Annotated in this window: 44 protein-coding genes and 1 rRNA gene; 34 read left to right on the top strand and 11 right to left on the bottom strand. The window is 52.3% G+C overall.

Features of this window, described 5'->3' with window-relative positions:
- The first annotated feature begins 456 nt into the window (after positions 1 to 456).
- The 16 genes from HRQ63_RS06110 (at position 457) to pduL (ending at position 20,149) form a co-directional block, all read left to right on the top strand.
- Complete coding sequence (locus tag HRQ63_RS06110; protein WP_037282241.1) at positions 457 to 2,139, top strand: ribonuclease J; 1,683 nt, start codon at positions 457 to 459, stop codon at positions 2,137 to 2,139.
- 385 nt (positions 2,140 to 2,524) lie between these two features.
- Positions 2,525 to 5,188, top strand: a complete 2,664-nt coding sequence (locus HRQ63_RS06105; protein ID WP_308809933.1) for an FtsK/SpoIIIE family DNA translocase — start codon at positions 2,525 to 2,527, stop codon at positions 5,186 to 5,188.
- A 262-nt stretch (positions 5,189 to 5,450) separates the two neighbouring features.
- On the top strand, positions 5,451 to 6,737 hold the full coding sequence (gene yfmF, locus HRQ63_RS06100) for an EF-P 5-aminopentanol modification-associated protein YfmF (protein WP_172240770.1): 1,287 nt from the start codon (positions 5,451 to 5,453) through the stop codon (positions 6,735 to 6,737).
- Positions 6,738 to 6,739: 2 nt separating this feature from the next.
- A complete protein-coding gene (yfmH, locus tag HRQ63_RS06095) occupies positions 6,740 to 8,020 on the top strand; it encodes an EF-P 5-aminopentanol modification-associated protein YfmH (protein ID WP_172240767.1) in 1,281 nt (426 codons plus the stop codon).
- Positions 8,020 to 8,793, top strand: coding sequence for an elongation factor P 5-aminopentanone reductase (gene ymfI / locus HRQ63_RS06090; protein WP_172240764.1), 774 nt, complete (start codon positions 8,020 to 8,022; stop codon positions 8,791 to 8,793). The genes yfmH and ymfI overlap by 1 nt, the downstream gene beginning before the upstream one ends.
- A 166-nt stretch (positions 8,794 to 8,959) precedes the next feature.
- The gene (locus tag HRQ63_RS06085) at positions 8,960 to 9,727 is read left to right on the top strand and encodes a YmfK family protein (RefSeq protein WP_037282224.1); all 768 of its coding nucleotides are present in this window, start codon (positions 8,960 to 8,962) and stop codon (positions 9,725 to 9,727) included.
- Between the two features lie 93 nt (positions 9,728 to 9,820).
- The gene (locus tag HRQ63_RS06080; protein WP_172240762.1) at positions 9,821 to 10,930 is read left to right on the top strand and encodes a helix-turn-helix domain-containing protein; all 1,110 of its coding nucleotides are present in this window, start codon (positions 9,821 to 9,823) and stop codon (positions 10,928 to 10,930) included.
- Between the two features lie 193 nt (positions 10,931 to 11,123).
- Complete coding sequence (locus tag HRQ63_RS06075) at positions 11,124 to 11,615, top strand: YajQ family cyclic di-GMP-binding protein (protein WP_037282220.1); 492 nt, start codon at positions 11,124 to 11,126, stop codon at positions 11,613 to 11,615.
- A gap of 193 nt (positions 11,616 to 11,808) precedes the next feature.
- Entirely contained in the window at positions 11,809 to 12,384 is a 576-nt protein-coding gene (pgsA, locus tag HRQ63_RS06070) for a CDP-diacylglycerol--glycerol-3-phosphate 3-phosphatidyltransferase (protein WP_172240759.1), read from the top strand.
- A gap of 190 nt (positions 12,385 to 12,574) precedes the next feature.
- Complete coding sequence (locus HRQ63_RS06065) at positions 12,575 to 13,840, top strand: competence/damage-inducible protein A (RefSeq protein ID WP_172240756.1); 1,266 nt, start codon at positions 12,575 to 12,577, stop codon at positions 13,838 to 13,840.
- Positions 13,841 to 14,125: 285 nt separating this feature from the next.
- Positions 14,126 to 15,187 (top strand): recombinase RecA, encoded by a 1,062-nt coding sequence (gene recA / locus HRQ63_RS06060; RefSeq protein WP_037291665.1) that lies wholly within the window; start codon positions 14,126 to 14,128, stop codon positions 15,185 to 15,187.
- Positions 15,188 to 15,295: 108 nt separating this feature from the next.
- Positions 15,296 to 16,087, top strand: a complete 792-nt coding sequence (locus tag HRQ63_RS06055) for a regulatory protein RecX (protein WP_172240753.1) — start codon at positions 15,296 to 15,298, stop codon at positions 16,085 to 16,087.
- Between the two features lie 315 nt (positions 16,088 to 16,402).
- Positions 16,403 to 17,947, top strand: a complete 1,545-nt coding sequence (gene rny / locus HRQ63_RS06050) for a ribonuclease Y (protein WP_172240750.1) — start codon at positions 16,403 to 16,405, stop codon at positions 17,945 to 17,947.
- A 125-nt stretch (positions 17,948 to 18,072) separates the two neighbouring features.
- Positions 18,073 to 18,870: a TIGR00282 family metallophosphoesterase gene (locus HRQ63_RS06045; RefSeq protein WP_172240747.1), complete on the top strand. Its 798-nt coding sequence runs from the start codon at positions 18,073 to 18,075 to the stop codon at positions 18,868 to 18,870.
- A gap of 197 nt (positions 18,871 to 19,067) precedes the next feature.
- Positions 19,068 to 19,328 (top strand): stage V sporulation protein S, encoded by a 261-nt coding sequence (locus tag HRQ63_RS06040; protein WP_018974962.1) that lies wholly within the window; start codon positions 19,068 to 19,070, stop codon positions 19,326 to 19,328.
- Between the two features lie 248 nt (positions 19,329 to 19,576).
- The gene (pduL, locus tag HRQ63_RS06035) at positions 19,577 to 20,149 is read left to right on the top strand and encodes a phosphate propanoyltransferase (RefSeq protein WP_172240743.1); all 573 of its coding nucleotides are present in this window, start codon (positions 19,577 to 19,579) and stop codon (positions 20,147 to 20,149) included.
- 84 nt (positions 20,150 to 20,233) lie between these two features.
- Here the strand turns inward: pduL and HRQ63_RS06030 are convergent, their stop codons facing one another.
- Positions 20,234 to 21,304: a transglutaminase domain-containing protein gene (locus HRQ63_RS06030; protein WP_172240740.1), complete on the bottom strand. Its 1,071-nt coding sequence runs from the start codon at positions 21,302 to 21,304 to the stop codon at positions 20,234 to 20,236.
- A gap of 263 nt (positions 21,305 to 21,567) precedes the next feature.
- Here HRQ63_RS06030 and HRQ63_RS06025 point away from each other — a divergent pair, with 263 nt between their 5' ends.
- The 10 genes from HRQ63_RS06025 (at position 21,568) to HRQ63_RS05980 (ending at position 32,674) form a co-directional block, all read left to right on the top strand.
- On the top strand, positions 21,568 to 21,981 hold the full coding sequence (locus HRQ63_RS06025) for a YlbF/YmcA family competence regulator (protein ID WP_371873241.1): 414 nt from the start codon (positions 21,568 to 21,570) through the stop codon (positions 21,979 to 21,981).
- A gap of 96 nt (positions 21,982 to 22,077) precedes the next feature.
- Entirely contained in the window at positions 22,078 to 23,154 is a 1,077-nt protein-coding gene (locus HRQ63_RS06020) for a GNAT family N-acetyltransferase (protein WP_172240734.1), read from the top strand.
- Between the two features lie 67 nt (positions 23,155 to 23,221).
- Positions 23,222 to 24,007 carry an NUDIX hydrolase gene (locus HRQ63_RS06015; protein ID WP_371873233.1) on the top strand — a complete coding sequence of 262 codons (786 nt, stop codon included), beginning with the start codon at positions 23,222 to 23,224 and terminating at the stop codon, positions 24,005 to 24,007.
- A gap of 95 nt (positions 24,008 to 24,102) precedes the next feature.
- Entirely contained in the window at positions 24,103 to 24,657 is a 555-nt protein-coding gene (locus HRQ63_RS06010; RefSeq protein WP_172240729.1) for a cysteine hydrolase family protein, read from the top strand.
- Positions 24,658 to 24,751: 94 nt separating this feature from the next.
- Positions 24,752 to 26,218, top strand: a complete 1,467-nt coding sequence (locus tag HRQ63_RS06005; RefSeq protein WP_172240727.1) for a nicotinate phosphoribosyltransferase — start codon at positions 24,752 to 24,754, stop codon at positions 26,216 to 26,218.
- 263 nt (positions 26,219 to 26,481) lie between these two features.
- Positions 26,482 to 27,480, top strand: coding sequence for a 2-oxoacid:acceptor oxidoreductase family protein (locus tag HRQ63_RS06000; protein ID WP_172240725.1), 999 nt, complete (start codon positions 26,482 to 26,484; stop codon positions 27,478 to 27,480).
- Positions 27,481 to 27,508: 28 nt separating this feature from the next.
- Complete coding sequence (locus HRQ63_RS05995; RefSeq protein ID WP_172240723.1) at positions 27,509 to 29,815, top strand: thiamine pyrophosphate-dependent enzyme; 2,307 nt, start codon at positions 27,509 to 27,511, stop codon at positions 29,813 to 29,815.
- A gap of 216 nt (positions 29,816 to 30,031) precedes the next feature.
- On the top strand, positions 30,032 to 31,036 hold the full coding sequence (locus HRQ63_RS05990) for an acrylyl-CoA reductase family protein (protein ID WP_172243310.1): 1,005 nt from the start codon (positions 30,032 to 30,034) through the stop codon (positions 31,034 to 31,036).
- 221 nt (positions 31,037 to 31,257) lie between these two features.
- Positions 31,258 to 32,232 (top strand): CobW family GTP-binding protein, encoded by a 975-nt coding sequence (locus tag HRQ63_RS05985; protein ID WP_172240721.1) that lies wholly within the window; start codon positions 31,258 to 31,260, stop codon positions 32,230 to 32,232.
- A 97-nt stretch (positions 32,233 to 32,329) separates the two neighbouring features.
- On the top strand, positions 32,330 to 32,674 hold the full coding sequence (locus HRQ63_RS05980) for a four-helix bundle copper-binding protein (protein ID WP_172240719.1): 345 nt from the start codon (positions 32,330 to 32,332) through the stop codon (positions 32,672 to 32,674).
- A 247-nt stretch (positions 32,675 to 32,921) separates the two neighbouring features.
- On the opposite strand, the gene HRQ63_RS05975 is transcribed toward HRQ63_RS05980, so the two are convergent.
- The 3 genes from HRQ63_RS05975 to HRQ63_RS05965 all read right to left on the bottom strand — a co-directional run bounded on the left by HRQ63_RS05975 (position 32,922) and on the right by HRQ63_RS05965 (position 36,194).
- Positions 32,922 to 33,830 (bottom strand): carbohydrate ABC transporter permease, encoded by a 909-nt coding sequence (locus tag HRQ63_RS05975; protein ID WP_172240717.1) that lies wholly within the window; start codon positions 33,828 to 33,830, stop codon positions 32,922 to 32,924.
- Positions 33,830 to 34,777, bottom strand: a complete 948-nt coding sequence (locus tag HRQ63_RS05970) for a carbohydrate ABC transporter permease (RefSeq protein ID WP_172240715.1) — start codon at positions 34,775 to 34,777, stop codon at positions 33,830 to 33,832. The genes HRQ63_RS05975 and HRQ63_RS05970 overlap by 1 nt, the downstream gene beginning before the upstream one ends.
- A 97-nt stretch (positions 34,778 to 34,874) precedes the next feature.
- Positions 34,875 to 36,194, bottom strand: a complete 1,320-nt coding sequence (locus HRQ63_RS05965) for an ABC transporter substrate-binding protein (RefSeq protein WP_229714257.1) — start codon at positions 36,192 to 36,194, stop codon at positions 34,875 to 34,877.
- A 620-nt stretch (positions 36,195 to 36,814) separates the two neighbouring features.
- On the opposite strand from HRQ63_RS05965, the gene argS reads away from it, so the two are divergent.
- A complete protein-coding gene (gene argS / locus HRQ63_RS05960; protein ID WP_229714286.1) occupies positions 36,815 to 38,485 on the top strand; it encodes an arginine--tRNA ligase in 1,671 nt (556 codons plus the stop codon).
- A gap of 268 nt (positions 38,486 to 38,753) precedes the next feature.
- Positions 38,754 to 39,689 carry an S-layer homology domain-containing protein gene (locus HRQ63_RS05955; protein ID WP_172240699.1) on the top strand — a complete coding sequence of 312 codons (936 nt, stop codon included), beginning with the start codon at positions 38,754 to 38,756 and terminating at the stop codon, positions 39,687 to 39,689.
- A gap of 440 nt (positions 39,690 to 40,129) precedes the next feature.
- On the opposite strand, the gene HRQ63_RS05950 is transcribed toward HRQ63_RS05955, so the two are convergent.
- From HRQ63_RS05950 to HRQ63_RS26150, 3 genes are all read right to left on the bottom strand, one after another.
- A complete protein-coding gene (locus HRQ63_RS05950) occupies positions 40,130 to 42,265 on the bottom strand; it encodes an ABC transporter ATP-binding protein (protein ID WP_172240696.1) in 2,136 nt (711 codons plus the stop codon).
- On the bottom strand, positions 42,255 to 44,027 hold the full coding sequence (locus tag HRQ63_RS05945) for an ABC transporter ATP-binding protein (protein ID WP_172240693.1): 1,773 nt from the start codon (positions 44,025 to 44,027) through the stop codon (positions 42,255 to 42,257). The genes HRQ63_RS05950 and HRQ63_RS05945 overlap by 11 nt, the downstream gene beginning before the upstream one ends.
- A 177-nt stretch (positions 44,028 to 44,204) precedes the next feature.
- Entirely contained in the window at positions 44,205 to 44,327 is a 123-nt protein-coding gene (locus tag HRQ63_RS26150) for a hypothetical protein (RefSeq protein ID WP_268239487.1), read from the bottom strand.
- A gap of 278 nt (positions 44,328 to 44,605) precedes the next feature.
- On the opposite strand from HRQ63_RS26150, the gene HRQ63_RS05940 reads away from it, so the two are divergent.
- Positions 44,606 to 44,899, top strand: a complete 294-nt coding sequence (locus HRQ63_RS05940) for a HesB/YadR/YfhF family protein (RefSeq protein WP_172240690.1) — start codon at positions 44,606 to 44,608, stop codon at positions 44,897 to 44,899.
- A gap of 67 nt (positions 44,900 to 44,966) precedes the next feature.
- Here the strand turns inward: HRQ63_RS05940 and HRQ63_RS05935 are convergent, their stop codons facing one another.
- A complete protein-coding gene (locus HRQ63_RS05935) occupies positions 44,967 to 45,473 on the bottom strand; it encodes a hypothetical protein (protein ID WP_037282165.1) in 507 nt (168 codons plus the stop codon).
- Between the two features lie 93 nt (positions 45,474 to 45,566).
- Positions 45,567 to 46,574: a YpdA family putative bacillithiol disulfide reductase gene (locus HRQ63_RS05930; RefSeq protein ID WP_172240687.1), complete on the bottom strand. Its 1,008-nt coding sequence runs from the start codon at positions 46,572 to 46,574 to the stop codon at positions 45,567 to 45,569.
- Positions 46,575 to 47,233: 659 nt separating this feature from the next.
- Here HRQ63_RS05930 and rsgA point away from each other — a divergent pair.
- Entirely contained in the window at positions 47,234 to 48,277 is a 1,044-nt protein-coding gene (rsgA, locus tag HRQ63_RS05925) for a ribosome small subunit-dependent GTPase A (RefSeq protein ID WP_371873240.1), read from the top strand.
- Between the two features lie 14 nt (positions 48,278 to 48,291).
- Here the strand turns inward: rsgA and HRQ63_RS05920 are convergent, their stop codons facing one another.
- Positions 48,292 to 49,518 carry a carbamoyl phosphate synthase small subunit gene (locus HRQ63_RS05920; protein WP_172240684.1) on the bottom strand — a complete coding sequence of 409 codons (1,227 nt, stop codon included), beginning with the start codon at positions 49,516 to 49,518 and terminating at the stop codon, positions 48,292 to 48,294.
- A gap of 821 nt (positions 49,519 to 50,339) precedes the next feature.
- On the opposite strand from HRQ63_RS05920, the gene HRQ63_RS05915 reads away from it, so the two are divergent.
- The 3 genes from HRQ63_RS05915 (at position 50,340) to odhB (ending at position 55,663) form a co-directional block, all read left to right on the top strand.
- Positions 50,340 to 51,212, top strand: coding sequence for a PPK2 family polyphosphate kinase (locus tag HRQ63_RS05915; protein WP_172240681.1), 873 nt, complete (start codon positions 50,340 to 50,342; stop codon positions 51,210 to 51,212).
- A gap of 268 nt (positions 51,213 to 51,480) precedes the next feature.
- Complete coding sequence (locus HRQ63_RS05910) at positions 51,481 to 54,363, top strand: 2-oxoglutarate dehydrogenase E1 component (protein WP_172240678.1); 2,883 nt, start codon at positions 51,481 to 51,483, stop codon at positions 54,361 to 54,363.
- Positions 54,364 to 54,367: 4 nt separating this feature from the next.
- Entirely contained in the window at positions 54,368 to 55,663 is a 1,296-nt protein-coding gene (odhB, locus tag HRQ63_RS05905) for a 2-oxoglutarate dehydrogenase complex dihydrolipoyllysine-residue succinyltransferase (protein ID WP_172240675.1), read from the top strand.
- A 109-nt stretch (positions 55,664 to 55,772) separates the two neighbouring features.
- Here odhB and HRQ63_RS05900 read toward each other — a convergent pair whose 3' ends face one another.
- On the bottom strand, positions 55,773 to 56,882 hold the full coding sequence (locus HRQ63_RS05900) for an AI-2E family transporter (RefSeq protein ID WP_172240672.1): 1,110 nt from the start codon (positions 56,880 to 56,882) through the stop codon (positions 55,773 to 55,775).
- Positions 56,883 to 57,594: 712 nt separating this feature from the next.
- Here HRQ63_RS05900 and HRQ63_RS05895 point away from each other — a divergent pair.
- Positions 57,595 to 57,671 (top strand): 16S ribosomal RNA (locus HRQ63_RS05895); the annotation flags it as partial.

The following is a 57,671-nucleotide window of genomic DNA, read 5'->3' as shown; positions in this document are numbered from 1 at the left end:
GTATCAAAAGTAACTAGAAGCGAGAAGACGGAGAGAGAAATTCAGTGTAGGAGCGATAGCGATCGCCTTTAAAATCGAGAAAAACCAATCCAAGTTTCAATCAATTTTCTCGATTTCAACACGCGACCGAAACGAATTTCTCTCGCAGTCTTCTCGCTTCCCGCCCCCCAAGAGGGAATGACAGGGCTTTCGACTTGTATTTTGGGTTTTCATTCATGTATAATGGACGCAAGTGACTGGGTGCGGGTTATAGAAAAACAACACGAACCATATTTGACGGAGGTTCGTGCATCGGCTTGATCGGATGATATCGAGCGGCTTTTGCGTACAAAAAGCCCTCTCGAATCATCAACGATGAAAGTCCTTGTTCGAGCTATGCCAAAAACCGGAAAAATAGCAAACGTCCAACTTTTATAAAACAAATAGACTATGACTTTATTAGGAGGTTTACCTATCTTGGCAAAGAAAAATAATAATGCGGAGAAGTTAAGTATCTTCGCTCTTGGCGGCGTCGGCGAAATTGGTAAAAATATGTATGTCGTGCAATATGAAGATGATATCGTTGTCATCGATGCAGGCTTGAAATTCCCGGAAGAGGATATGCTCGGCATTGACCTTGTTATTCCGGATATCAGCTACCTGACGGAAAATCGCGATAAAGTAAAAGCGATTATTATTACGCACGGACACGAAGACCATATCGGCGGTCTGCCTTACGTAATGAAACATTTGAACGTGCCTTTGTATGCCACAAAACTCACGCTTGGCCTGATCGAAAATAAACTCCGCGAAGCAAACCTGCTTGGCGAAACCAAACGAATTCTGATCAATGCGGATTCGGAACTGAAGCTGGGCAGCTCGCTGACCGCTACGTTCTTCAAAACCAACCATAGTATTCCGGACTCCGTCGGTGTATGCATCGAAACGCCGGAAGGTAACGTGGTTCATACAGGCGACTTTAAGTTCGACCATACGCCGGTTAATGATCAGTTCGCTGATCTGCAACGTATGGCGGAAATCGGCCAAAAAGGCGTACTCGCCCTGCTGTCGGACAGCACGAATGCCGAGAAGCCTGGATTCACGCCTTCGGAGCGCAGTGTAGGCGTCGTACTGGAAGATATCTTCCGTAAAGCTCGCCAACGCGTTGTCGTGGCGACATTCGCTTCCAACGTGCACCGGATTCAGCAGGTTGTAAATGCCGCAATTGCGACAGATCGCAAAATCGTCGTCATCGGCCGCAGCATGGTCAATGTCGTAGCGATCGCTTCGGAACTCGGCTATCTGGAGATTCCGGAAGGCATGATCATCGAACCGGAAGAAATCAACCGTATCGGCGCAGACCGCGTGGCGATTCTTTGCACGGGCAGCCAAGGCGAACCCATGTCGGCACTCAGTCGCATGGCGCGTTCCACGCACCGTAAAGTGGACATTTTGCCAGGCGATACCGTAATCATCGCGGCAACGCCGGTACCGGGTAACGAAAAATATGTGGGCCGCACAATCGATGCCCTGTTCCGTTTGGGTGCGGAAGTCATCTATAGCGGATCGAACAAAGGCGTTCACGTATCCGGTCACGGTTCGCAAGAAGAACTGAAACTGATGCTGAACCTAATGCGTCCGAAATTCTTTATCCCGATCCACGGTGAATACCGCATGCTGCGCAAGCACGCACAACTGGGTGAATCCGTCGGCGTCGAACCGGATAACATCTTCCTGGTCGATATCGGTGATGTCGTGGAAATCCAGAACGGTGAAGCACGCAAAGCGGGTAAAGTACCTTCCGGCAACGTGTTGATCGACGGACTGGGTGTCGGCGATGTCGGCAATATCGTACTGCGCGACCGCAAACTGTTGTCGCAAGACGGTATTCTGGTTGTTGTGGTTACACTCAGCAAGCAGGATGGACGCATCGTTTCCGGTCCGGACATCATCTCGCGCGGTTTCGTTTATGTACGTGAATCGGAAGGACTGCTGGATGAAGCGAATCGCGTCGTGACCAGCACGCTGCAGCGTCTGATGAGCGAAAACGTCAACGAATGGGCTTCGCTCAAGTCGGGCGTGAAAGATTCGTTGGGACGTTTCCTGTTCGACCAAACGCGTCGTCGTCCAATGATTCTGCCGATCATTATGGAAGTTTAATTAAAATTTCAAAGCTTGACTTAGGCGACGTTGCGAAATATTTTGCAACGTCGCCGTTTTATTTCATACGCGAAAAATCTTACATAGGATCGACTGGATAAGAGGTACAAGTTTGAATCGAAAGCAACGAGTCGTCGCAACATACATTAGATTCAATAGGTGATGGGAGTCGATTACGGAAGAAGGTTTTTCTCTGCCTTTTGGCGAACTTATGTGCTATTATGGGAAGAGTGTGTCAAAGCCAGGGGGGATCGAAGTGGCTCAGAAAAAAAGTACGGGGACAAGGACTGGCAGCAGTAAAGCCCGTTCTAGCGGCAGCCGCACATCATCAACAAAAAGCAAAAAAAAGAAAACGGGTTCGCTTGCTAGCGCCCTTAAATACGAAATTTACGGTATTGTGCTGATTACCTTATCGGTGATCGGATTGTCGGGACAAGCCTTTATCGGTCAACTGCTGTCCGCAGGTTTTGGATTAGTATTGGGAAAAGCTTATGCGGTGATTCCTGTGCTCGGTATTTATACAGGATTATATCTCATGATTCGACGAGGATTGCCTTATGGGTGGAGTGCACGCAAGTCGGGTGTGCTGTTGGTTTCCCTGGCAGGCGTGCTCATGCTTTCGATCGGTGAAGCGCAAAGTCATATCGAACTGGAAGGACAGATGAGCGCGGGCGGGATTTTGTCCGCTGCACAAGGAGATCTACACCGCTCTTTAATTGCACCGAACGCGGAAATGAACCAGATCACTCCCTTTTTAAGGCCGATTGGCGGAGGGTACTTCGGAGCACTGCTTCTGTCTCTTTTGTATCTGATGGTCGGGATGACTGGGGCAAAATTGGCTTCAGGAGTTTTGCTGATTATCGGTATTATGCTGATCACACAGATGTCCTACGTCGACTTAATGAATATGATACGTCGTAAAGCAGGTGAAGCCGCGCGTTCCGCCGGAGAGCGTCTGAAAGAAGAACGGCAAGCCGCCGAACAGCGCAAGATTGAAGCGGAAAAGAAAGCTGAAATTCGGGCCAAAGAAAAAGCGAAATCTGAAGAGACACGCCTCGCTGCCCTTCCGAAATCCGAGGAAGAGGAACCGGAAGAAGCGAACCGCAACCTTACCGGAGTTTTGAGAGGTCGAAAGAAAAAGCTTGCGGCAGAGTCGGAAGACCAGGAAGACTTGCCGCAGCGCGAAGGTTTTAAAATTACGGGCGTTTACCGGCTACCTAGCGAACTGAAAGAGGTACAAACGAATGAAGCTTTAAAAGGGGCGGTTGAACCGGGTGAAATTCCGCCTGATGCTGCTGCTCCAAGCGATGCTCTGTCCGATCGAGATCGACAAGGCCCGATCATTCGTGATTTCTTCGAACATATCCGATCCGAGAAATCTCGCACTGCCGAGTCTGATCAGGGTTCGACATTAACGGTAGACGATGACGCTGATGATTTTGTGGAAGCCGTAGCGCTGCCGATTGCGGATTCAAATCCAATGGCTGCCGATGGCGTTGCCAATCCTATGGAGACAGTTTCTTCAGCGGGCGCAAAAGCCGCGCTTCCCGAAGGTGACCCTTCGATTCCGGCGACAGCCGGCGAGCTTGCGGAAGCCCCGATCAAGCCGCCGCCCAAGCCGTATAAACTGCCGCCGCTGAAATTGCTTGCCTTGCCGAAAGAAGACGAGAACGCATCAGCTAATCAAGCGGATTATATGCAGACGGCGCATAAGCTGGAAACGACGCTCGAAAGCTTCGGCGTCCGGGCGCGCGTTCTGGAAGTAGTGCGCGGTCCGGCCGTTACCCGCTACGAGATCCAGCCCGACGTCGGCGTGAAAGTCAGCCGAGTCGTCGGTCTGACCGACGATATCGCGCTGGCGCTCGCGGCCAAAGACATTCGGATGGAAGCTCCGATTCCGGGCAAGTCGGCGATCGGAATCGAAGTGCCGAACAACGAAGTTTCGATGGTCACCATGCGCGAAGTCATGGACACCTCCGTGTTTGCCGATGCGCCTTCGAAACTTACCGTAGCGTTCGGCCGAGACATTTCCGGTCAGACCATTGTCGGCAACCTTGCCCGGATGCCCCATTTGCTGGTGGCCGGGGCAACCGGTTCGGGTAAGTCGGTCTGCATCAACGGCATTATCGCCAGCATTCTGTATAAAGCGAAACCGGACGAAGTGAAGTTCCTGATGGTCGATCCCAAAATGGTCGAGTTGAATATCTACAACGGCATTCCGCATTTGCTTGCGCCGGTCGTTACCGATCCGAAACGGGCATCGTTGGCTTTGAAAAAGATCGTGGTCGAGATGGAAAAACGGTACGAACTGTTCTCCAAGTCATCAACGCGCAACATCGAAGGCTACAACACGCTGATGAAAGACAATCCATCCGCCGTTCTTCCGTATATCGTGGTCATCGTCGACGAGTTGGCGGACTTGATGATGGTCGCAGCCGGCGATGTGGAAGACGCGATCGCCCGTCTTGCTCAAATGGCCCGGGCGGCAGGGATTCACTTGATCATCGCGACTCAGCGCCCGTCGGTCGACGTCATCACGGGGGTGATCAAGGCGAACATTCCGTCCCGGATCGCTTTCGGCGTATCGTCCCAGGTCGACTCGCGCACGATCCTCGATATGGGCGGTGCGGAGAAACTGCTCGGTCGCGGCGATATGCTGTTCATGCCGATGGGGGCGTCGAAGCCTGTCCGGGTGCAAGGCGCTTTCTTAAGCGATAACGAAGTGGAAGAGATCGTGGCCTATTGCAGCGGACAAGCGGAAGCCGAATACGATACGGATCTGGTTCCGGAAATCGACGACACTGCTGCCGAACCGGAAGAAGCATTGGACGAATTGTATGATCAGGCGGTGCAGATTGTCGTTGAAGCCAAGCAGGCTTCCGTCTCGCTGCTTCAGCGGCGCATGAGAGTCGGCTACACGCGCGCGGCGCGCCTGGTCGACTCGATGGAAGCCCGCGGCATCGTCGGCCCGTACGAGGGCAGCAAGCCGCGTGAGGTGCTGATCTCGATCGAACAGCTTCAGGCGAGTCGCGCAGCGGCAAATTCGTAAGCGTCTGACACAAACCAATCAGGGTTTAACCTTTCAAAATAAAAGATTTCGACGCCTGCAAAAGGAAAAAGGCTTTCTTATGCAGCGTCGAAGTCTTTTTTTGTCCGTTCAAAGAGCCTTTTTAATCAATGTTCGTTGCTGCATGCGCCTCATAAGTTGATTCCGCTCTTCGCGGTAGTATAAAATAGTCAAGAATGGTTAAAGAGTCAATGGGCATCAAATGTTTGAGCAGAATTCGCCAAAAGTCTAAGGAGTGATAACGATGGGTACCCCAGGATTTGAACGGGCAGCAGAAGGTCGAATTCGCATCCACGTATTGCCGACCAAGCGCTTCAAAACGTTCGCCGTTTCCTTATATGCCGGAGCCCCTCTTCAGGAAGAAACCGTAACGCCGATTGCGCTGACACCGTTCGTGCTGCGCCGGGGCAACGCCTCTTATCCGGAGACGATCTTGTTCCGCGAGCGTTTGGAAGAGCTGTACGGAGCCGGATTCGGCTTTGACGTATACAAAAGGGACGGCAGTCAGATCGTGCAGTTCCGCATGGATACGATCAACGACGCTTTCGTAAGCACGAACGAGCCGCTTTTGGAGAGCTCGCTGGCATTCCTCGGCGAGACGCTTACCCGACCTGCTTTGGAAAACGGCGTATTCAAGCCTAAATTCGTCGATGCCGAACGCGATAACGTACGCAAAAAGCTCGACGCGATCATCAACAACAAAGCCCGTTATGCAGGCGTTCGCTGCGTCGAGGAAATGTTCGCGGGCGAATCCTATCGCTTGAACGCTCTGGGCAAACGCGAAGCGTTGGAACATCTCGACGCGGCAGCCCTGCATGAATCTTATCGCAAATGGTTGTCGGAAGCTTCGCTGGATCTCTACGTGGTAGGCGATACGACATTGGACGAAGTACGGAGCATCGTGCATAAGCATTTCGACGTAGCCGGACCGGGACATTCCCCGCATACCTACGCCAGAAGCGAGAAAAACGAAGGGGTAGGCAACCCGCATATCGTCAAAGAAGTGATGGACGTCTCGCAAGGCAAATTGAACGTCGGGTTCAAGACGTCGATCGATTATGCGGACGACCGTTATGCGGCAGCATTGGTATATAACGGTGTGCTGGGCGGATATCCGCACTCCAAGTTATTCCAAAACGTGCGCGAAAAAGCGAGCCTGGCCTACTATGCGTCGTCGCAATACGAGCCGCACAAGGCGTTCGGCACGATTCAATCCGGTATCGAAATCGGCAACTACGACCGCGCGCTGGACATCATCCGCGTGCAGCTCGACACGATGAAAGCCGGTGAAATTACGGAAACGGAACTGAGTCAGACTCAAGCGATGCTGGGTAATGATCTGCGCGAAATTCGCGATTCCGCTTTCCAGATGATTCATCATGACTTCGGAGGACGTCTGTCGGGACGGGAACGTGCGGTTTCCGAGCTGATCGAGCAAGTCGAGAACATGACGACGCGGCAGGTAGCCGAAGCGGCGCAGAATTTCCGACTCGACACCATTTACTTTTTGACCGGAAAAGAGGGGGAATAACGATGGAGCGCATTGTCTACGAGCATCTGCAAGAGACTTTATATTATGAAAAACTGGATAACGGGCTCGGCGTCTACGTGCTGCCGAAGGAAGGCTTCCAGAAAACATACGCTACCTTTTCAACCAACTACGGATCGGTCGATAATCGCTTCCGGGTTGCCGGGCAGGAAGAGCATCGGGTACCGGACGGCATCGCCCACTTTTTGGAGCATAAAGTCTTTGAAGAACCTGACGGCGACGTTTTTCTGAAATTTTCGACGCAAGGAGCTTCTTCTAACGCTTTTACGAGTTTCGATCAGACGGTTTACTTGTTCTCGGCGACCGAAAAAATCGAAGAAAACCTGGAAACGCTAATCAATTTCGTGCAAAATCCGTACTTCACGGACGAAAACGTGGAAAAGGAAAAAGGGATCATCGGTCAGGAAATCCAGATGTATCAGGATAATCCGGATTGGCGCGTGTATTACGGGTTGATCGAAGCGCTGTACAGCGTGCATCCCGTCCATATCGATATTGCGGGCACGATCGAATCGATCAGCGAAATCTCCAAGGAAACGCTGTATGCCTGCTACAATACGTTTTACCATCCGAGCAATATGCTGCTGTTTGTCGTAGGCGGCGTTAATCCCGAGAAGGTGATCGAGCAGGTCAAACGCAATCAGGATGCAAAAAATTACGGCCCTCAAGCCGAAATCGAACGTTTCTTCGATCCGGAACCGGAACAAGTATCCCAAGAGCGCAAAGAGTTGAACCTTCCGGTATCGCTGCCCAAGTGCTTGTTCGGATTCAAAGACCCGGCGCCGAAGGTAAGCGGAACGGAGCTGGTCAAGCTGGATCTGACGACGGAAGTGATGCTCGATCTGCTGCTCGGAAACAGTACGCCGCTCTATCAAAAGCTGTATGAAGAGGCTTTGATCACGGATGGCTTCGGCGGCGACTTCCGTGCAACGCCGGAGTATGCGTTCTCCGTGATCGGCGGCGATACGCGCGATCCGGATCTGTTGATCGAACGCATTCGCGAAGAAGCGGCGAAGCTGGCGGAGACCGGATTTGACGAAAAAGCATTCGAACGCGCGCGCAAAAAGAAAATCGGCGGTTATCTGCGCATGCTCAATTCGCCCGAAAACATTGCGCACGAGTTTACCCGTTACAAGTTTGCGGGCGGCGATCTGTTTACGGTGCTGGAACTCTATGAAAACATGACGCTGGACGAGGTTAATGCCCGCCTTCGCGAACATATTCGTTGGGATCGCCACGCGGTATCCATCGTGCGCGGCGCATAATGGCGGACGCGGAGAAAAAAGGACGGCGAAAGCCGTCCGATGCCTGCGTGCTCGTTACCGGAGCTTCCGGCGGTATCGGTTCGGCGATCGCGGAGCGATTTGCGCTGGACGGTTGCCGGATCGCGCTGCATTATTCGACGTCGGAGGAAGCCGTTCGTTGGGTGGCTGATCGGTGTATCTCGCTCGGAGCCGATCAAGTACGGACTGTGCGGGCGGACATAAGCAAACGTGCTGAAGTGCTGCGGATGCGTAATGAATTGAAAGCAGCGGGTTTTGTACCGAACGTGCTGGTGAACAACGCGGGCGTAGCGCATTACGGAATGCTGCAGGACGTAACGGACGAAGAATGGGATCACGTAATGAACGTGAATCTCAAAGGAACCTTTTTATGCAGTCAGATTTTCATGGAAGACATGGTATCGAGCAAGTACGGGCGAATTATCAATATGTCATCCGTATGGGGCCTCAGCGGAGCGTCTTGCGAAGTCATCTATTCTGCAGCAAAAGGGGGAATCAACGCCTTTACCAAGGCGCTTGCCAAAGAACTCGCCCTGTCGGGCGTTTCGGTAAATGCGGTGGCTCCGGGAGCGGTACGAACAGCAATGTTGGACACGTTATCCACTGATGAATTGAACGCTTTGGCAGAAGAAATTCCGGTAGGTCGTTTGGCAGAACCGGGCGATATTGCGGAAACGGTACGTTTTCTTGCCCTGCCGGAATGCGGGTACATGACGGGACAGATTTTAAGCCCGAACGGCGGTTGGATCACCTGAGCGGAAATGTTCGTTAATTGCTGAATTTGTAAGCAGCAATAAAGATTAAGAATCTGTTTCTTGCGTTTAAACGGCATTTTTAATATCATTAGACGAAGGTTGAAGGTATGGCCTTAACCTGGATTCAGGCTTCAAAATTGCGCGTGACACGGAAGAGAGATGGATCATGGAAACTAAACAATGGTATATGGAATATCGCATACATAAGAATCGTCCGGGTCTTCTAGGAGACATCGCGTCGATTCTGGGGATGCTGGAAGTCAATATCATCACGATCAACGGCGTTGAAGGACGTACCCGCGGGATGCTGCTGGAAACGACGGACGACGAGAAGATTCAACTGCTTGGCGATATGTTGAAGAAGGTCGACAGCGTTACGGTGACGGCGCTCCGTCCGCCGAAGCTTGTCGACATTTTGGCGGTGCGCCATGGCCGATACATCGATCGCGACTCGGATGATCGCAAGACGTTCCGTTTCACGCGCGATGAACTTGGTCTGCTTGTTGATTTTCTGGGCGAGCTGTTCAAGCGGGAAGGCAATCAAGTGATCGGTCTGCGCGGGATGCCGCGGGTCGGAAAAACCGAATCGATCATTGCCGGCAGCGTATGCGCGATGAAGCATTGGACGTTCGTATCCTCGACGCTGCTGCGTCAAACGGTGCGCAGCCAGATGTCCGAAGACGAGATGAATCCCAACAATGTATTTATCATCGACGGCATTGTAAGCACCATTCGTTCGAACGAGAAGCACTACCAATTACTGAATGAAATTATGGCGATGCCTTGCACGAAAGTGATCGAGCACCCGGATATTTTCATGCGCGAGTCGGATTACGACTATGCCCAGTTCGACATGATTATCGAACTGCGCAGCACGCCGGATGAAGAGATCGTTTACGATACGTTCGCTACAAGCTATACCGACGATATCTAGTAACCTTACCGTTAGTGTTGGCAAAGTACAAGGGAATCTGAGCCGTACCGGGCAGCCGGACGGTTTTGAATACGACGAGGGGGGATGAACGGAATGTCCGATCTGGGACAACAGTTAAAAGATGCCCGTATGCAAAAAGGGCTGTCGCTTGAAGACGTGCAGGAAATGACCAAAATCCGTAAACGCTATTTGGAGGCGATCGAGCAGGGGGACTTTAAAGTTCTGCCCGGGAGTTTCTATGTACGAGCTTTTATCAAAACGTATGCGGAAGCCGTGGATCTCGATCCGGATCTCCTGCTGCAAAATCATCCTAAGGACGTACCGGCAGCCGAGCCTGAAAACGTGATGGAGCCTGTGCTGACTAAACGCTCTGCCCGGACTTCGGCCGGCGGAGGACCGGCACGTAGCGGCGGAGGTCGGGGCGAAGGCAGCAAGGGCCTTTCGACCGCGCTGATGTGGACGTTCCCGATTTTGATTTTGCTGATCGTGGGTATTGTCTATTTCAATAACACGAAAGATACTCCGGAAACCGCAGGGACGGGCGAAGAAACGACCGCGCAGCAGCCGGCCGACAATTCGACGACCGAGCCTGCGGGAGAAGAAGCGGCCGATCCGGGCACGACCGGTGGCGGCGCTCAAACTCCGGGCACGGATATGGCAACCGGAGAAACGGGCACGGATACGCCTGAAGGTACCGATGCCACAACCCCTCCGGCTGACGGCACGGAAACGGCGACGCCTCCTGCGGACAACACGACGCCGCCGACCGAAGGAACCGAAACGGGAACGACCGAAGGAACGGATCCTGCCGCGCCGGGAACGGACGAAGCCGGACAAACGGGAGAAGAAGGCACGGAAGATACGGGTACCGCGCCGAACACCAGCGGATCCACGGTCGTGACTCCTGCCGGACAAGAAGGCAAAACGACGGTCTTCAATGCACAACCTGCGCAGGGCGGAACGGTTAAGGTAACGATCAACGCGAGCGGCATGAGTTGGTTGGAAGTTTACCGCGGCAGCACAAGCGGAGAGAAACTGTACTATCAGAATACGCAGGAAGGCGAAGCCTTGACGTTCGACATGGATGCGCAAGGGCTGTACATCAAGTCGGGTTACTCGCCGGTAACGGATATTCGGATCGACGGTCAACCGATCACGGACGGCAAGACGACTTCGCGCTTCAAAGTTAATTTGGTTAACTAGTACCTTGTCAATTCTTAATCACAGGATTACGTTTGGCTGAAATGCACGTGCTTTAGGTGCGTTTCAGACGGACGTAACCTTACTTTTAGCGTTGATAAGGTTTAAATCAGGGAATGCACCGGAGGGTTCGTGCTAGCGCGAGCCCTCCGGCGGTTGTTCCAAAATAAGGCGACTTCGGGAAGGAAGAGGACCAATGGCTTCGGAAAGCTCAATGGACATCGTATCCAAAATGGATATGCAAGAACTCAAAAACGCAATCGATCAGGCAGAGCGCGAAATTACGAGCCGCTTTGACTTCAAAAATACCAAGACTAGTTTTGAATTGGAAAAAGATTCGTTGACGATCATTTCGGATGACGAGTACAAATTGGGAGCGGTTATCGATATTCTCCAATCCAAAATGATCAAACGCGGCGTACCTTTCAAAAACCTCGATTTCGGTAAAGTCGAATCGGCGTCTTTGAATACGGTTCGTCAAAAAATGGGATTGAAATCCGGCATCGAGTCCGACAACTCCAAAAAGATCAATACATTGATTCGCGACTCGAAGTTGAAAGTCAAAAGTCAAATCCAAGGCGATCAAATCCGCGTAACTTCGAAAAGCAGAGATGATCTGCAAGCCGTTATGAAGCTGCTGCGCGAAGCCGATCTGTCGATCGAATTGCAATTCACCAACTTCAAGTAAATACAAAGTATCGGCACCCTTCGTTTTCCTTTCGGAATGCGGAGGGTGTTTTGTTTTAGCCAGCAAGCGTTTTGACACCAAAAGTTTCGGATATTATACTTGTAACGGCATGTCTTCGTGCTTTTAGACGGTTTACGGGGGTACATATAATTAGAACATCGGGCAAGACCCGATCGGAAGGAATGGATAACCAATGAATCTTCCCAATCGTATCACGCTAAGTCGAATTTTTATGATCCCGGTCATGATGGTGTTTCTTCTGGTAGATTTACCGTTTCTGCCGGAACCGCTTGTATGGGGCGGAGTCGAACTGGGCTGGGGGCAATTGATTGCCTGCATCATCTTCATCATTGCATCGTGTACCGATGGAATTGACGGTTACATTGCACGCAGCCGTAACCTGGTCACCAATCTGGGCAAATTGATGGACCCGCTCGCAGACAAACTTCTTGTCTCCGCGGCGTTCATTTCACTGGTTCAAATGGATAAGCTTGCCGCATGGATGGCCATTGTCATCATCAGCCGCGAGTTCGCCGTAACAGGCCTTCGGCAAATTGCTTTGCTCGACGGCTCGGTCATGGCGGCCGGTGCGGGAGGGAAGATCAAAACGGTCTTGCAGATCGTTGCGATCGCCCTGCTGCTGCTGAATAATCTTCCTTTCGAAATGTGGGGAATTCCGGCAGCGGATATCTTCGCTTGGGCAGCAGTGATCGTTACGGCCTATACGGGCGTCGATTACTTCGTACGTAACCGTCGATTGCTGAAATAGCGTATGCGAAAGCATGAGCTTTCAGGATTCGACGAACCGTCGATTGTTGAAATAGCGTATGCGAATCGGGAAGTCGGCCTATGTTTGCGCATAGGCTTTATTTGTTCAAGGATAAGGGTAAATATAAAGATCATGCATGAAATATCCAAAAGATTCGCAATCCATCTTTTACACTGGAGCGTGACCTATAATGAAAGCAGAAATCATCGCAGTAGGAACAGAACTTTTGCTGGGGCAAATTGTAAACACGAATGCGCAGTATCTGTCTCAAGAGCTGGCGGCGATCGGAATCGATGTTTATTTTCAAACAGTCGTCGGCGACAATAAAGAGCGTCTGAAGGAAGCGATCCGGCAGGCTCAAGGGCGTGCGGATGTGCTTGTTTTCTCCGGCGGAATCGGGCCGACTCAAGATGACTTGACCAAAGACGCGATCGCTGAGGTGCTTGGACGCGAATTGCGCACGGACCGTCCGGCCATGGACAAGCTTACGGAATTTTTTGCCGATCGGGGCGTTCCCATGACCGAAAACAATAAACGCCAGGCGCTCGTGATCGACGGCTGCACGCCGCTGCCGAATGCTACCGGGCTTGCGGTGGGAGTCGCGATCAGTTCCGATTCGCATCATTATATCGTTCTTCCGGGTCCTCCGAGCGAATTGAAACCGATGTTCGCGGAGCAAGCCAAGCCCTGGTTGCTGCATCAGGTATTGACCGGCGAGATGCCGATCTACTCGCGTATCCTGAAATTCGCGGGAATCGGCGAATCGGCATTGGAAGACAAGCTGCTTGATCTAATCGATGCGCAGACCGACCCTACAATCGCTCCCTACGCCAAAGAAGGCGAGGTCGCTATTCGCCTATCCACAAAGGCGGAAAACATCCAGGAAGCCAACGGGAGGCTCACTGCATTGGAGGTTCAGATTCAAAGCCGGTTATCCGAGCATATGTATGCGAGCGAAGATGTTCCCATCGAAGAGACGATCGTCAAGATGATGGCGGATATGGGCCTGACCGTCAGCGCCGCGGAGAGCTGTACGGGCGGCATGGTGATGCAGAGCCTGACGACGATTCCGGGCAGCGCAGCGATGCTTCGCGGCGGAATTGTTTGCTATTCCAATGAAATAAAGGAAAAGTTGCTAAACGTGCCCCATGATTACTTGGAAGGCACGGATGCGCCGGGAGCGGTCAGCGAAGAAGTGGCAGTCGTTTTGGCGGAACAGGTACGTATGATCGCAGATACGGATTTCGGCCTGTCCGTCACCGGCGTAGCCGGCCCGGGTTATTCCGAACGTAAGCCGGTAGGACTGGTGTATATCGGGATAGCCGAAAAAGGCGGTAAGACCGAAGTGTTCGAACTCCGCATCAAAGGCAATAGGGACACGATTCGCAAGCGTTCGACCAAAACGCTGCTTTACCGCTTATGGAGACGATTGGTACAAGCGGAGAAACAAGGCTAAACAACGGGCACGGCGTTTGACCGCGCATGTGGGCTTTGGTATAATAAGGGTACGGAAGAACCGCGGCGATACCACAGATTGCCCGCGGTTTTTTTGTGGAATGGGGGGCTTTTTAGCTTCTTTTTTTAAGGATTAAGGATAATAAGCGGATATTCGTCGTTCTCGAAAAAATACGAATATATGTTCGAAAAACGCTTGGCAAACCCGTTCAAAAGCGGTATGATAGATGTATGGAAAAGCTGTAACGAACACGAAAAATACTATGAAGATAAGGGTGTGGATATATTGTCAGATCGTCGTGCTGCGCTTGATATGGCGCTTCGCCAAATAGAGAAACAATTCGGTAAGGGTTCCATTATGAAGCTTGGGGAATCCACGCATATGAACGTCGAAGTCGTTCCTACCGGCTCGATTTCGCTGGACGTGGCTTTGGGAACGGGCGGCATGCCGCGCGGCCGTATCATCGAAATTTACGGACCGGAGTCCTCGGGTAAAACAACGGTTGCCCTTCACTCGGTAGCTGAAGTTCAAAAAGCAGGCGGACAAGCGGCGTTCATCGATGCCGAGCACGCGCTCGATCCGAAATACGCACGCAAGCTGGGCGTTAACGTGGATGAACTGTTGTTATCCCAGCCTGATACAGGCGAACAAGGCTTGGAAATCGCTGAAGCGCTCGTTCGCAGCGGCGCGGTCGACATCATCGTTATCGACTCCGTAGCGGCACTCGTGCCAAAAGCGGAAATCGAAGGCGAGATGGGCGACTCGCACGTGGGTCTGCAAGCTCGTTTGATGTCGCAAGCGTTGCGTAAGCTGTCCGGCGCGATCAGCAAATCGAACACGATTGCGATCTTCATTAACCAATTGCGCGAGAAGATCGGCGTCATGTTCGGTAACCCGGAAACGACACCGGGCGGTCGCGCCCTGAAATTCTACTCCAGCGTGCGTCTGGATGTACGCCGCATCGAATCCATCAAAATGGGTAATGATGTAGTGGGTAACCGTACGCGTATCAAAGTCGTAAAAAACAAAGTCGCTCCTCCGTTTAAACAAGCGGAAGTGGATATCATGTACGGCGAAGGTATCTCGAAAGAAGGCAGCCTGATTGATATGGGTACAGACATGGATATCGTTGAAAAAAGCGGTGCCTGGTACTCGTACTCCGGCGAACGTTTGGGCCAAGGTCGCGAGAACGCCAAGCAATTCCTCAAAGAGCATAAAGACATTGCATTCGCGATCGAAACCAAGATTCGCGAAGCGAGTAATCTGACAACAGCGATTGAACCTCCGACAGAAGCTGACAAAAAGGCTGAAGAACAGGAAGAGCAAGAGCTGCTGGAACTGGAATAGTCGTCTTTTGAAGGCTTATTGTCGAATAGATTTAAGCGCCCCGGCCCCTTGTGGTTTGGGGCGCTTTGTTTTGTTTGATTATTTTGCACGAATGAAAAGAGGGATAACATGGCATTCGGGAAAAGAAGCTACGGCAATCGTCGTAATTATAAACAAAGCGAGTCCACGGAAGAGGAAGAAGACAAAAAAGCTCGTCGTGAAGAGCGCCTGAATCATTTCGGCGATTTTCCGGAAGACGAATCGCAGGAGGTTACCCTCGTTGAATTGCTGCGGCGTCCGGTGAATAGCTATCGCATTTATTTCGGTCCGCATTATGTGACCGTGCATGAATCAACCATGATTCGTTATGGAATGACGAAAGGCAGTTTTTTTGATAAAGATGCCGTGCAAGAGATCGTGCAAGACAATGAGCGACAGGTAGCTTACTCGCAGGCATTGAATTATTTAAGCTTTAAGCCACGTACATCCGGCGAGATTGAACAAAAATTGCTTGAGAAAGAACTGGATCCGGAAGCCGTTGCAGCTACCGTCAAACGCCTGGTGGACGAAAAACTGATTGACGATGCCTTCTATGCGCAGGAATGGACAAGGCAGCGTATTAACGGGAAGAAAAAAGGCAAAGTCGTAGTCAAGCAGGAGCTTCGGCGCAAAGGCATCGACCCCGAACTGATTGACGATGCGTTGGAAGCTATGGGAGACGACGCAGAGCTTCGCAGCGCCGAAGAGCTCGCTGCGAAAAAGTGGCGGACAACCAAGGGAGAATCGTGGGAACGCAAACGAAAAACGGCCGCTTTTATCATGCGTCGCGGCTTTTCCGGCGACATCGCCCGCAAAGCATTGGATAACGTATTGAGCAGCGAAGGCGAGGACGCGGAAGGGTTGGGAACCGAATTCGATTGAACATGGGAAAGTGCGGACCAAGCAAATTTGGCAATAGCTTGACAACAACTTTTGACGAAGACTACAATAAATGAGGAACGTGTTCGGAGCGAAAGCCTTTTTCCTTCCAAAATTGCGCTTTCGTCAACCGTCGCTTCTGCCTAATTGACTCTCCCCCGCTTGCAAAAGTCGGGCTCGGCAGCCGGTGTTCGTTAAGCCGTCTTGCATTATGGGAACAGCCTTGGGCTGGACCTTGAATGGACGAATGAGGGTATGAAAACCGAATGTTTTATCCCGAGGAATACCTTGGAGGAATCAACGAGGAGGTGAGCAGAAATGGAAAGTTTCTGGGTCGCGATTCTCGTTGGAGTCGTAGCCTTATTCTTAGGGTTCCTGATCGGATATTTTATTCGCAAATCTCTTGCTGAAGCTAAGATTTCCAGTGCCGAGCAAGCCGCTGAAAAAATCGTGGAAAATGCGAAAAAAGACGCGGAGGCACTGAAAAAAGAAACGGTTCTGGAAGCGAAAGACGAAGTGCACCGGATCAGAACCGAAGCTGAAAAAGACATTCGTGAACGTCGGAATGAAAATCAACGACTAGAGAGACGATTGTTGCAGAAAGAAGAGTCGCTGGATAAAAAATTGGAATCGCTGGAACGTAAAGAAGAACAGGTGGCGAACAAAGAGAAACGCATTGAAGAAACCAAACAACAGATCGAAAAAGCGCTTGCGCAGCAGTTGGCCGAGTTGGAGCGCATTTCCAACCTGACGACCGACGACGCAAGAACCATCATTTTGAGCAGCGTGGAGCAGGAAACGCGCCACGAAGCCGCACAAATGATGAAAGACATCGAGACGCAGGCCAAAGAGGAAGCGGATCGCAAAGCCAGAGAAATCATTTCGCTCTCGATTCAGCGTTGTGCCGCAGACCACGTCGCCGAGACGACGGTGTCTGTCGTGACTCTGCCTAACGAAGAAATGAAGGGCCGTATTATCGGCCGTGAAGGTCGCAACATCCGCGCGCTGGAGACGTTGACGGGGATTGACCTCATCATCGACGATACGCCGGAAGCCGTTATCCTGTCCGGCTTCGATCCGATTCGCCGCGAGATCGCGCGCACGGCGCTCGAAAAGCTCGTTGCCGACGGACGGATCCACCCGGCACGGATCGAGGAAATGGTCGAGAAATCGCGCAAAGAAGTCGACGAGCGCATTCGCGAATACGGCGAACAAGCAACGTTCGAAGTCGGCGCGCACGGCCTGCATCCGGATCTGATCAAGATTTTGGGCCGCCTGCGTTTCCGTACCAGCTACGGACAAAACGTGCTCAAGCACTCGATGGAAGTTGCTTACCTGGCCGGCCTGATGGCCGGAGAACTGGGTCAGGACGTTACGCTGGCAAGACGCGCCGGCCTGCTGCATGACATCGGCAAAGCGCTTGACCATGAAGTGGAAGGTTCGCACGTCGAAATCGGCGTCGAGCTTGCCAAAAAATACAAAGAGCATCCTGTGGTTATCAACAGTATCGCATCCCACCACGGCGATACCGAAGCCACTTCGATTATCGCGATGCTGGTCGGAGCGGCAGACGCATTGTCTGCGGCAAGACCGGGAGCACGCCGCGAGACATTGGAGACTTACATTCGCAGACTCGAAAAGCTGGAAGAGATTTCCGAGTCGTTCGAAGGCGTCGAAAAGTCCTTTGCCATCCAGGCAGGACGCGAAGTGCGCGTAATGGTGCAGCCGGATCGAATCGGCGATGCCGAAAGCTTCAAGCTCGCGCGCGATATCACGAAGAAGATCGAAAGTGAACTGGATTATCCGGGTCATATCAAGGTCACCGTCATTCGTGAAACGCGGGCAGTCGAATACGCGAAGTAACGCGGGAACGCCCGCGTTACCCAGCCATTCGCAATCCGCAGTTAAAAAACGAGAGAAACGGCTGCTTTTCCTTCACGGGACGGGGCAGCCGTTTCTTCTTGCTTGCATAGAGAGGGAGAACATTCATGAAACTGATTTTTATCGGCGATATCGTCGGAAGCCCGGGCCGCCGCGCGATCAAAGAAACTTTGCCTTACCTGAAGTCCAAGTATAATCCGCATATCGTCATTGCCAACGGCGAGAATGCGGCGGCGGGTCGAGGCATTACCCATGCGATTGCCAGACAGCTTTTCGAACAAGGCGTGCACGGCATCACGATGGGTAATCATACTTGGGACAACAAAGACATTTTTGAATTTATCGACGATGAGCCTCGCATGGTGCGTCCGGCCAATTTCCCGCCCGGAACGCCGGGACGCGGTTACACCGTGATCAAGGCGGGCGGCAAGGAGCTTGCGCTTGTCAATTTGCAAGGGCGCACGTTCTTGCCGGCGATCGATTGCCCCTTCCGGGCAGCCGACGAGATCGTGGACGAACTTCGTCGCAAACATAAATGTATTCTGGTCGATTTCCACGCTGAAGCCACTTCGGAAAAGATTGCGATGGGATGGCATTTGGACGGCCGCGCTTCCCTCGTCGTCGGTACGCATACCCATGTGCAAAGCAACGATGATCGAATTCTGCCGGGAGGCACGGCTTATCTGACTGACGCCGGCATGGTTGGCCCGCGCGACGGAATTCTGGGGATGCAGCAAGAAGGGGTGCTGTATCGTTTCAAAACCCAACTTCCTTCGAGATTTAACGTCGATGAAGAAGGGAAATGGCATTTCCATGGCGTATACGTCGATATCGATGAAGATACGGGACGTGCTCGCAAGATCGAGAAAATTCGCATTATGGAAGATGAATGGAGAATGGAATAACGTTTTGCAGGTTTTTTATAAATACTCGTAATATTTTGTCGTTCTCCCTCGAAAAAGAAGGATTTTACGGAAGTGCCGCGAATAGTTATCAAACAGTTATCAAACAGCAAGTCGTTGGTCAAGGCTGTAATTGCTGCTTCGCCATCCTATACACTGCACTACTGTTTATCACTTCTTCCCAGAGGAGGTACCTGCTCATGGATGTATTAAAAGTTTCTGCCAAGTCCAATCCCAATTCCGTTGCCGGTGCGCTTGCAGGCGTGCTGCGCGAGCAAGGAGCCGCCGAACTTCAGGCGATCGGGGCGGGAGCACTCAACCAAGCGGTTAAAGCAGTAGCCATTGCCCGGGGATTCGTTGCACCGGGAGGGGTAGATTTGATCTGTATTCCGGCCTTTACCGATGTCGTCATTGACGGGGAAGAACGAACGGCGATCAAATTGATCGTGGAACCGAGATAGTGGACAGATTCATGCATGGAATGGAGTAAGACCTTAGACTGGCGCGTATACGGGTTATAACGAAAGGGACGGGTTCGCTGCACAATGGCAGAGGACCTGTCCCTTTTTTACGCGCGAAATCTGTGATCGCAATGTGACAATCCTTTTTCTTTTGAAAAGGAAGATGTATAATAGAGGTCGCGCGAGTATTTTCGAATACTCGACTTGAACGAAAACCATACTAGAGAAAAGAAGAGGAGTGACTCGCAATGAGTAAGATCGTACCTGTCGGCGTGTCCGCACGTCACATCCATCTTAGCCAAGAGCACGTGGAAACATTGTTTGGACAAGGATATCAACTGACTGAAATGAAGGCTCTGTCGCAACCTGGACAATTTGCAGCCAACGAAACGGTTGAAGTTGTCGGTTCGAAAGGTTCGTTCCCGAAAGTTCGTATCTTGGGACCTGCACGTCCGGCTACGCAGCTTGAAATTTCGCAAACGGACTCGTTCGCCCTGGGCGTAAAAGCTCCGGTTCGCGAATCGGGTAAAACATCCGGAACACCGGGCATCCTGCTCAAAGGGCCTGCCGGCGAAGTTCAAATCGAAGAAGGCGTAATCGTGGCTGCACGTCACATTCACTTCCATACTTCGGATGCCGCAAAATGGGACATTCAAGATCAACAGCTGCTGAAAGTTCGCTTCGGCGGCGATCGCGGCGTTGTGTTTGAAAATGTAATCGCGCGCGTATCCGATTCGTTCGCGCTCGATATGCATATCGACACCGACGAAGCTAATGCAGTTTTGGCGAAAACGGGCGACACGGCTGAAATCATCGACTAATCATTGGGTTGAATATAGCAAAAGCGGGACTGTCCATTGTGGACGGTCCCGCTTTTTTGGATGCTGCATCCTGTGAAGCAAGTCTTAATAATCGAAAGCGAACTTGAGGATCGCCATGCCGTTGTCCGCGATCTGATAGCCGTAACGGACATTTTTAATATCCGTTTCCCGGCATGCTTTCATAATTTGATCCAATACGCTTTTAGGCGAGTTGGAATTGAAATCATGTTGCACCGTCAGCTCGGCTTTGCCGTTTGCGATGGAAGAGAGGACTTTTTGTTTCAGCGCAGCCGTGCTTGCCGTAATCTCTCCGCCGATTGCTGCGAGCAGATTGCGATGTTTGGCGCTGCTTTTCGCTTTTTGAGCCAACAGCGTCCGATAATCGGCAGTCGCGACGGGAACGTTTTTCCGCGTCCAAGTATGGTCTCGCGCCAGCAGTTTATCGGTCACCAGGTAATACGAATACGAGACTTCGTTTTTGCGGTCGGGCGTCGGATCGTCCCATGTCATATCGAGATTGTACCAGTTGCCGTCAATTTTGACTTTGTTCCAGATATGGGCTTGTCCGCCTGCCACGCCTTCGACCATGCGGTTTTCGATGCCGGCCAACGTAAGCATGCGATACCCGAGCAGCGTATATCCTTGACAGACCGTCGTTCCCGTAGTCAGTCCTTCATAAGCGGAGTATCGTGTCATCGAATCGTCGTAAGCAAACTTTTTGACGACGTAATCATGGATGACTTTCACTTTTTCTTCTTGGCTCATGCCGGCTTTAACGATCGTTTTCAGCGTGACTTTGGCTTGAGCGGTAACGTAATCGGCCTGCTGCTTGTTTTCCAGATAAGAGATGGTAAAACGTACCGTGGCTTTGGAACCGCGAACGCTGTACTCCGTATCGACCCGGTCCAGCGTATAGCGGGCATAAGGATCGGCATTGGCCGAGGCGCTGTCCAGCAAGCTGTTGATGCGGGAGAGTTGGGAACTGGTCATATTGACCGTAAGCGTCGTTTTTTTCTGCTCGAAAGCGCCGGTGATCGAAGACATGATCGAAGTGTCCGACGAAGCGGCAATAGCGGCGCGCGGCGCAACCGGCATGACGGCCGAAGCGACTACCAGCGTCGCGGCCAGGTATAAGGCGATGCGTTTCTTTTTCAACAGTGATCCTCCTAGTGTCTTGTTAACCCGAGTACTCTACAGTATACCGCATAAAGAGGCAATAGGTTGCAAAAAAGACAGAGTGGGAAAACCGATGGATAGAAAGGTGGCAGTATGATATAATTTTTTACCGTATAAGCATACTGTTCAATAAGGCAAAGCGTTTTCTCGAATGCACGAAGCGATTGACGTATATAGCAGTCACATGAAATAAAGGAGGAGCACGCCCTATGGATATTCAGCAAAATAAAGATTCGGAAAAAATGTCGGTCGGCGCTCCGGTAGGTGTCTGGAATCGAAGCGACATCGTTAATAAAACGCGCGAATTGGCCGGACTGATTTCTTCGAGCGAGGAAGTTCGGATCTTTCAACAAGCGGAGCGTCAAATTCAGGGACATGAACGGATTCAATACCTGATTACGACGATTAAAAAGAAGCAAAAAGAAATCGTAGCGTTCGAAGCGATGAAAAATGCCAAAATGGCAGCCATGATCGAAGTCGAACTGAGCGAGCTTCAAGACGAGTTGGACGGCATTCCGATCGTGGGCGATTACCAGGAGGGGCAAGTCGAGATCAACGATCTGCTGCAAATGGTCATCTCCGCGATTCATACTACAGTTTCGGAAAAGATTGCCGTCGAAAAAGGGGCGGACGCACCGCCGTCTTCCTGCGGCTAAAGGGCGGCGGGCAGGAGCCACGACAAGGCGCGGACGATCGTATCCGCGTCTTTTGTTTTTGGCAGGACTTGCAGGAGTGCATAGGGGGCGGGACGTATGGAGCGTGACCGGATCAGCAAGACAGAACGAATTGTACGTGAATCGGAACCGAATGCTTTGCCGATCGAGCTGTTAAAACAGGGAGACCCTCTGGACTGGCGTATCGAAACGTACCTGCATGAAGCCGAGTGGTGGTCGATTCGTGCGGCAACCGAAGAAGTGCTTGCCGTCGTCGGCTGTGTTCGTACGGGAGCGGAAGAAGCGGAGATCGTGAATATAGCGGTAAAAGAGCGAACAGGCGAAGAACTCGAACGATTGATCCCCCTGCTTCAGCAAATGGATGTTGAATGGACGCAGCGGGGAGTTCGGCGCTTGACGGCTTATATCGGGGCATGGGAAACCGGTTTGCTGTATGCCTGTCAGCGCGCAGGGTTTCGCATTGTGGCGGCGGAGCCGGATTATTATGCGGATTTTCAGCTTGCCACGGCGGAAGGCAGCGGACTGCGACGCTTGGATCGGTTGATGCTGGAATTACTGGCACAAGGGCGGAATTCGTCAGAGGCGGTGCTGCACAGTGTCTTCGGGGACAGACCGGAAGAGCAGAGGCCGACGATTCGCAGGGCGGAACTGCGGGACAGCCGCAGTCTGCTTTCCATGAAAAAACGATTGGACCGCGAGACGACCTCGATGCTCTATGAACCGGGAGAGCGGCGGTTGACCGACGGCGATCAGCTTGAGCAAATTCGTTCGCTGCTCCGCAGTTCCAATTCATTGATGTTAGTTGCGGAAATGGACGGCGAAGTCGTCGGTTATTTGGAGGCTACGGGCGGCAAGGTTAGACGGAACCAACATACGATCTATATCGTGGTGGGCATTTTGGAAATTTGCACAGGGCAGGGGCTGGGTCGCCGGTTATTCCAAGAGATGTTCGAATGGGCAGCGCGGCGGCAGGTGCTGCGTGCGGAATTGACCGTGCAAGCTTCCAATCAAAGGGCATATCGATTATACCGTTCGCTCGGCTTCCGCTTGGAAGGCGTTATGCGCGGTGCCTTGATGATCGAAGGCGAACCCGTGGATCTGTATCAGATGGGCTGTGACCTGCGTAGCCTTAAACAGGGAAGGGTTGACAAATGATTCGAGTGTGTCATAATGATAATATCACATTTAGAACTTGTAAAACCTGAATTTATCAAACGCTGCGATGGTGATGCCGATGAACGAACAAGACGAGCAAAAGAAATACGATGCCAAGAAATATCGGACTCCGGACGGGGCTCCGGCTGACATCGTGATGTTTACGTTAACGAAAAAAGAGCGCAAGACGGTAACCAAGACCCTTCCGCTGCGCGAGCTGCGCGTGATGCTGATTCGCCGCCGTTCCTGGCCTTTTGCAGGGAAATGGGCGCTTCCGGGCGGTTTTTCCCGTGACGACGAATCGCTGTACGAGACGGCGCTGCGTGAGCTGAAAGAAGAAACCGGCGTCGTGGGACGTCATTTGGAATATTTGAGCGTGTATAGCGATCCGGGACGCGACCCGCGGGGTTGGATTATCTCGCATGCTTTCTTTGCTTTGGTAGAGGAAGAGGTGCTGGAGAAGCGCCAAGCCGCAGACGATGCCGAAGAAGTGGGATTGTTCACAATTGAGGAAGCGTTGGACGAATTGGATCTGGGATTCGACCATCGGGATATTATCGCCGATGCTTACCGGAGAATTCAGGAGAAGATGCTTCAGACTACGATTGCTCGCAAGTTTTTGCCCCAGGAGTTTACGCTCAGCGAGCTTTATCAGGTCATTAAGGCTGTCGTGCCGGACTTCGAAGAACCGAACTTTATTCGAAAGATCACGTCCACGCGAAGCCGCAAAGGAATTCTTGAAGAAGTTCGCGACGAAAACGGAATACCGATCAGCTCGAATCAGTATTCGCAGCGTCCGGCTCAGCTTTACCGGTTCCTCGACAATGTACCGCGCTTATCGATTTACTCTTGATTGGTTAGAGCGTCCCGGCGGGTTAAAGCATCCCAGCGGGTTAAAGCATCCCGGCGGTTGAAGTCATTCCAGTGACAGGAGCGTGAACGGAAGCGATGAGAGCCTTGATCGTAATCGATTATACGAATGATTTTGTAGACGGAAGTTTGCCGGTCGGACAGCCCGCTGTCGAGATTGAACAGAGAATGATCGATTTGACGACGCAGTTCGCCGCAAACGGAGATTATGCGGTGATGGCGGTCGATCTGCATGAGCAGAACGATGCGCATCATCCCGAAAGCGCCCTTTTTCCGCCGCATAATATTCGAGGCACGGCAGGACGGGAACTGTACGGCGGACTCAAAGCCGCTTATGAGCAGAACGAAGAACTTATCTACTGGATGGATAAGACCCGATACAGTGCTTTTGCAGGTACGGATCTTGCACTGCGCTTGCGCGCCCGCGGAATCGCCGAAGTGCATCTGGTCGGCGTATGCACGGATATTTGCGTACTGCATACGGCGGTCGATGCTTACAATCAGGGGTTTGAGATCGTGGTGCACGAGGATGCGGTTGCCAGCTTCAATGCTGCAGGGCATGATTGGGCGCTGGGACATTTTACAGGCAGCCTCGGGGCGAAAGTTGTTTCGGGATGGCAGGTAAATGGGTAACTTTGACGGATCAACACTTATTGCTGCAAGACACGCCGCGCTCCGTTAACGGAAGCGCGGCCGTCTGTTAGGCGGTATCGGAGGAGGGAACAGTATGGAGACGCCTGGAATGGCTTTACATACGGATAAGTATCAGATCAATATGATGTATGCTCACTGGATGCACGGTACGCACAAGCACCGCGCGGTATTCGAGGCTTACTTCCGCAGTCTTCCGTTCGGGAACGGTTACGGCGTGTTTGCGGGGCTCGAACGAATCGTGCATTATATCTCGAATCTTCGTTTTCAAGAGGACGATATCCGCTACCTGTCCGAGCAAGAGGAGAACTACGATCCCCTTTTTCTGGAGGAGCTTCGGACGTTTCATTTTAACGGAACCGTACACTCTATGCGCGAAGGAGCCGTCGTGTTTCCGAATGAACCGTTGATTCGAGTCGAAGGCACCATTTTCGAAGCCCAATTGGTCGAGACGGCGCTGCTGAACTTCATGAACTTCCAGACGTTGATTGCGACCAAGGCCGCTCGAATCAAGCAGGCTGCGGACGGCGATACATTGCTGGAATTCGGAACGCGCCGCGCGCAGGAAGCGGACGCCGCGGTCTGGGGAGCGCGCGCGGCTTACGTGTCCGGGTTCGACGCCACATCCAACATGATGGCGGGCAAACGCTTCGGTATTCCGACCAAAGGCACTCATGCGCATGCGTGGGTACAAAGTTTCGGGAGCGAACAAGAGGCGTTCGACAAGTATGCGGAAGTGCTGCCGGATTATTCTTCGCTGCTGGTCGATACGTTCGACACGCTCAGAAGCGGCGTACCGAACGCGATCCGTACGGCGAAGAAGCTGGAGGAACGCGGCAAGCGTCTGAACTCGATTCGTCTGGATAGCGGCGACTTGGCTTATCTGTCGATCGAAGCGCGCAAAATGCTGGATGAAGCCGGGCTTGATTATGTGAAAATCGTTGCGTCGAACGATCTTGACGAACATACGATCACCGAACTGAAAACGCAGGATGCGCGCATCGATATCTGGGGCGTCGGCACGCAGTTGATCACGGCGCACGACCAACCTTCGCTGGGCGGCGTGTACAAGCTGGTCGAGCGGGAAGTGGACGGAATCATGCAGCCGACGATCAAGATCTCGGCCAATCCCGAAAAGGTAACGACACCCGGCAAAAAAGACGTGTATCGCATTATCGACCGCGGAACAGGCAAAGCGATTGCCGACTATATTTGCTTCCCGGAAGAAAACGAGCCGAGCGAAGGCAAGCAGCTGAAGCTGTTCAATCCGCTGCACACGTACATTCGCCGCTATGTGAAAAACTATGATGCCGAGCGGATGTTGGTGCCGATCTTCGAGGAAGGCAAACTCGTGTACGAGCTGCCTTCGCTGAAAGATATCCGAGACTACCACGCATCCCAGCTCAAGCAGTTTTGGCCGCAGTATTTGCGCAAGTTGAATCCGGAAATTTACCGCGTCAACATCAGCGAGAAGGCTTGGCAGCTCAAGCAGGGTCTGATCGATCGTTATATGGAAGAAACAGAAGGTACGCCGGAAAGTTAAAGCGTTGACAAGATAGTAGGGAATATCGAAATGCGGATCAGGAATTCGCTTCGATAAATATAGGGAAAAGCGGGATCTTCTTAGGGAGATCCCGCTTTTTTGCGTGTTAGCAGTTTTAATGAACCAAACCGCGCGGTTAAGCCGAAAGTGTGACGAAATAAGGCCTTTCGCAGCCCTTTTTCAAACTTGGCGTGTGATATTTATTACAGTGACACCTCATGTAAATTGTTAAATTTAAAATAAAATACGGAGGGGGAAAAGGTGTGGCGGTACTGCCTGAAGTAAACAAACTCGGCTTTTTCGAAATCCGGCTGGAATCGATCGGAGGACTCGGCGCCAATCTGGCAGGCAAAATGCTTGCGGAAGCCGGGATCGTCGGAGCGGGCATGGACGGAGTCAGTTTCTCGTCGTACGGATCGGAGAAAAAAGGGTCGCCGGTCAAGGCGCATATCCGTTTCTGCGAGCTCGGTACGCCGATTCGCGATACATCGCCGATCGAGCATCCGCATGTCATCGGCATTTTTCATGAAGCGTTGATCAAAACGGGAGGTGCCTCCGGCGTTCGTCCGGGCGGCATCGTACTGGTCAATTCGGCGCGTTCCGCGCAGCGCATCGCGGAGGATGCCGACTTGCAAGGTTGCACCGTTGCGGTCTTGGATGCGACGCGAATTGCGCTTGAAGAGAAAAATAAGGTCAATATGGCGATGCTGGGCGGTTTGTTTCGTCTGTGCGCGTTCCTGGACCCCGAGTTTATGAAGGACGTCATTGCCAAATCGCTGGGTAAAAAATATCCGCAGGCGGTTGAATTGGCCATTCGTGTGTTTGAACGTGGATACAGTGAGATCGAAATGCTTGAAGTCCCTGCAAAAGAAAGCGACGAGGCTTCCGCGAAAGTGCCGGAAAGTCCATTCGGTTATCTGAATCAGCCGCTTGGCGGTATGGTGGTTACGCCGGGCAGCAGCTTGCTCAAGGACCTTAGCATCTCGCGTTCCGGAATGCTGCCGGCTTTTGACCGAGCGACCTGCATTAACTGTGCGCAGTGCGATACGGCTTGCCCGGATCTGTGCTTCGTCTGGGAAGAACAACCCGACAAGCGCGGCCGGATGCAGATGGTGCTGCAAGGTATCGATTATCAATATTGCAAAGGCTGTTTGAAGTGCGTAGAAGCTTGTCCGACCGACTCGTTGTCGCGGATGCTTGAACAAGAAGGCTATGCGGATGCCAATCAGGTCAAACATCGCTTCGACTATGTCGAGGCTTGATCCCTACTGACGGGAAAGGAAGGGTACTATGGCAATCGATTATTCGAAAGAAGTTACGCCAGGCCGCGTGAAGCAGCGGATGGTTTATGAATCAGGCAACGAGATGGCTGCGTATGCCGCGCACCAGATCGACTATCATATCATGGGGTATTTCCCGATCTCGCCGTCAACGGAAGTAGCGCAGCATCTGGATTTGATGAAAACGGAAGGGAAACACGGAATTCGTCTCGTGCCGTCGGACGGCGAGCACAGCTCTGCCGGAATCTGCTACGGCGCCTCGACAGGCGGGGGCCGCGTGTTCAACGCAACAAGCGCTCAAGGCTATCTGTACATGATGGAGCAAATGCCGGTTCAATCGGGCACCCGTTTCCCGATGGTATTGAATCTGGTCTGCCGTTCGGTCTCCGGGCCGCTGAACATTCACGGCGATCATTCCGACTTGTACTTTGCGCTGAATACAGGCTGGCCGATTCTGATGTGCCGCGATCCGCAGGCCGTATACGATATGAATCTGATTGCGCTTAAGCTTGCCGAAGACCCGGAAGTTCGGCTTCCGGTTATGGTGGCCTACGACGGCTATTTCACTTCTCACCAAAAGCGCCGCGTCCAGACCTTTGAAGATCGTGCCGACGTAATGGCTTTCGTCGGAGAATATACGCCGGAAGGCTTCGCCAATGCGCTCGACCGCGAAAATCCGATTACGATCGGACCTTATATGAACGAACCGGATTATATCAATAACCGCTATCAGATGTCGGAAGCGATGTATCGCGCCGAAGGCGTTTTCGAACGAATCTCCGCCGAATATCAAGAATTGACCGGACGCGAGTATCCAATGCTTGATCTCTACCGGATGGACGATGCGGAAGTGGCTGTATTCGTGATGAATTCGGCTTCGGAGACCATCAAGGATGTCGTGGACGAGCTTCGCTTGCAAGGAATCAAAGCCGGAGCGGTCGCGCCGAACATGATCCGTCCTTTCCCGCAGCGCCAGATTGCCGAAGCGCTCCAACATGTTCGCGCGATCACGGTAGGCGATCGAGCCGACGCCTGCGGCGCGCATGGCGGCAATATGCTGAACGAAATCAAGGCTGCATTGTTCACGCACGGTAATCGCGATACGCAGGTCGTAGGCCGCGTGTACGGTCTGGGAGGCAAAGAGTTCGGGGCCGAAGACGGACGTCGCTTCTTCGAATTGGCGATTGAAGCAGCCGAGAAGCAGACCGTCAACATTCCGTTCGATTTCTATGGCCATACGCCTGGCGATCCGACAAAAGCACCTAAACGTTTGCTCAAGCCTTTAAACTTCGATGAATTGAAAACAGGACTGATCACCGTGACGCCGAATGAAGAAACGGGGAAGCTTGCCGTCAAGATTCCGCCTCTGCGTTCGTTGACGAAAAAGCCGAAACGTTTGGCTCCCGGACACGGGGCTTGCCCGGGCTGCGGCATTTTCTCGGGACTTGAATTGTTCTTCAAAGGAATCGAAGGCGACATCGTCACGTTGTTCCACACGGGCTGCGCGATGGTAACGACAACGGGCTATCCGCATTCCTCCCATAAAGCGACTTATATCCATAACCTGTTCCAAAACGGTGCGGCAACGTTGTCCGGTCTGGTCGAAATGTTCTGGGAGCGCAAGCGCCGCGGAGAGTTCGAAGGACTCGGCCTACAGGAAGATTTCACGTTCGTGATGGTTACGGGCGACGGCGGCATGGATATCGGCATGGGCCCGGCGATCGGCGCCGCACTGCGCGGACATCGCATGATCATCGTCGAATACGATAATGAGGGTTACATGAATACCGGTGCCCAAATGTCCTACTCGACGCCGCTGGGACATCGCACATCGACTTCCGGCGTCGGAAAGACGCAGCAGGGCAAGTCGTTCCACCATAAAGACACCGCTCAAATTATGGCCGCTACCGGTATTCCGTATGTCTTTACAGGCAGTGAAGCTTTCCCGCAGGATTTGGTTAAAAAAGCGGCGAAAGCTCAATGGTATGCTCAGAATGTCGGGCTGGTATACGGCAAGATTCTGATCGCCTGCCCGTTGAACTGGATGTCGCCCGATGATCAAGGCGCCAATATCGTGGATGCCGCCGTCAGCTCGAACTTCTTCCCGCTGTACGAAGTGGAGCAAGGCGTCACGGCAATCACCTATAACCCTGAAGACAAAAACAAAAAGGTTCCGGTCTCGGAGTGGCTGAAACGGATGGGCAAAACGCGCCATTTGTTGAAACCGGAAAATGAAGCAGCGCTTCAGGAGTTCGAACGCGAAGTTGAGCTGCGGTGGAGCCGTTTGAAAGCTAGACACGAGCACCCGGATCTATAAAAAGTTTCTCAATGTTATCGAATACATGAAAGGCGGTCGATCTCGTATCGGCCGCCTTTTTGCGTCGAGCATAGCAGTGCGTCACGAAGATCGTAGTTCGAGTGTGAGCTTCTTACTGGCGTCGCGCCGGGTGTTGGAGTAGGATGGAAAAGGAGAGAGCGGAGGCGATCCGTTCTTATAGAGACCAATCAGAAATGAAGTATGGAGGAGATCATGATGACAGAGAAATTTCGTGCATTTTGGCTGGAGGAAACAGAAACAGGCGTAACGGGAGCCGTAAAGGAAATCGAAACCGAAGACCTGCCGCAGGGAGAAGTCCTCGTTCGGGTTCGTTATTCCGACGTCAATTATAAAGACGGCCTAGCCAGCATCAAGGAAGGTCGGATCGTGCGCGAGTATCCGTTTATTCCGGGGATTGATTTGGCCGGCGAGGTTGTCGCTAGCGAAGATTCGCGTTTTGCGATCGGCGATCAAGTACTGTGCACGGGCTACGGTCTCGGCGTATCGCATTTTGGCGGCTACAGCGAGCAGGCGCGCGTACCGGCAGACTGGCTCGTTAAACTTCCGGAAGGACTGACTTTGCGCGAAGCGATGATTCTGGGTACGGCGGGCTTCACGGCAGGCATGTCCGTAGAAGCGATTCTGAATGCGGGCATTACTCCGGAGAACGGTCCGATTCTGGTTACGGGCGCATCCGGCGGGGTGGGCAGCGTAGCGGTAGCGATTTTGGCGAAACTGGGCTTCGAAGTCACGGCAAGCAGCGGCAAAGAGCAGGAGTGGGAGTTGTTGAAGCGTCTGGGAGCCTCGCATACGATCTCGCGCGAAGAAGCACAGACACCTTCCAAAGGACCTCTGGGCAAAGGACTTTGGTCGGCAATCGTCGATCCGGTGGGCGGAGCAGGCACGGGAGAACGTCTGAAAAGTATTCGTTACCGGGGCGTACTCGCTTTGTCCGGCCTTACAGGCGGCGGCGACTTCGGAACAAGCGTGCATCCGTTCATCCTGCGCGGCGTGACGCTGGCCGGAATCGATTCGGTTCAATGCCCGCTGCCGTTACGTTTGGAGGTATGGAACAAGCTGGCGACGGATTGGAAGCCGGAATCTCTGTTTGAACAAGCCGTGCATGAAGTATCGCTTGAACAACTTCCTGAAGCGTTTGACCGTATTTTAAAAGGACAAGCGGTAGGGCGGCAATTGGTAAAGGTTTCGGCGGAAAAGTAAGGTTCTTCATCAACATGTCGATGAAGTCCATCTCGCACATGGCCTTATCGACAGCTTGAGCATGCGATCTTTTCGTATGCTTTTTTTCGCGTTATCTGTGATTGCCCGCTGATTTTGCTGCTTGCTCGTTGCACTTCCCGTCTTGCTGTAGTAGACTCAATCCTCGGGCACGCGCTTCGCGATTAAACATTTCAATCCACGCATACAGGAGGTATACATAGATGAATAAGGTTGTACCGGTATATTTGCTGTCCGGTTTTCTGGGCAGCGGCAAGACCACGTTACTTCAAAAGTTGGTTGCCTATTGGCAGGGGCAAGGCTTAAAACCCGGCGTCATCATTAACGAACTGGGCGACGTGAATTTGGACGGCATGCTGGTCGACTCCGAGGTTCCGACAGCGGAGCTGCTGGGCGGCTGCATTTGTTGTACCGTGCGCGAAGACTTGGCGGGAGAGCTGGCGATGCTGGTGGAGCGGGATCGGCCGGATGTGGTATTGATCGAAGCTACCGGCGCTGCCAATCCGATCGATCTGCTGGACTCCGCGACCGAAACGGCGATGTATGCGGGGATCGATATCAAAGGATTGATCACCGTAGCCGACGCCGCTCACCTATTGGAGATGTATCGCAATCGCGGAGGACGCACGTATGCTCTGATGCAGGATCAGATTCGCTGCGCATCCGTGATCATTTTGAATAAAATGGACCGGGTCAGCGAACAGGAAGCCGAAGAGCTTGAGCGAGCGATCGCGGAATGGAATGCGTATGCTCCCGTGATCCGCGCGATTCGCTGCGAAGCGGACTTTGAAGCGTTATTGAATATTGGCTTTGCGGCAGAGCGAGTAGAGAACGGCCCTTTAAAAAAGACGCCGGGCGGACGCTTCGATATGCTGGGTTCCGGGCATGAACACGTGACTTCGTATACGCATCGTTTCAAAAATCCGGTAGACAGCGAACGGTTTGAAGCGCTGATTTCTTCGCTGCCGCGTGAAATTTATCGGGCAAAAGGATTATTGACGTTCTCCGATACCGCAAGTCGTTTCTTGTTCCAATATGCTTTCCGGGAACTTGATTTCATTAAAGTTACGCCTCAGGGTAAGTTGGATGATATGGCGGTATTTATCGGCGAACATTTTTCGGCCGCCGAGCTGCGCGAGAAGCTGGAAGCGTTAGAAGCAGAAGAAGCGCAAGCATAAGCAAGTAGGCGGCGAGGGTTTCAATTTTGTAATCTTTCGGGTAATGAGGATCATCGAAGGCTGACAAGCCTCAACCTACAACCGGGAGGAATACAACATGACCCAATTGACCGTGACTACATATAAAGAGTGCATCGACGCCTGCATCCGCTGCATGAACGTCTGCAACGTCAGCTACGTTTCGAGCCTGAAAGGCCTTGATATTTTCGAACTTCGCGAATGCCTGAGACTGGACCGCGAATGCGCGGACCTGTGCGGCGTGGCCATTCAAGCCATGACGCGCAACAGCCCGTTCGTGGCCGAAATTTGCGAACTGGTCGCGAAAGCTTGCGACGCTTGCGCCGACGAGTGCATGAAGCACAAGCACGAACATTGCCAAGAATGCGTAGAAGTATGCCGGGAGTGCGCGAGCATCTGCCGTAGCGTGCTGGTGACGGCTTAAATTTCGACTCGTTGGAGCGGCTGCGGGAGAAATTGCCAGCATACGCTTCCGAAGTGTATAGAAATTTACGTCAAAAGACCGCTTCGTCTGAAGCGGTCTTTTTTTGCATAGGTAAAGAAAGATCGGTCTTTTTCATTCGAGTCGGCAGTCGAATAGAAATCGCGTTAAATATGAAAAGCTTCGACAGGGGAATATCCTGTCGAAGCTTTTTTTAAAGCTGTAATGGCGAGACGGTGCGTCGATGCTTTTAACCTTTCGTTCCCGCGGTCAAATTCATGCCTTCGATAAAATACTTTTGGAACAGGAAGAACAGGATGATGACGGGGAGCAGGACGATCACGGAACCGGCCATCAAGTAATTCCACTGCGTCTGCACGCTGCCGCGGAAGGATTGCAGGCCGATCTGCAGCGTGTAGAGGACCTCGTCGTTCACGTAAAGCAGGGGGCCGAGGAAGTCGTTCCAGGCGCCGTTGAAAGCGAAGACCGCGATGGCGGCGAGAGCGGGCTTGGACAACGGAATCACGATTCTCGCCCAGATGTACAGATGGTTCGCGCCGTCGATTTTCGCGGCTTCGGTCAGTTCTTTGGGGATGCCCATATAGAACTGCCGCAGCATGAAGATGTAAAAGGCGCTGCCGAGAAACTGCGGGATGATCAGCGGGTAATACGTGCCGACCAGATGCAGTTTGGAAAACAGCACGTACTGCGGAATCAGCGTCACGAAGCCGGGAATCATCATCGTGGCCAGCAGCACGGAGAACCAGAACCTTTTGCCTCTGAACGCGATGCGGGCGAAGCCGTAGGCGATGAACGAATTCATGAGTACGTTGCCGACGACCGCGAAAAAGGCAAGCATCAGCGTGTTGAACGCGTACAGCGTAAACGGAGCGGCCTGCCACGTATGCACGTAATTTTCGAAATGAAATTCGTTCGGGATGAACGTCGGCGGATACTGCGCGATTTCCTGCGGCGACTTCAGCGAGGTGGAAATCATCCACCACAGCGGCAGCAGAAACAGCAAGCTTCCGACCGACAGCAGAACGAAAAGGAAAACTTCGCGCGGCTTCATGCGGCGTTTGCGGACCGGAACGTTATAAGCGTCGATCGGCTCGCCGGATTTTCTTTTTCCTGTCGAGGAAAGGGCCGGTCGTCCCATCAGTCATCGCCTCCTTCGTAATACACCCAGCGTTTGGACATGCGGAGGTTGATCAGGGTCAGCACCAGCACGATCACGAACAGCACCCAAGCCATCGCCATCGCGTAGCCCATATTGAACAGTCCGAAAGCCTGGTTCCACATGTAAAGGTTATAGAACAGCAACGACCCCATCGGGCCTCCGTTGCCGCTGTCGGTCATGACGTAGCCTTCCTGGAAAATTTGGAATCCGCCGATAAAGCTCGTCACCACGTCGAAAAAGATAACCGGAGAAATCATCGGCAGCGTGATATGCCAGAATCGCCGGAACGCGGACGCGCCGTCCAGTTTGGCCGACTCGTACAGCTGCGACGGAACGCCTTGAAGACTGGCGAGATACAGCAGCATGCCGCCGCCGACGCTCCACAGCTTCATCATGATGATCGCCGGTTTCGTCCACATCGGATCGCTCAACCAAGCGGGACCGGGAATGCCGGCCCAACCGAGCATCGTGTTGATCAAGCCCGTCGACGGGTTCAGCAGCTGAATCCAAAGAAAATAAACGCCTACGCCCGACAAAACGGCCGGCAGATAATAGATCGTGCGGAACACGCGCATGCCGGCGATCTTTTCGTTCAGCATCAGCGCCAGCAGCACCGAGCCGATCGTCGTCAAAGGCACCATCAGCGCAACGTAATACAGCGTGTTATACAGCGATTTCCAAAACAGCGGATCGTCCGCGAACATGCGCGCATAGTTGTCGATACCGATAAAATTCATGCGCGACGTGACGTCGTAATCGGTAAAGCTGCCGTAAAGCGAAAACAGCATCGGAAACAGCGTGATGCCGAACAATCCGATCAACCACGGCAGAATGAATAGGTAGCCTTGAAGCTCTTCGCGGCGCGCGAGTTTGGACAATTTTTTGCGAGCGTTTTTCGGTGCCCGGGCCTGCGCGGTCGTTTTCATCGCGAGCCTCCTTCGTTAAGGGTAAAAGAGAGCCGCCTGACGGCCGAGGCCGAAGCGGCTCCCGTGAAACGGAGCGGTCGAGGATGCGTTTTCGGTCTTATTGGTTTTTCGACATCAAAGCTTGAACGTCTTTTTCCGCGCCTTCCAATGCCTGTTCCGGCGTTTCTTTATCGAGGAACACGGCGTCCGTATGCGGATTGATCAAATCTTTATAGCCGGAAGCGCTGAGCGGCACCTGGAATACTTTCGTATCGGCAAGGTTTTCGACGGATGCTTGGTATACCGGATTTTCGTTCGCTTCCGGATCTTCGGCCGCTTCGATATTCGCGACGTTGTCGAAGTTTTCCATGGCCCAGTATTTTTGCGCGTCGACGTCGGTCAGATATTTGATGAATTCCCAAGCTTCTTCGGGATGAGCGGCGCCTTTGGGAATTTCGACCACGAAGCCGCCGCCGCTGCTCCAGTGACCCGAACCGGCTTCGCGCTCGGGAATCGGGGCGACGCCGATATCGAGATCCTGGCCGAACTCCTCGATCTGCGTGTTATAGGTGCCGGTCTGGATATACATGGCGACTTTGCCGGAGATGAACGGATCGCTGACGCCGCTGCCGAAATCGGCTTTCATCGCGTCCACCGTTTGCCGTCCGAGCCGGTCCTGCCAAGATTTCAGCCATTCCAGCGTCGCGACTTTGCCCGGCGTGTTGATGGCGGCCTGGTCGCTTTCGTCGAAATAACCGTTCCCGCCGTCGCCGTTGATCAGCCAGCTGTCGACGCCGAAATCGCCCCACAGCGGATAGAAGCCGACCTGCTCGTATCCGTTTTCGGATTTCTTGTCGAGTTTTTGCGCGTACTCCTCCAGCTCTGCCCACGTTTGCGGAGGCTGTTCGGGATCGAGTCCGGCTTCGCGGAACGCTTCTTTATTGTAATAAAGCAGGCGGGTGTCCGTATTGAACGGAAGCGCGTACGCTTTGTCCTCGTACAGCACGTTGTTCCAAAGTTCGGGATAGAACCGGCTTTCGATATCATCTTCGGCCAAATAGCTCGAGAGATCGGTATTTTGATTTTTGCTCGCGCGCAGGTTGACGTCGGCGTAATCGTTGACGATCACGTCCGCGGGATTGCCCGCCGCGATGGAAGCCAGGTTTTTGGTCCAGATATCGCCGAACGGAAGATATGTATGTTTGACCATGATCCGATCCTGCGATTGGTTGAAATCGTCGATGATTTTTTCGATGATCGGGCGTCGGGTTTCCGAACCCCAAAATGTCCAGAAATCGAGCGTGACCTTCGGTTCTTCGCCGGTAGCGGCCGTCGGCGTGCCGGAAGAAGAACGGGATTCGGGCGTGCAGGCGGCAAGCAGCAGCAAGAGCGATACCGCAACCAGTGCCAAAGGATAAACGAAACGTTTCTTTTTCAAAACTATGACTCCTCCTCGTGTTGAATGAAGATGTGTGCTTGCTGGACAAGCCATTTAGACGCAGCAGCGCCCTTATATCTTAAACGACCCTGTATTCGTTGAACCCGGTTAAGCGGCCGAGTTGGTAAAAAAATAATATTTTCAAATGTAATCAATCACCGGTAAAAAATGAAAGATTCGATTCCGGCTTGCTTCTCTCGGTTCGACGCTCTATAATGGCAAAAAGACGGATCGAACCGCCCGGCGGAATTCGGTCTTTTTTCAGACAATGTCTTTGAACGGGAGAGTATCCGAGTCAGCCATAGCGGAAACAGCGAGCCGGGGAGGTGGAAGCCGGCACTGCGGCAGTCGGAGAAGCGCACCCGGGAGACGTCGATTCGAACGAGTGCCCGGCAAATGCAGGGGCGTTTCCGCGTAGATTCGACCGGTTACGGCGCCGTTATCGCCGATCGAGAGGTTCGCGCCGGTTTCGTTACGAAACGGCAGAGGACTACAAGAGTGGTACCGCGGGAATTCAAGCTCTCGTCTCTTTATGAGGCGAGGGCTTTTTTGCGCGTTTTTCCATGACAACCAAGGAGGAGAAAAGGATGAGTTTAGCACGGATCGGAGCAGAACTGGACATGTTATTGGAATGGGAAAAAGGAACGGCGGAGCCCATGTTGGAGCTGCCGCCGAATCCGGAATTGGGGGATGCCGCTTTTCCTTGCTTCGCGTTAGCCAAAAGCCTTCGCAAAGCGCCGCAGCAGATCGCGTCCGAGTTGGCGGAGCGTTTTAAACTGGAAGGAACGGAAGCTTCGGCCGCAGGGCCTTACCTGAATTTTCGACTCGATCGCTCGTTTCATTCGGTCGCGCTGCTGTCGCAGGCGGAAGGAGGAACCGCCGCTCCCAACGGAGAGACCGTCGTGATCGATATGTCTTCGCCCAATATCGCCAAGCCGTTCGGCGTAGGCCATCTGCGTTCGACGGTCATCGGAGCTGCTTTATACCGAATGTACAAGGAGGCGGGGTATCGCGCGGTCAGCGTCAATCATTTGGGCGATTGGGGCACGCAGTTCGGCAAACAGATCACGGCTTATAAGCGTTGGGGCAGCGAGGAACGTTTGAAGGCCGCGCCGATCCGCGAATCCTTGTCCCTTTATGTTCGATTCCACGACGAAGCCGAAAACGATCCGACGCTGGAGACCGAAGCGCGCGATTGGTTCCGCCGGTTGGAAAGCGGAGACGAAGAAGCGTTGAACCTTTGGCGGTACTTCGTCGATGTGAGCATGAGCGAGTTTGACCGGATGTATGAACGCTTGGGCGTCTCGTTCGATAAAGTACTGGGCGAAAGCTTTTACAATGATAAAATGGGAGCCGTCGTCGAGGAGCTGCGAGCCGAAGGGCTGCTGGAAGAAAGCGAAGGCGCGCAGGTCGTCCGGCTGGGTGACGCGAACATGCCGCCTTGCTTGATCCTGAAATCCGACGGCACGACGATTTATCCGACGCGCGATTTGGCGACTGCCATCTATCGGCACGACGTGCTGGAAGCGGATAAGCTGCTGTACGTGGTCGGCGCGGAGCAAACGCTGCATTTCCGGCAAGTGTTCGCGGTGTTGCACAAAATGGGGCGGGATTGGGCATCGGCTTGTCAGCATATCCCGTTCGGCTTGATGAAATTCGAAGGGAAAAAGATGTCGACGCGCAAAGGCAAAGTCGTCTTTTTGGAAGAGGTATTGGACGAGGCCGTAACGCGAGCAACTGCAATTATTGAAGAAAAAAATCCGCAACTGCAAAATCGCGAGTCTGTTGCCGAAGCGATCGGGATCGGAGCCATCGTGTTTGGAGATCTGAAAAACAACCGGATCGGCGAGATCAATTTCTCGATCGAAGAAGCCGTGCAATTCGAAGGAGAGACCGGACCTTACGTGCAGTATACGCATGCCCGGGCGCGGAGCGTACTGCGTAAAGCAAAAGCCGAAGGCATCGAAGCGAACGGCGGAACCATAGACCCGGATACATTGAAAAAACGGACATCGTCATACGAATGGGACGAAGCATCCTGGGAATTGCTCAAACGCTTGTGCGATTACGCAACAGAGCTTCACCGCGGCGTGCAGCGCCACGAGCCTTCGGCCATTGCGCGCTATGCGCTGGATTTGGCTAAACTGTTCAACCGCTTCTACCATCATAACAAGGTGCTCAGCGCTGCGGCAGGAGATAAGGAGATTCGCCTGGAACTAACCCGCTTGGCCGCCGAGAGACTTCGTTGGGCACTGAATTTACTCGGCGTTCGTTCGCCGGAAGAAATTTAATGATCATTTTATAGTCATTTATCTTCACCTTCAGAAAAAGTCCTGTTCGTAACCGAAACTAAAGCGAAGGGAGAAATTCAGTGAAAAACGCCTTTGAACTCGTAAAGCCGAAGGCTTTATGAGTGAAACAGCGTTTTGAACGAATTTCTCCCGCAGCTTCGGTTACCGGTTTTCCGAACAGGACTTTTTCTTTTCCCTGCAACCTTTTCGAAACACGCTGCGTCTGGAAGGGTGAGAAAGAGAAAATCATACAAGAGGTGACCCAACCATGAAAAAGACAGTAAAAGCTTGTGCAGCTCTGGTAATGGCAGGATCGTTCGCATTCGCAGCATCGGCATCCGCGTACAGCGACATTCAAAACGAAGATAACGCCAAGATCGCTCAATCCTTGCAGCAGATGGGCGTGATGAAAGGAATCGGGCAAGATCTTTTCGCTCCTTCGGTCGATCTGACCAATGCTCAAGCCGTTCAATTGATCGTGAACGCTTTCGGCCTTGAAACGGACCCGGGCGTGGATTACATTCCGGTCCCTTCTTTCAACAATGACGCTTGGTACGCTCCGGCTTATGAAGCTGCATTGCACAACGGCATCAAGACCGTAACTAAAACGGATTCGGTCAGCGCAAAAATGACTCGTGAACAATTCGCAAGTCTGCTCCTTGAAGGTATCAACACGACAGGCCAATATCCGACGACTAAAATGTACATTTTCTTCGACGACGAAAAAGAATTCACGGGCGACCATCTGGGCGCGATCCAAACGCTCGGCAACATGCGCATTATTTCTCCCGGCGGCGAATTCCGTCCGCAAGACCCGATCACTCGGATGGAAGCCGCGGAATTGGTGTATAATGCGATTGAGTTCATCAATAAAGTCGGCGGAGACAACGGCAATGTCGGCGAAGGAACGGAGGTAACGGAAGTGGGCGTGACAACAGCGAAAGAAGCCGACGGACGGGTGAAAGCAACGTTGAAAGCTTCGCTGCCGAATCCGGGCTACGGTTTGAAAATCGACGATGTGAAATACGAAGGCGGCAAAGCGACGATCCAATACAGCATTACCAAGCCGGAATCGGGCATGATGTATCCGCAGGTGATCACGGACGCGGAAGTCTCGACGTATCTGACGGGTACGCCTTCGGAAGTCGTGGCTGAACAAACGGGCGGAGAAACAGGCGCTTCGGACGCGAAACTATTAAAATAAGAGTTTAGGCAAAGCAAAGAGCGCTCCGATTCGGGGCGCTCTTTTTGTTTGGGTAAGTCCTGTTCGTTGAAAAGGCGTGGGGGCGCCGGGGAAACTTCGTTCCGGTCGCGTGTTGAACTTGGGAAGCTGAATTTAATTTGAATAAGGGCGCTTCCCAAGTTCAAAGGCGAACGCTAATAGCATAGGCTTCCGAAGTGCATTTCTTCGAAATGCTTCACCTACACTGAAGTTTCCCCTATGCCTGGGTAGCCTATTCAAAGCGTAGAACTTACCAAACAAAAAGCGCTCCCGTCGGGAACGCTTTTTGTTTGGCCTAATGAGGGCAGGGAAGAAGAGATAAAACCAATGAGAACACACTTCATAAAGATTGAAAGCAAGTCGAGACAAGTCGTTTATCGCTCATCGAATCCAATCGATAACCGACCTGCCGACTTTACTTCTTAATCTCCGTTCGCTCCGCCGAAAGCAGGGCGGGCTTCGAAGCCGGAATCGGGTTTTCCGGTGACGGGAGTGATGGAATCGCCGCCGCCTTGTTGAAGCTGGTACATCTGGAAGTAACGGCCGCCTACGGCCATCAGTTCGTCATGGTTGCCGCGTTCGACGATTTCGCCGCGGTGAAGAACCATGATTTGGTCTGCGCTGCGGATCGTGGACAAGCGGTGGGCGATGACGAAGGTGGTGCGGCCTTGTTTCAGAACATTCAGGGCGGATTGGATCAACGCTTCGGTCTCGGTATCGATATTGGCGGTCGCTTCGTCCAGGATCAGGATCGCCGGGTCGAAAGCGAGTGCGCGGGCGAACGAGATCAATTGGCGTTGGCCTGCGGACAACGTGCTGCCTTTTTCGATAACCGGTTCGTCGAAGCCGCCGGGAAGATCGGACAAAATCTTGTCTGCGCCGACTTCTTTAAGGGCTTGTTCGACGCGTTCTCGGCTGATCCGTTCATCGCCCAGACTGACATTGGACGCGATCGTGCCGGTGAACAGATACGGGTCTTGCAGCACGATGCCCATATGCTGACGGATATGCTGCTTCGGCAGATCGCGAACGCTTTGACCGTCGATGGTGATCGTGCCTTTTTGCGGATCATAGAAGCGGAACAGCAGATTGATGATCGAGCTTTTACCGGAGCCGGTATGACCGACCAAGGCGACCGTTTGTCCTTGCTTCGCTTCGAACGAAATGTTTTTCAATACATAATCTTTGTTATAGGCAAAAGAAACATTGTCGAAAGCGACGTTTCCTTTGTAGCGCGGCATGCCGCCGTCGGTGACGTTCTCGCCTTTTTCATCCAGCAATTCGAACACCCGCCCTGCGGATACCATGGCGGAGTCGAGCGCGGCCAGTTGGTTCACCATGCCGGTAATCGGCTGGAACAGACGACCGAGAATGTCGACGAACGCATACAGGGCCCCCAACGAGATAATGGATGCGGCACCGTCGATGGTCGAGGAGCCGAAGTACCAGATGACCACGGTAAACGCGATATTGCGCAGCACGTTAACCAAGTTGTGGGACGTGAACGAGTTCAAATTCAGCATTTTGTTCTGATGCTTCATGTAATCGCCGTTCAATTCTTCGAATTCGGCTTCCGTTTGCTTTTCCCGACGGAAAACGCGAATGATCGACATCCCTTGGATCGATTCGTTGATGATCGCGTTCAGCTCGCTCAGGCGCGAGCGAATGATCGTGTTGTATTTCGTCGCGACTTTGCGGTACAGATAGATCCACAGAATAATCAACGGAACGATGAACAGCGAAACCGCCGCAAGGCGCGGGTCGAGAATGAACAACGCCACATAAATTCCCGTGATATACACGATTCCCGTCGTAAAGTTGGACAGTACGGCAATGAACAGGTCTTTTACCGCTTCCGTATCGTTGGTGACGCGCGAGACAACCTTGCCGGCCGGCAGGTTATCGAAAAAGTTGACCGGAAGCCGCTGAATCTGCGCGTACAGATCAAGGCGAAGCTTCTGGATGACCCGGTTGGCGGACGATTGGAGCCAGTATGTTTTACCGAACTCCATCACGATCGAGATCGCCAGGAACAGCAGATAGAGCAAGACGAGATTGATGATGCCCGGAATTTCCGGCGAATAAAAGTCGAATAGCTCTTCTTTGGATAACTGCTGTGCCGGATACGTATCCGTGCCGCTGTTTGTCCGAATAGACAACGTGCCGTCCGCAAAGCTGCGATCGCCTTCGGGCGTCGTTACGGGTTCATCGACAAATACGAAACTTCGCCCGACTTGGAGAATGCGAACCTCTTCGCCTCGGGTTTCGCCTTCCGCGAATCGGTCGCCGCGTTTATAATAGGCACCCTGATAAGCAACCGCGTCTTCGCTTGCTTCGGCGGTTTGATAATGAGGATTTTCGATCCCCATCATATGATCGTCGATCATCATTTTGGCGATGAACGGACTGGCCAGTTCGGCACCGACGCCGATCGCAAGCGCGATGATGGCTGCGATAAAGGTTCCTTTTGCAGCCAGAGCGTATTGAAACAACCTTCGCGCGGTTTGTTTTTTGGGCGTCGAAGAAATGTTCTCGGGTCGTTCGGAATTATACTCCATGATCGTTTTGCACCTCCTCGGAGGAGAGATTGGATTCAACCTGCTGCCGTTCGAATTGTTCGCGATACCAGCCGCCCAATGCGACAAGCTGGGCATGCGTGCCTTGTTCGACGATGCGTCCTTTTTCCAGCACGACGATATGATCGGCATGTTCGACGGCAGACAAACGGTGAGTCGAGATCAGCGTTGTTTTACCCGCACGCTTCTCGCGGATATTTTGAATGATGCGGGCTTCCGTCCGTGCGTCGACGGCAGACAGCGCATCGTCGAGAATCAGAATCTGCGGCTCGGCGATAAAAGCGCGTGCCAGAGAAACGCGTTGCTTTTGGCCGCCCGAGAGTGAGACGCCGCGTTCCCCGACTTTGGTTTCCAGGCCGTCGGAGAGCGTTTCCAGATCGCCTTCGAAAGCAGCCGTTCGGATCGCTTCCATAATCTCGGTCTCGTCCGCATCCGATTTTCCGTAACGGATATTTTCGCGAACCGTTTTGGAAAAAAGAATTTGTTCCTGCGGAACATAACCGATCCAGCTATGCAGACGATCTTTGCTTAGCGATTCGATCGAGGTATCGGATAGCAAAATGTCGCCCGTCCCTGTCGGATATTCGTGCAAGAGCTGCTTGAGCAGGGTAGACTTGCCGCTGCCCGTACGCCCGACGACGCCCAGCGTTTGTCCGGCACGGAGCTTCAGGTTGACATGCTCCAGATTATCGACGGTCGACGTCGGATAACGGAACGTGACGTCGCGGAACTCGATCGTATCGGGAGCGGCGACGTCGGTCGGATTCTGCGGGTCTTGGATATCGGCTTTGGTGAACAAGACCTCATTGACGCGATCCAGGGAAGCCCCGCCGCGCTGCATGATATTAATCAGCTCGCCGATTGCGAACATCGGCCAGATCATCATGCCCAGATACATATTGAACGTGACCAGGTCGCCGAGCGTCAGCTCGCTGCGGAACACCAGATAGATGCCGTACGCAAGACCGATCAGATAGCTGAGACCGACGCAGAGCCGAATATAAGGTTCGAATACGGCGTCTACGCGCGCGACGGCCAGATTCTTTTTATACACGTCGTTGGTGATGTCGGAGAAGCGCTTCTCGTCATGGCGTTCTTGTACATAGGCACGGATGACGCGAATGCCGGCTACCGATTCGAGGACCTGGTCATTCATGTCGCCGAAGGAATCTTGGGCAACGGTGTAGCGCTGATGAATGATTTTGCCGTAGATGCTCATGCCGATCGCGATGAACGGAAGAGGGATCAAGGCGGCGAGCGTGAGCTTCCAACTGACGATAAAGCCCATGGCGAGCAGTACAGTCAATAGAAAAAGGGTCGAGTCGGTCAGCGTCAGCATCCCGAATCCGGCCGTCATGGCGACGGCGCGCAGGTCGTTGGTGGCGCGAGCCATCAAATCGCCGGTCCGATTCCGTTCGAAAAACGGAGGCGTCATGCGCAGCAGGTGAGCCATGAAGCGGCTGCGCAGCAGGCGTTCCACCAAGTTGGAGCCGCCGAACAGTTGGCGCATCCATATGTACGTGATTCCGTACATGATGACAAGCAGGGCCAAGATGCCACCGATGTACATGAACAAACGCTCGGTCGTGATCAGTCCGCCGGCGATATCGTCGACGGCGATACCGATCAGCCGCGGAGGCAGCAATTCGATCACGCCGACGATGACGAGGAAAAATATGCCGATCAGATAACGTCTTTTTTCCTGCCGGAAAAACCAGCCGAGGTTGCGAAGGACGGAAAACATTCCATCACTTCCTTTCTTCGTTACGATAGATTTACCAATCAAATTTGCGAAAAACCGCAAAAAAAGCATATCGCGGTGCGCGATATGCTTTAAAAACGATTCATATAGCGGACGATAGGACAAAACCAATCGTCGCATTTTTTTGGCCTTGCGGGGCAGAACCCGAATCGCGAACGATCAGGAATTGCGTGCCGGAAGACAACGGACGGAAGCTTCATCGATATGAAGTTGGGAAAGGGCGCGCAGCGGACGATAAACATCTTGAGTGCGAACGGCAAAGCTTTCCTTGAACGTAGACATCGAATTCACTCCTTCCTAATTTTGATGATCGCAAAATGATCTCGTATGCTCCCGATTTTAGCACCGCCTCTCAGAAAAAGTCAACGAAAAAGTTTTAGATTGTGAACGAAATGTGAACGTGAATGAACGCGAACAGGAGTCGCCACCAAGAAAACGTAATGAAAAAAGGTTGAAAGCAAGCATTTTGATTTGTAGGAGGAACTTTTCTGCGGTATGATGAATAGGGAAAAGGGACGCGTCTGAACCGTCCCGCTATCGCGCGAAGGAGGGAACCCAATATGAGTCTCAATGTCACGCAGCAAGCCGCAGACTGGTATAAGAAAGAGCTGGGTCTGCAATCGGGTGATTATATTCGCTTTTATGCCAGATACAGTAACACTAGCGACATTCATCCGGGATTTTCGCTCGGGATTGCGACCGAGACGCCAAGCAGTCCGGGGCTGACGCAGTCGTCGGAAGGCATCACGTTTTACATGGAGGAAAAGGATCTCTGGTATCTCGACGGTTACCGTTTGAACGTGACGTATTTGCCGGAGCATGACGATATCTTGTACGCTTACGAGCAGGAGTAAGAACAAAAAAAGACGAACGAACCGATATATTCGGTCGTTCGTCTTTTTTTGCGCAGAGTCCGGTCGGTTACAGATGCGCCGTGCCTTCCAGTGCAAATTCGAAGTCGTCGATATCGAAAACTTGAATAGGTACCGCGGCTGAAATGATCCGTTGGATCATTTCAAGCTGGTCGGTCAGAACGGGCGCTTCTTCCTTAAGCGAAGAAAGCAGGACTTCCGTTTCGATCGGATCGAACAGTTCGCCGTAATGCGCATTATCGACGGCGTTGATTACGCTGAGTTTAATCTGGTCGCCCAGCAAGATCGGCGCGCTTTTCGCCCAAGGAATCGTAAGTGCCTTCTGAATTTTTTTCTTGTTCAGCGGTTCCTCGAAGTAAGCGATCAGTTCTTTTACTTTTTCTTTGACGTGTTGGTCGTCGCCCGGCTCGTTCATCAGCGGCTCCGCACCTTCTTCGAATTCGTAAAGTTCCAGTACGGTCGTGTACGGAACGATATATTCGACCGGACGGTTCGCCGAGAGCAATTGCCCGTAGATGGCGACCATAACGGCTTCAATGACAAAACGTTGAGACATAAATAGCGGTCCTCCTAGCGGCCTGGCAACCCTTTTGCAATCAGCCCGGCCAAATCCTGTATGTGGGAAGTATAGCACAAGCGGACGGCGAAATCAGCCTTTTGCGGAGTTTTCCTGCGCATTTGCCCGCTTGGCGATATGATCGGCGATCAACCCGCCGTGCAGGCGTCCGCTCTCGATAAACACCTCGTTGGCATTGCGGCCGGAAGCGATGACGCCCGCTACGTACAGACCCGGCACGCCCGTTTCCATCGTTTCCGCATCAAATACGGGCTTATCCAGATCATCCGACATTTGAGCCCCGGCTTCCGTCAGCAGCTTGCGATCCGGACGGAAGCCGGTCATGGCAAGCACGAAGTCGTTGTGAATGCGCGATTCGGTCTCGGGTCCTTGCACAACGACGTAATCTTCGCCGATTTCGGTCAGCTTCGAGCCGAGATGCAGCGTAATCTTGCCTTTGGCGATCATTCCTTCGAACAGCGGACGCACCCAAGGCTTGATATGCCGGGAAATTTCGGTCCGGCGATAGATCATATCGATTTTGGCTCCGACGCGGATCAGCTCCAGCGCGGCATCGACGGCGGAGTTGCTGCCTCCGACGATCGCCACGTTCATGCCCGCATACGGGTGCGCTTCGCGGAAATAGTGAGTGACTTTGTCTTTTTCCTCTCCGGGAATGCCGAGCTCGTTCGGATGGTCGAAATAGCCGGTGGAAACGACAACGCTGCCGGCGGCATATTCGCGTTCGTTGCCTGCGCGGTCGCGCGTCTCCACTTTGAAACTTCCGTCTTCCTGAGGCTTGATCGCCAGCGCTTCCTCGTAAGAGGAAATTCGCAAATCGTAACGATCCGCCACTTTGCGGTAGTAAGCCAACGCTTCATGACGAAACGGCTTTTCATTCGGCGAAGTAAAAGGCACATCGCCGATTTCGAGCAGTTCGGCCGTGCTGAAAAATTGCATATTCGTCGGATACAGATAAATCGAGTGGACCACATTATGTTTTTCGATAATCCGTACAGACAACCCGCGGCGGCCGCACTCGATTGCGGCGGATAGTCCGCAAGGTCCTGCTCCGATAATCAGAACGTCTTCTTTTTCCATGATGGCTGCTGGTTCCCCCTTGATTGTATGTGTAAGCTGCAATTGTCGCTGCCTGCGTCGCGCGGACGGCGCTCCTGTTTATTATCGCGCAAAGCGGTCGCTTCGTCCAACAAGCCTGCTATAAAGCTTGTTTGGGTCTTGAGAAAAAAGCCTTGACAATCTATTTTACGCTCCGCTAGAATGAGTGGCAAATACTGATGAAGGGAGAGATGAGCTATGGGAACTTTACATTCGATTGTTATTAGAGGTCGCAAGCTCTCTCCAAGATCAGTGATACGGACGGATTGCACGCGTTCTTAATCTTGTTTATCAAGAGTTCGAACATGGGCGCTTCGCAGCGTATATGCTGACCGATGCTGCCTGTTGCGGATTTTTGCGCGGGCTCAGGCAGCCGGGGAGAGTTCTCTCCCCGGCTTTTTTGCGTGGTTTGCCGGATGGATTGGAATGGGGAGAGAGTCGTTGAGTCATTTTGAATACAACCCAAATCCCATAAATTCGGAGGAATCATGAATAAAACTATGAAGAACAGTAACGAAATAACGAACAGTCGTACCAACACGCAAGACATGCAGCAAACAGAAATTTTAGTTGTAAAAACGACCGGAGAGCTCCTTTTTCCGGAAGCATACGGTTGGGATTCGTCTTGGCAGGAAGCATGGATGGCCGCCGGATTCGAAGCCGCAGGCCTGACTCCCGTTCGTATGACGGCCGACTTCGGGCAGCAGTTCAAAGTGGCGACGGCAGCAGGTGAATACACGGCGGAAACCAGCGGGAAAATGCGCCATTTGACGGAGCACGGCGCGGAACTTCCGGCTGTCGGAGATTGGTTGGCGGCTGAATGTTTACCGGGAGAGCGTCGGGCGCGCATTCATGGCGTTTTGCCTCGCCGCAGCAAAATTTCGCGCAAAGCGGCCGGAAATCCGGTTCGGGAACAAATCATTGCCACGAATGTCGATACGTTGTTTTTGGTTGCTTCGCTGAATTATGATTTGAATGTTCGTCGCCTTGAGCGGTATCTGATCATGGCCTGGAATGCGGGAACGCAGCCTGTCATCCTTTTAAGCAAAGCAGACCTGTGCGATGAATCGTTCCGTTTACAAGCCTTGTCCGAAGTGTCGCTGGCGGCTCCCGGTGTTCCGGTTCATATTGTCAGTGCGCAGACCGGCGAAGGAATGGAGCAAGTAGCGGGATACTTTGCGGGCGGACGCAGCTGCGCATTGGCGGGAACGTCGGGATGCGGCAAGTCTACATTGACCAACTACCTCGCGGGAGGACGCGTACAACGTACAAGCGACATTCGCGAGGACGACAGCCGCGGGCGGCATACGACGACTCACCGTCAGATGTTCGAGATTCCGGGCGGAGGCGTATTGATCGATACCCCCGGAATGCGCGAACTTCAGCTTTGGGAAGGCGAAGAGGACGGAATGTCAGGTGCGTTCTCGGATATTGAAAAGCTGGCCGGCAATTGCCGTTTCCGCGACTGCACGCATAACCGTGAAGAAGGATGTGCCGTCAGGGAGGCGATGGAGGACGGGGAGCTGGATTCCGGTCGTCTAAGCAGCTATCGCAAAACGCAGCGTGAGCTGGCTTTTCTGGAACGCAAAGAAAAAAGCCGTTCCGCTGCAGGTCGCAGTGCCGGAAACGGCAAACGGGACCAACGTAAGGAACGGCGCGATAAGACTTGGTTACATGAAGAATAATTCTAAATCTTGAGTCAAAACGCGGACGGAGCGAGCACTTTCTCCATAGGAGGAGTCGCGACGTCCGCTTCTTGGCGTTTTGCCTGTTGATGGGAAGCAACCGTGCGTGCACCTGTCATGGAAGCGGCTTCTCGCGACTTCGTCGTCGAGGAGACAAAGGGTGCGCGACTTGCTTTGAATTCATCAATCATTTGCAAGAACTCGTCAAACAGGCGATTGCTGTCCGTAGGTCCTGGTGCGGCTTCAGGATGGAACTGTACGGAAAAAGCAGGAGCGCTCTTATGTTTAAGTCCTTCTACGCTTCCGTCATTGTTATTGATATGCGTAATTTCAAGATCCGTATCGTCTAAAGTTTCTTCCAATACGGAATAGCTATGGTTTTGCGAAGTGATCAGGCAACGTCCTGAAGCTACTTCCTTGACCGGATGATTCGAACCGCGATGACCGAATTTGAGTTTCGTCGTATCCGCGCCTGAAGCCAGAGCGAATAATTGATGACCCAAACAAATGCCGAATAACGGAAGCTGACCGATCAGCTCGCGAACGGTCTGGATCGCTTGCGGTACGTCTTTTGGATCTCCAGGACCATTGGATAGCAGCACTCCGTCCGGATTATGACGATTAATTTCTTCAGCGCTCGATGTATGGGGGACAACGATCACGTCACAACCCCGATCGCCTAATTCGCGCACAATGCCCGATTTGCTGCCATAATCGATGACCACGACGCGTTGTTTGTTGCCCGGCACACGATAGGCGCGCGGCGTCGATACTTGGTTCACCTGATCATGTAGCGTCGCGGTAGCCTTCAACTGTTCCAACAGTTCTTCCGTGCTGGCCGATCCCGTCGTGATCAGTCCTCGCAGCGTCCCCCTGTTCCGCAAACGGCGAGTCAACATCCGCGTGTCGATATCGGAAATGCCCGGAATATCGTATTCCTTCAATAAGGTACCGAGGTCGTATTCGGAACGCCAATTGCTGGGTGCCGTCTCGTGACGACGTACCGCAAACCCATGAATCCAAGGGCGAATGGCTTCAAAGTCCTCGCGGTTAATTCCGTAGTTCCCGATTAGCGGTTGAGTCATCGTCACGATTTGCCCGCAATAAGAAGGGTCGGATAGGACCTCCTGGTAACCTGTAATCCCTGTATTAAAGACGACTTCACCGGTCATCTGTTTATCGCTGCCGAATGAAATTCCCGTGAATAATGTCCCGTCTTCCAATATTAATCTGGCTTTCATCGTCGTTCCCTCCCTGGGCTGCGCTTGTTTGTATGCGTAAGGCCTTTCGCCGTTGTTGACAAGTGTCAGGCAGGCATGGGGCTCTTCAAATTTTGTTTAATTAAATATACAATGAATAGAATAAATATGCAAACAATTCAATAAAAAAACGAACGTTGAGTCCGTTTTTTTACTTGCCCGTATTTATTGGCTTGGAGTTGCGCGCATCCGTCAAAATCCGAATGAAGGGCTTGGACGCCTTGATTGGGTTCTTTCAGAAGAGTGAGGGATGAACGGCTGACTCGGGTTCAAATCGGAAGCTTCATTATATTGATCTTTTACGCAATCGTATTCGACCAGAAATTGATGCGGGTTCGAACAATACGTGCATAAAGTATGACCTTCCATAAGCAAACGTCCCGGTTCTCGGGCGACGATCTTCATCCACGCTACAGCACCTTTGATATAGCGGTCGCTGTCGGGGCTGAAGGCTCCGGTACATTCAAAAGTCTGGAAGCAAGAACCACAGAGGCAATTTCGTTTTAAGAACATGACCGGATCTCCTTCTCTATAATTTTCGTTTTCCACTTTTTGTATAATCCTTGATAACGATCTGAGCAATTATTACCACGGGGCTTTTTTTTGAAACGATGCTTTGAAAATCCGATGCTCTTTTTCTGTTCTTCGCATCTTTGTTTGTAAACATGGCGGCAAAATGCCTAAAAACGGGTATTGATAAAAGGAGTATGCTACCTGTGTACGTTGACCGCCTTAAATTTATGAATCGAACGCAGTCAACGTACTTGTTACAACGGATCCTTGCGAAGGAGTGACATAAACCAATGAAGATAAAGACGCAGCTATGCACCGGAGAAAAGGTTCGCCTGGATCAGATCGCTACTGCTTATCCTACGGAAGACCGGCCTGATGAGACCGAAATCGCTCACCGAAAGAAGAAACTGAACCGCAAACTGGAACACCTGCAAGAAAAACTGTTCGCTTCCCGGAGCCATGCGGTGCTGTTTGTTTTTCAAGGGATGGATTGCAGCGGGAAAGACGGAACGATCAACCATGTCTTTTCCGAAGTGAATCCGCAAGGCGTGCTTACGCATAGCTTCAAAGCGCCGACGGACGAAGAAATGGAGCATGATTATCTTTGGCGTGCGCATCGGCATGTCCCGGGACGCGGCTATATTGCGGCATTCAATCGTTCCTACTATGAAGATGTACTCATTTCTCGCGTTCACGGTACCATCGAGGATAAGAAAGCAAAGAAGCGTTTCGCGCAAATTAACGATTTCGAGAACATGCTGACGGAAAACGGGATCGTCGTCGTTAAAATCTTTTTGCATATTTCGAAAGGCTTCCAATTGGATAAGTTGATTGCCCGTATCGAAAATCCGAACAAAAACTGGAAGTTCGATCCCAGCGATCTGGCAGAACGCAAGCACTGGGACAAATACCAGGCCTGCTACGAAGATGTTTTGACCGAATGCGCGAGCTCCGATCTGCCATGGCACGTCGTGCCTGCCGACGATCGAGCGATGCGTGATCTGGCTGTGCTTCGTATAGCGGTGGATACTTTGGAAAAGCTTGATCTTGAATTTCCGCCTCCGGTTCCCGAATTGCAAAACCTTCTGCCCGAACTGTACGATGAACGGGATAAAGAGGCCGGAAACAGCAAGAAAAGCAAAAACTCGAAGACGAAGAAATAAAGCAGGGCGAAACTCTTTTCGAATTGTAAAAAAAAGGAATCGACCGGGCGGTTTCACGAGTGACCGCAGCGTCGATCCAATCTGGGAAAAGCGAACGCTTACACGTGGCTGTAAGGTCAGTTAAAAATTTAGCAAGTAACGTGCCGAATAAATTGAACTCGCTAGCAAAAAGGGGTACAATCGAGAAGTAAACGCTTTGTTCACCAATTTGTAAAAAACTACTCAACTGGAATCGGCTTTTGCAAACACAAGACGGAGGGTGGCAGCGATGACGAAACAAATTTCGAGCGCGCATGAGCCATGGGAAAAGTATTACGGTCCGAACCTAGGATACGTACAGGAGCAATATGAGCGATATCAGGAGGATCCGGCATCGGTAGAAGCTTCCTATCGGGAGTTATTCGAACGCTTCGGCGCCCCGCCGCAGTATCGCGCTTCGAATGTCCCGGCTTCTTTCGAATCGGGAGGAACGGCCCTTGATTCGCAATCATTAAAGAAAGCGGTTGCAGCAAGCAAGCTGGTATGGAATATCCGTACCTACGGGCATTTGGCCGCCGACATCGATCCGATCGGATTGGATGAACAGCCTCAGGTGTCGTTCCTGGAGCCGAAAGAAGTCGGTTTGTCGGAGCAGGATCTCGCATCGCTTCCGGCATCGTTGATTTGGGAAGAAGCGCCGGAAGGCGTCGTGACGGGATTGGACGCGATTCGCAGGTTGCGGGAAGTTTACACCGGAACGACCGCTTACGAATTTTCGCACGTGCATGACGAAAAAGAACGCGATTGGCTGAATCAACGTGCCGAGCTGCAAACGGCTAATGGCGGATTGACGCCGGAAGAACGTACGGCACTGCTGGAACGCCTCGTACAGGTCGAGCAATTCGAGGAATTCCTGCATCGCACATTCGTCGGGCAAAAGCGTTTCTCCATTGAAGGGATCGATATGCTGGTACCCGTAATGGATGAACTTGTACGCGGGTTTTCCAAAGCGGGAGCGGAACATGTTCTGATGGGCATGGCTCACCGCGGACGTCTGAACGTGCTGGCGCACGTGCTCGGCAAACCGTACGGTCGAATTTTCTCCGAGTTTCACCATGCGCCGAACAAAGACCTGATGCCTTCCGAAGGCTCCATGGGGATCAATTTCGGCTGGACCGGGGACGTGAAGTACCATTTGGGCGAAAAAAGAGCGATCGGCGATGAAGGCAAAACGCGTCTGACGCTTGCGAATAACCCGAGTCACTTGGAATACGTAGATCCGGTTGTCGAAGGCTTTGCGCGTGCGGCACAAGAAGACCGCAGTCAGCCCGGCTATCCGAAGCAGAACACCAATAGCGCGGCGTCGATTCTGGTACACGGCGATGCGGCTTTCCCGGGTGAAGGCGTTGTCGCAGAGACACTGAACTTCAACCAGCTTCCGGGCTATCAAAACGGAGGAACGGTACATATCATTGCCAACAATCGGCTTGGTTTTACCACCGAAAGCGGCGATTCCCGTTCCACGCATTACGCAAGCGATTTGGCGAAAGGCTATGAAATTCCGATTGTTCACGTTAATGCCGACGATCCGGAAGCTTGCATTGCCGCCGTTCGTCTGGCCTGCGAGTATCGCATGACGTTTAAAAAGGACTTCGTTATCGATCTGATCGGCTATCGCCGTTACGGTCATAACGAGACGGATGATCCGGAAACGACCCAACCGCTGATCTATAAAAAGGTCAGAGCCCATGATACCGCTGCGACTATTTTTTCAAAAAAATTGCATAAAAGCGGTTTGATTGGCGAGCGGGGCCTTGAAGAGCTGCGCGAAAAGATCGTGGCTGTATTCAAGGAAGAATACGAACAGATGAAAAACGGCAAGCAGGGCGCAAGCAACCCGTTCCCGTTCGCTTCCAGCATCGACGAGACGCCTTTGGAATCGGTGAAAACGTCGGTCGAATTGGACAAGCTTCGTTCGATCAACGAAAATCTGCTGAAGCGTCCGGAGACGTTTAACGTCTATCCGAAGTTGGAGCGCATTTTGCAGCGTCGTTCCAACGCGTTCGACGATGGGGAAAAAGTAGACTGGGGACAAGCGGAGACGCTGGCCTTTGCGACCATCCTTTCGGACGGAACCCCGATTCGGATCAGCGGCCAGGACGTGGAACGCGCGACTTTCGCGCACCGCAACCTGGTCCTGCACGATTCGCAAACGGGAGAGACTTATTGTCCGTTGCATGAGCTGCCTGAAGCCAACGCTTCGTTCGCCATCCACAACAGCCCGTTGTCGGAGGCTTCCGTTATCGGTTTCGAATACGGCTACAATGTATATTCGCCGCAGACGATGGTGATTTGGGAAGCGCAGTACGGCGACTTCGCGAATGCCGGACAAGTTCTGCTTGACCAGTTCGTCATGCCGGGACGCTCCAAGTGGGCGCAAAAGTCGAGTCTGATCATGTTGCTGCCGCACGGTTACGAAGGTCAGGGACCGGAGCACTCCAGTGCAAGATTGGAGCGTTACCTGCAATTGGCCGGAGAAAACAACTGTACGGTCGTGAGCCTGACCAGCGCGGCGCAGTATTTCCACTTGCTGCGTAGACAAGCGGCGATGACAACCCGCGAAGATGCCAAGCCGCTTGTGGTGATGTCGCCGAAGAGCTTGATCCGTAATCCGCGCGTGGCTTCATCGGCTTCCGACTTCACGGACGGAAGCTTCAAACCGACCATCGAACAAGCGGGACTGGGCGACGCTCCGGATCGTGTGACTCGCGTGCTGATGTGCAGCGGCAAGATCGCGGTCGAGTTGGAAGACGCGATCGAAAAAGATACCGAAGCCGACTGGAGCTGGCTGCACATTCTGAGAATCGAGCAGCTTTATCCTTTCCCTGCGCGCGAAGTTTCCGAGTTCCTGGAACGCTTCGAGAATCTCCAAGAAATTTATTGGGTCCAAGAAGAACCGCATAACATGGGTGCATGGCGCTACATCGATCCGAACATTCGATCCGTGGCATCGAAAGGTGTTGAAGTGAGCTACACGGGCAGACCGGAGCGTTCCAGCCCGGCGAGCGGTTACCAACACATCCATACTTTTGAGCAGCAGAAGATCATTCAGACGGCCCTTGGCCAGAATCAGAATACGTCGAAAAAAAATCAAATGAGTTTGGGGAGGTAACGCCGTGAGCGACATTAAAGTACCGGAAATGGGAGAGTCCGTTACCGAAGGCACGATTCTGCGTTGGACGGTAGCGGAAGGCGACGCTGTTCAACAAGGCGACGTGCTGTTGGAGCTGGAAACGGATAAAGTTAATCTGGAAGTCAGTGCAGAATCCAGCGGTTTGATCGAGACGCGTTTGCGTCAAGAAGGCGATACGGTTCAAGTCGGCGAAGTAATCGGCCGTATCCGTACCGGAGACGCCGCGTCTTCGACGACAGGAACGGCTTTCGCGCCGAAAGGCGAAGAAAGTCCTGCTGCCGCGGCCGAAGCATCGGCTCCGTCGGCTTCGCTGCCGGAAAGCCCGAAAGCCGCGGAGGCCGTTAGCCCACCTCCTGCGGAAAGCAGCGACACCGGCACCAAAGCTTCGCCGGCTGCGCGCAAGCTCGCTCGCGAACGCGGCGTCGAGCTCGGCAGCGTGCCGAGCGCGGACCCTATCGGTCGTGTCTACTCCGGCGACGTCAAATCGTTCGCCGAAGGCGCTCCGACCTCGCAACCTCAAGCGGCGCCGCAGCCTCCGGCTGCTCCGCCGAAAGCACCGGCGGCAATCGACCCTCTGAAGCCGGTCGAACGCCAACGCATGTCACGCCGCCGCCAGACGATCGCGACGCGCCTTGTCGAAGCTCAGCATAATGCAGCCATGCTGACGACGTTCAATGAAGTCGACATGACCGCGATCCTGGATGTACGTAAACGTCGGAAAGACAACTTCAAGCAAAAATTCGATGTAAACCTCGGCTTCATGTCGTTCTTTACTAAAGCAGTCGTTGGCGCGCTTAAAGCGTTCCCGGCGGTTAATGCGGAGATCGACGGCGATGAAGTGGTTTACAAAAAATTCTATGATATCGGTATTGCCGTATCTGCCAAAGAAGGCCTGGTTGTTCCGGTCGTTCGTAACGCGGATCGCCTGGGCTTCGCCGAAATCGAGAAATCGATCGCCGGACTGGCTACAAAAGCGCGTGATAACCAATTGGCGTTGTCCGATCTGCAAGGCGGCACATTTACAATCACAAACGGTGGCGTCTTCGGTTCACTGTTGTCCACGCCGATCCTGAACGCGCCTCAAGTCGGTATTCTCGGTATGCACAAGATTCAACTACGCCCGGTAGCGATCGATGCAGAGCGTATGGAGAATCGTCCAATGATGTATATCGCCCTCTCTTACGATCACCGGATCATTGATGGCTCGGAAGCGGTAAGATTCCTTGTAAAAGTGAAGGAACTGCTGGAAGATCCGGAAAGCTTGTTGATTGAGAGCTAAAACTTGATGTTCGAATCAAATGCGCAATAAAGAAGATCCCGTTCGAACCTCGCGGTCGAACGGGATCTTCTTGTGCGCGGATATGCCCGATAAGGGTAATCGTACTCTTTTAATGAAGATCCGGACGCGTTAACTTTGAACTCCGATAATATCGGTACAGATGAATCGCTACGATCTTTACAACCATATAGGAAGGAATAACGATCAAAATAGCAATGAACCCGCCGATCGCACCTCCGCTTAAGAGCAGAAACACCGTAGTTAGCGGATGGATATCCAACGCAGAACCATAAATCATCGGCGATAGTAAGTTGTTGCGCAGCATTTGTCCCAGAACGATGACGACAATAATCCAGATCACAGAAGCCGGAGAATCGATGAAACCGACAATCACAACAGGAATGGCTCCGAGATATACGCCGATATAAGGGATCATGTCGGTCAAAATAATGAACAACACCAGCAGAAGCGGATACGGAACGCCTACAATAAGGAAGCCGATCAAGTCAAAAACGCCTACGCAAGCCGCAAGCAGAACACGTCCGACAATAAATCCGCTTAATGCTGCATCAATGTCTTTGGCCATAGTCCGGAAAGTAGGGCGGATTTTCATAGGAGCCGCTTTGAGTAAAAAAGCATATCCTTTACGGTCGTCTTTCAGCATAAAGTAAAGAATCATGGGAACTGTGGAGATCACAAGGAAAACCCAAGCTACCGTGGACAACGCGCTCGTCAGCGAGTTGCTGATTGAATTCAGTACATTTTCAAGATAACCGGATAGCTGCTGCGGAATATCAATTCCTACATCTATGTCATTAATCCGTGTTCCCCAAATTTCTTGTTCCTGAACTTTAAGCATCAACGATTGCAGCTGGCTGGAAAAGTTCTGCGCGAGTTGAGGGAGGTTGTCGCTGAAGTTCAGAAATTGCGAGCGCAGAATGGGCCACACCCAAATTGAAAAACCTGCAAATACCCCAACCGCAACTGCATACAGCATTAAAATCGACCACGGACGCTTGATACGCCAATCGTTCAGCTTCCGAATGATAGGCCTAAATAAGTAATAAAGAAAAAGCGACATCACGATAGGAAAAAAGATTAAACTGAAAGCGGCTTTGAGCGGTGCGATGATGCTGGGAATCTGAGTAAGCAAAAATAGAATGATTAAAACAAAAATGATATGTAGGCTGGTTCGCATAAAGCGATCGGATCTAAACATGAGAGCCTCCTTTAAACAAAATATGAGAAAATAAGACGGATTAAAATGAAAGCGTTTCAATTTGGACGATATTGGATTATTACTATACTAGGCGCTCTTATGTTGTCCACTGTAATCCTCTTATTATTATAACCTAAGTAGGAAGCAACGATTATAGGTTTACACTTGTAAATATTCTGATATAGTAGCAAAGTAAATTTGATAAATAGAAATTGCTTGCTATGTAACTTTGAGCGTGGTATAGTCTGTAGACGGCCTTGAGAGAGCGCCGGTGCGGTTCGAACAAGTGAGCGGGTCAACATGAGATCGAAAATGAAGCTTCAAACGAAGCTGAAAAAAAGATTTCAAAAAAGACTTGCAAAACGAAAACGAACATGCTAATATATAAGAGTTGCTGCTTCGAGCGAAACGCTGAACGGCAGAAACGAGAAACACGGTTTGCTCCTTGAAAACTGAACAGTAAGTGAGTCAGGAACGAAATTCTTAAACCCCAACCGGGCAATAAGAATTGTAGTTCCCGCGATAAGCGAAGAGGTTTTAAATCTTTTGGCGGTTCGTGATAGAGAATATAGAGAATGAAAATTCTCGCCAACGTTTTAAACGAGCACATGGTGCTTTCTTTTAAAGCGAAGACCGAAGGGATCGCTTAGTCGATTGCTCTTGCCCTTAGGGGTCAGGCAATCGAGACGCGGTCGCGAAAGTGTTCGCGACTTTAATGGAGAGTTTGATCCTGGCTCAGGACGAACGCTGGCGGCATGCCTAATACATGCAAGTCGAGCGGGGTGTTTT

The organism is Saccharibacillus endophyticus, assembly GCF_013185185.1.
GTDB classification, from domain to species: Bacteria; Bacillota; Bacilli; order Paenibacillales; family Paenibacillaceae; genus Saccharibacillus; species Saccharibacillus endophyticus.
Note: the sequence above shows the minus strand (reverse complement) of the source record. Positions and strands in the feature narration are given on the sequence as shown.

Bases quoted from the DNA above. Each gene is read 5' to 3' on its own strand.
- yfmF (WP_172240770.1), top strand. From the start codon at position 5,451: ATGGGTACCCCAGGATTTGAACGGGCAGCAGAAGGTCGAATTCGCATC.
- yfmH (WP_172240767.1), top strand. From the start codon at position 6,740: ATGGAGCGCATTGTCTACGAGCATCTGCAAGAGACTTTATATTATGAA.
- ymfI (WP_172240764.1), top strand. From the start codon at position 8,020: ATGGCGGACGCGGAGAAAAAAGGACGGCGAAAGCCGTCCGATGCCTGC.
- HRQ63_RS06085 (WP_037282224.1), top strand. From the start codon at position 8,960: ATGGAAACTAAACAATGGTATATGGAATATCGCATACATAAGAATCGT.
- HRQ63_RS06080 (WP_172240762.1), top strand. From the start codon at position 9,821: ATGTCCGATCTGGGACAACAGTTAAAAGATGCCCGTATGCAAAAAGGG.
- HRQ63_RS06075 (WP_037282220.1), top strand. From the start codon at position 11,124: ATGGCTTCGGAAAGCTCAATGGACATCGTATCCAAAATGGATATGCAA.
- pgsA (WP_172240759.1), top strand. From the start codon at position 11,809: ATGAATCTTCCCAATCGTATCACGCTAAGTCGAATTTTTATGATCCCG.
- HRQ63_RS06065 (WP_172240756.1), top strand. From the start codon at position 12,575: ATGAAAGCAGAAATCATCGCAGTAGGAACAGAACTTTTGCTGGGGCAA.
- HRQ63_RS06055 (WP_172240753.1), top strand. From the start codon at position 15,296: ATGGCATTCGGGAAAAGAAGCTACGGCAATCGTCGTAATTATAAACAA.
- rny (WP_172240750.1), top strand. From the start codon at position 16,403: ATGGAAAGTTTCTGGGTCGCGATTCTCGTTGGAGTCGTAGCCTTATTC.
- HRQ63_RS06045 (WP_172240747.1), top strand. From the start codon at position 18,073: ATGAAACTGATTTTTATCGGCGATATCGTCGGAAGCCCGGGCCGCCGC.
- HRQ63_RS06040 (WP_018974962.1), top strand. From the start codon at position 19,068: ATGGATGTATTAAAAGTTTCTGCCAAGTCCAATCCCAATTCCGTTGCC.
- pduL (WP_172240743.1), top strand. From the start codon at position 19,577: ATGAGTAAGATCGTACCTGTCGGCGTGTCCGCACGTCACATCCATCTT.
- HRQ63_RS06025 (WP_371873241.1), top strand. From the start codon at position 21,568: ATGTCGGTCGGCGCTCCGGTAGGTGTCTGGAATCGAAGCGACATCGTT.
- HRQ63_RS06020 (WP_172240734.1), top strand. From the start codon at position 22,078: ATGGAGCGTGACCGGATCAGCAAGACAGAACGAATTGTACGTGAATCG.
- HRQ63_RS06015 (WP_371873233.1), top strand. From the start codon at position 23,222: ATGGTGATGCCGATGAACGAACAAGACGAGCAAAAGAAATACGATGCC.
- HRQ63_RS06010 (WP_172240729.1), top strand. From the start codon at position 24,103: ATGAGAGCCTTGATCGTAATCGATTATACGAATGATTTTGTAGACGGA.
- HRQ63_RS06005 (WP_172240727.1), top strand. From the start codon at position 24,752: ATGGAGACGCCTGGAATGGCTTTACATACGGATAAGTATCAGATCAAT.
- HRQ63_RS05995 (WP_172240723.1), top strand. From the start codon at position 27,509: ATGGCAATCGATTATTCGAAAGAAGTTACGCCAGGCCGCGTGAAGCAG.
- HRQ63_RS05990 (WP_172243310.1), top strand. From the start codon at position 30,032: ATGACAGAGAAATTTCGTGCATTTTGGCTGGAGGAAACAGAAACAGGC.
- HRQ63_RS05985 (WP_172240721.1), top strand. From the start codon at position 31,258: ATGAATAAGGTTGTACCGGTATATTTGCTGTCCGGTTTTCTGGGCAGC.
- HRQ63_RS05980 (WP_172240719.1), top strand. From the start codon at position 32,330: ATGACCCAATTGACCGTGACTACATATAAAGAGTGCATCGACGCCTGC.
- HRQ63_RS05975 (WP_172240717.1), bottom strand. From the start codon at position 33,830: ATGGGACGACCGGCCCTTTCCTCGACAGGAAAAAGAAAATCCGGCGAG.
- HRQ63_RS05970 (WP_172240715.1), bottom strand. From the start codon at position 34,777: ATGAAAACGACCGCGCAGGCCCGGGCACCGAAAAACGCTCGCAAAAAA.
- argS (WP_229714286.1), top strand. From the start codon at position 36,815: ATGTTATTGGAATGGGAAAAAGGAACGGCGGAGCCCATGTTGGAGCTG.
- HRQ63_RS05955 (WP_172240699.1), top strand. From the start codon at position 38,754: ATGAAAAAGACAGTAAAAGCTTGTGCAGCTCTGGTAATGGCAGGATCG.
- HRQ63_RS05950 (WP_172240696.1), bottom strand. From the start codon at position 42,265: ATGGAGTATAATTCCGAACGACCCGAGAACATTTCTTCGACGCCCAAA.
- HRQ63_RS05945 (WP_172240693.1), bottom strand. From the start codon at position 44,027: ATGTTTTCCGTCCTTCGCAACCTCGGCTGGTTTTTCCGGCAGGAAAAA.
- HRQ63_RS26150 (WP_268239487.1), bottom strand. From the start codon at position 44,327: ATGTCTACGTTCAAGGAAAGCTTTGCCGTTCGCACTCAAGATGTTTAT.
- HRQ63_RS05940 (WP_172240690.1), top strand. From the start codon at position 44,606: ATGAGTCTCAATGTCACGCAGCAAGCCGCAGACTGGTATAAGAAAGAG.
- HRQ63_RS05935 (WP_037282165.1), bottom strand. From the start codon at position 45,473: ATGTCTCAACGTTTTGTCATTGAAGCCGTTATGGTCGCCATCTACGGG.
- HRQ63_RS05930 (WP_172240687.1), bottom strand. From the start codon at position 46,574: ATGGAAAAAGAAGACGTTCTGATTATCGGAGCAGGACCTTGCGGACTA.
- rsgA (WP_371873240.1), top strand. From the start codon at position 47,234: ATGGCCGCCGGATTCGAAGCCGCAGGCCTGACTCCCGTTCGTATGACG.
- HRQ63_RS05920 (WP_172240684.1), bottom strand. From the start codon at position 49,518: ATGAAAGCCAGATTAATATTGGAAGACGGGACATTATTCACGGGAATT.
- HRQ63_RS05915 (WP_172240681.1), top strand. From the start codon at position 50,340: ATGAAGATAAAGACGCAGCTATGCACCGGAGAAAAGGTTCGCCTGGAT.
- HRQ63_RS05910 (WP_172240678.1), top strand. From the start codon at position 51,481: ATGACGAAACAAATTTCGAGCGCGCATGAGCCATGGGAAAAGTATTAC.
- HRQ63_RS05900 (WP_172240672.1), bottom strand. From the start codon at position 56,882: ATGTTTAGATCCGATCGCTTTATGCGAACCAGCCTACATATCATTTTT.